40 protein-coding genes are annotated in these 44,217 nt (G+C 60.1%); 26 read left to right on the top strand and 14 right to left on the bottom strand.

Going from position 1 to position 44,217, the window contains the following annotated elements; all coding sequences use genetic code 11:
* Positions 1 to 268: 268 nt before the first annotated feature.
* From AC3ZVB_RS25760 to AC3ZVB_RS25735, 6 genes are all read right to left on the bottom strand, one after another.
* A complete protein-coding gene (locus tag AC3ZVB_RS25760) occupies positions 269 to 1,078 on the bottom strand; it encodes an ABC transporter permease (protein ID WP_162439224.1) in 810 nt (269 codons plus the stop codon).
* On the bottom strand, positions 1,068 to 2,015 hold the full coding sequence (locus AC3ZVB_RS25755; RefSeq protein ID WP_194691254.1) for an ABC transporter permease: 948 nt from the start codon (positions 2,013 to 2,015) through the stop codon (positions 1,068 to 1,070). Before AC3ZVB_RS25755 ends, AC3ZVB_RS25760 begins: the two co-directional genes overlap by 11 nt.
* A gap of 1 nt (position 2,016) precedes the next feature.
* Positions 2,017 to 3,054 (bottom strand): ABC transporter ATP-binding protein, encoded by a 1,038-nt coding sequence (locus AC3ZVB_RS25750; protein ID WP_194691253.1) that lies wholly within the window; start codon positions 3,052 to 3,054, stop codon positions 2,017 to 2,019.
* A 266-nt stretch (positions 3,055 to 3,320) separates the two neighbouring features.
* Positions 3,321 to 4,472: a putative ABC transporter substrate-binding protein YdcS gene (gene ydcS / locus AC3ZVB_RS25745; RefSeq protein WP_194691252.1), complete on the bottom strand. Its 1,152-nt coding sequence runs from the start codon at positions 4,470 to 4,472 to the stop codon at positions 3,321 to 3,323.
* A gap of 90 nt (positions 4,473 to 4,562) precedes the next feature.
* Positions 4,563 to 6,020: a gamma-aminobutyraldehyde dehydrogenase gene (locus tag AC3ZVB_RS25740; RefSeq protein WP_162439228.1), complete on the bottom strand. Its 1,458-nt coding sequence runs from the start codon at positions 6,018 to 6,020 to the stop codon at positions 4,563 to 4,565.
* A 132-nt stretch (positions 6,021 to 6,152) separates the two neighbouring features.
* Positions 6,153 to 7,067: a LysR family transcriptional regulator gene (locus AC3ZVB_RS25735; protein ID WP_162439229.1), complete on the bottom strand. Its 915-nt coding sequence runs from the start codon at positions 7,065 to 7,067 to the stop codon at positions 6,153 to 6,155.
* A 186-nt stretch (positions 7,068 to 7,253) separates the two neighbouring features.
* On the opposite strand from AC3ZVB_RS25735, the gene AC3ZVB_RS25730 reads away from it, so the two are divergent.
* The 15 genes from AC3ZVB_RS25730 (at position 7,254) to AC3ZVB_RS25660 (ending at position 23,925) form a co-directional block, all read left to right on the top strand.
* Positions 7,254 to 7,976, top strand: a complete 723-nt coding sequence (locus AC3ZVB_RS25730) for a tellurite resistance TerB family protein (RefSeq protein WP_490148084.1) — start codon at positions 7,254 to 7,256, stop codon at positions 7,974 to 7,976.
* 285 nt (positions 7,977 to 8,261) lie between these two features.
* Positions 8,262 to 9,884 (top strand): methyl-accepting chemotaxis protein, encoded by a 1,623-nt coding sequence (locus AC3ZVB_RS25725; RefSeq protein ID WP_194691478.1) that lies wholly within the window; start codon positions 8,262 to 8,264, stop codon positions 9,882 to 9,884.
* Complete coding sequence (locus AC3ZVB_RS25720) at positions 9,884 to 10,420, top strand: chemotaxis protein CheW (RefSeq protein ID WP_194691250.1); 537 nt, start codon at positions 9,884 to 9,886, stop codon at positions 10,418 to 10,420. Before AC3ZVB_RS25725 ends, AC3ZVB_RS25720 begins: the two co-directional genes overlap by 1 nt.
* A complete protein-coding gene (locus tag AC3ZVB_RS25715; RefSeq protein ID WP_490148083.1) occupies positions 10,417 to 11,688 on the top strand; it encodes a CheR family methyltransferase in 1,272 nt (423 codons plus the stop codon). The genes AC3ZVB_RS25720 and AC3ZVB_RS25715 overlap by 4 nt, the downstream gene beginning before the upstream one ends.
* Positions 11,685 to 12,368, top strand: coding sequence for a chemotaxis protein CheW (locus tag AC3ZVB_RS25710; RefSeq protein ID WP_194691248.1), 684 nt, complete (start codon positions 11,685 to 11,687; stop codon positions 12,366 to 12,368). The genes AC3ZVB_RS25715 and AC3ZVB_RS25710 overlap by 4 nt, the downstream gene beginning before the upstream one ends.
* Positions 12,365 to 14,662: a hybrid sensor histidine kinase/response regulator gene (locus tag AC3ZVB_RS25705; RefSeq protein ID WP_490148082.1), complete on the top strand. Its 2,298-nt coding sequence runs from the start codon at positions 12,365 to 12,367 to the stop codon at positions 14,660 to 14,662. The genes AC3ZVB_RS25710 and AC3ZVB_RS25705 overlap by 4 nt, the downstream gene beginning before the upstream one ends.
* Positions 14,659 to 15,669: a chemotaxis response regulator protein-glutamate methylesterase gene (locus AC3ZVB_RS25700; protein ID WP_247266953.1), complete on the top strand. Its 1,011-nt coding sequence runs from the start codon at positions 14,659 to 14,661 to the stop codon at positions 15,667 to 15,669. Before AC3ZVB_RS25705 ends, AC3ZVB_RS25700 begins: the two co-directional genes overlap by 4 nt.
* A gap of 48 nt (positions 15,670 to 15,717) precedes the next feature.
* Positions 15,718 to 16,719, top strand: a complete 1,002-nt coding sequence (locus tag AC3ZVB_RS25695; protein WP_162440795.1) for a response regulator — start codon at positions 15,718 to 15,720, stop codon at positions 16,717 to 16,719.
* Positions 16,720 to 17,006: 287 nt separating this feature from the next.
* Positions 17,007 to 18,102, top strand: a protein-coding gene (gene prfB / locus AC3ZVB_RS25690) for a peptide chain release factor 2 (protein WP_150630852.1) whose coding sequence is annotated in 2 segments (ribosomal slippage) — positions 17,007 to 17,078 and positions 17,080 to 18,102 — 1,095 coding nt in all. Because the reading frame shifts where the segments join, the coding sequence is not laid out codon by codon here.
* A 124-nt stretch (positions 18,103 to 18,226) separates the two neighbouring features.
* A complete protein-coding gene (gene lysS, locus AC3ZVB_RS25685) occupies positions 18,227 to 19,729 on the top strand; it encodes a lysine--tRNA ligase (protein ID WP_490148081.1) in 1,503 nt (500 codons plus the stop codon).
* A 99-nt stretch (positions 19,730 to 19,828) separates the two neighbouring features.
* Positions 19,829 to 20,545: a TetR/AcrR family transcriptional regulator gene (locus AC3ZVB_RS25680; protein WP_178114348.1), complete on the top strand. Its 717-nt coding sequence runs from the start codon at positions 19,829 to 19,831 to the stop codon at positions 20,543 to 20,545.
* A 125-nt stretch (positions 20,546 to 20,670) separates the two neighbouring features.
* Positions 20,671 to 21,225, top strand: a complete 555-nt coding sequence (locus AC3ZVB_RS25675; RefSeq protein ID WP_194691245.1) for a hypothetical protein — start codon at positions 20,671 to 20,673, stop codon at positions 21,223 to 21,225.
* A gap of 35 nt (positions 21,226 to 21,260) precedes the next feature.
* Complete coding sequence (locus AC3ZVB_RS25670; protein ID WP_162440798.1) at positions 21,261 to 22,538, top strand: flavohemoglobin expression-modulating QEGLA motif protein; 1,278 nt, start codon at positions 21,261 to 21,263, stop codon at positions 22,536 to 22,538.
* Positions 22,539 to 22,684: 146 nt separating this feature from the next.
* Positions 22,685 to 23,599 carry an alpha/beta hydrolase gene (locus tag AC3ZVB_RS25665; RefSeq protein ID WP_490148080.1) on the top strand — a complete coding sequence of 305 codons (915 nt, stop codon included), beginning with the start codon at positions 22,685 to 22,687 and terminating at the stop codon, positions 23,597 to 23,599.
* On the top strand, positions 23,596 to 23,925 hold the full coding sequence (locus AC3ZVB_RS25660) for a PA3694 family proteiin (RefSeq protein ID WP_162440800.1): 330 nt from the start codon (positions 23,596 to 23,598) through the stop codon (positions 23,923 to 23,925). Before AC3ZVB_RS25665 ends, AC3ZVB_RS25660 begins: the two co-directional genes overlap by 4 nt.
* 71 nt (positions 23,926 to 23,996) lie before the next feature.
* Here the strand turns inward: AC3ZVB_RS25660 and lptF are convergent, their stop codons facing one another.
* The 3 genes from lptF to AC3ZVB_RS25645 all read right to left on the bottom strand — a co-directional run bounded on the left by lptF (position 23,997) and on the right by AC3ZVB_RS25645 (position 25,974).
* A complete protein-coding gene (gene lptF, locus AC3ZVB_RS25655; RefSeq protein ID WP_162440801.1) occupies positions 23,997 to 24,785 on the bottom strand; it encodes a lipotoxin F family OmpA-related lipoprotein LptF in 789 nt (262 codons plus the stop codon).
* 55 nt (positions 24,786 to 24,840) lie between these two features.
* Complete coding sequence (locus AC3ZVB_RS25650) at positions 24,841 to 25,254, bottom strand: DUF4398 domain-containing protein (RefSeq protein WP_162440802.1); 414 nt, start codon at positions 25,252 to 25,254, stop codon at positions 24,841 to 24,843.
* A 375-nt stretch (positions 25,255 to 25,629) separates the two neighbouring features.
* Positions 25,630 to 25,974, bottom strand: a complete 345-nt coding sequence (locus AC3ZVB_RS25645) for a pilin assembly protein (protein ID WP_162440803.1) — start codon at positions 25,972 to 25,974, stop codon at positions 25,630 to 25,632.
* 201 nt (positions 25,975 to 26,175) lie between these two features.
* Here AC3ZVB_RS25645 and ppc point away from each other — a divergent pair, with 201 nt between their 5' ends.
* The 7 genes from ppc (at position 26,176) to AC3ZVB_RS25610 (ending at position 33,567) form a co-directional block, all read left to right on the top strand.
* Complete coding sequence (gene ppc / locus AC3ZVB_RS25640; RefSeq protein WP_490148079.1) at positions 26,176 to 28,806, top strand: phosphoenolpyruvate carboxylase; 2,631 nt, start codon at positions 26,176 to 26,178, stop codon at positions 28,804 to 28,806.
* 288 nt (positions 28,807 to 29,094) lie between these two features.
* Positions 29,095 to 29,745 carry an adenylate kinase gene (gene adk, locus AC3ZVB_RS25635; protein WP_490148078.1) on the top strand — a complete coding sequence of 217 codons (651 nt, stop codon included), beginning with the start codon at positions 29,095 to 29,097 and terminating at the stop codon, positions 29,743 to 29,745.
* A gap of 86 nt (positions 29,746 to 29,831) precedes the next feature.
* Positions 29,832 to 30,506: a tRNA (adenosine(37)-N6)-threonylcarbamoyltransferase complex dimerization subunit type 1 TsaB gene (tsaB, locus tag AC3ZVB_RS25630; protein ID WP_490148077.1), complete on the top strand. Its 675-nt coding sequence runs from the start codon at positions 29,832 to 29,834 to the stop codon at positions 30,504 to 30,506.
* Positions 30,507 to 30,847: 341 nt separating this feature from the next.
* Positions 30,848 to 31,153 carry a hypothetical protein gene (locus tag AC3ZVB_RS25625; protein ID WP_162440807.1) on the top strand — a complete coding sequence of 102 codons (306 nt, stop codon included), beginning with the start codon at positions 30,848 to 30,850 and terminating at the stop codon, positions 31,151 to 31,153.
* Entirely contained in the window at positions 31,153 to 32,013 is an 861-nt protein-coding gene (locus AC3ZVB_RS25620; RefSeq protein WP_490148076.1) for a DUF72 domain-containing protein, read from the top strand. The genes AC3ZVB_RS25625 and AC3ZVB_RS25620 overlap by 1 nt, the downstream gene beginning before the upstream one ends.
* 34 nt (positions 32,014 to 32,047) lie before the next feature.
* The gene (locus tag AC3ZVB_RS25615) at positions 32,048 to 32,869 is read left to right on the top strand and encodes an isocitrate lyase/PEP mutase family protein (RefSeq protein WP_162440808.1); all 822 of its coding nucleotides are present in this window, start codon (positions 32,048 to 32,050) and stop codon (positions 32,867 to 32,869) included.
* Between the two features lie 2 nt (positions 32,870 to 32,871).
* Positions 32,872 to 33,567 (top strand): extensin-like domain-containing protein, encoded by a 696-nt coding sequence (locus AC3ZVB_RS25610; protein ID WP_162440809.1) that lies wholly within the window; start codon positions 32,872 to 32,874, stop codon positions 33,565 to 33,567.
* 3 nt (positions 33,568 to 33,570) lie between these two features.
* On the opposite strand, the gene AC3ZVB_RS25605 is transcribed toward AC3ZVB_RS25610, so the two are convergent.
* Positions 33,571 to 34,194, bottom strand: coding sequence for an energy transducer TonB (locus tag AC3ZVB_RS25605; RefSeq protein ID WP_194691236.1), 624 nt, complete (start codon positions 34,192 to 34,194; stop codon positions 33,571 to 33,573).
* Positions 34,195 to 34,287: 93 nt separating this feature from the next.
* On the opposite strand from AC3ZVB_RS25605, the gene AC3ZVB_RS25600 reads away from it, so the two are divergent.
* Positions 34,288 to 35,070: a class I SAM-dependent methyltransferase gene (locus AC3ZVB_RS25600; protein ID WP_490148075.1), complete on the top strand. Its 783-nt coding sequence runs from the start codon at positions 34,288 to 34,290 to the stop codon at positions 35,068 to 35,070.
* Positions 35,071 to 35,184: 114 nt separating this feature from the next.
* Here AC3ZVB_RS25600 and AC3ZVB_RS25595 read toward each other — a convergent pair whose 3' ends face one another.
* Entirely contained in the window at positions 35,185 to 35,829 is a 645-nt protein-coding gene (locus tag AC3ZVB_RS25595) for a TetR/AcrR family transcriptional regulator (protein ID WP_490148074.1), read from the bottom strand.
* A gap of 93 nt (positions 35,830 to 35,922) precedes the next feature.
* Here AC3ZVB_RS25595 and AC3ZVB_RS25590 point away from each other — a divergent pair, with 93 nt between their 5' ends.
* Together AC3ZVB_RS25590 and AC3ZVB_RS25585 are read left to right on the top strand one after the other, a co-directional pair.
* Positions 35,923 to 37,023: an efflux RND transporter periplasmic adaptor subunit gene (locus AC3ZVB_RS25590; RefSeq protein ID WP_162440122.1), complete on the top strand. Its 1,101-nt coding sequence runs from the start codon at positions 35,923 to 35,925 to the stop codon at positions 37,021 to 37,023.
* A gap of 6 nt (positions 37,024 to 37,029) precedes the next feature.
* Positions 37,030 to 40,095, top strand: coding sequence for an efflux RND transporter permease subunit (locus AC3ZVB_RS25585; protein WP_162440123.1), 3,066 nt, complete (start codon positions 37,030 to 37,032; stop codon positions 40,093 to 40,095).
* A gap of 96 nt (positions 40,096 to 40,191) precedes the next feature.
* Here AC3ZVB_RS25585 and AC3ZVB_RS25580 read toward each other — a convergent pair whose 3' ends face one another.
* The 3 genes from AC3ZVB_RS25580 to plsB are packed head-to-tail and all read right to left on the bottom strand — an operon-like array spanning position 40,192 to position 43,861.
* Positions 40,192 to 40,881: a DUF4197 domain-containing protein gene (locus AC3ZVB_RS25580; protein WP_162440124.1), complete on the bottom strand. Its 690-nt coding sequence runs from the start codon at positions 40,879 to 40,881 to the stop codon at positions 40,192 to 40,194.
* A gap of 26 nt (positions 40,882 to 40,907) precedes the next feature.
* Positions 40,908 to 41,306 carry a YbaY family lipoprotein gene (locus tag AC3ZVB_RS25575; protein ID WP_162440125.1) on the bottom strand — a complete coding sequence of 133 codons (399 nt, stop codon included), beginning with the start codon at positions 41,304 to 41,306 and terminating at the stop codon, positions 40,908 to 40,910.
* A 53-nt stretch (positions 41,307 to 41,359) separates the two neighbouring features.
* On the bottom strand, positions 41,360 to 43,861 hold the full coding sequence (gene plsB, locus AC3ZVB_RS25570) for a glycerol-3-phosphate 1-O-acyltransferase PlsB (protein WP_490148073.1): 2,502 nt from the start codon (positions 43,859 to 43,861) through the stop codon (positions 41,360 to 41,362).
* A 166-nt stretch (positions 43,862 to 44,027) separates the two neighbouring features.
* Here plsB and AC3ZVB_RS25565 point away from each other — a divergent pair.
* The coding region (locus AC3ZVB_RS25565; RefSeq protein WP_490148072.1) for a cold-shock protein at positions 44,028 to 44,217 on the top strand (190 nt) is incomplete at its 3' end.

Below are 44,217 nucleotides of genomic sequence, written 5' to 3'. Positions count from 1 at the left end.
ACCAGAACGCGGCCGAGCGCCGGGTTGAACACGGCTTGGGCGGGGCCTTCGCCATTGATCAGCTGGCCGTTGATCAGGAGTTTGGTTTGCATCTCTATGTCCTCTTCGAACCTGTTGTTGTTCTCTGTGTAAACCGCCCCCTGTAGGAGCGAGCTTGCTCGCGATGGACGTGAACGATGACGCGTTCAGACTGGTTGCTCGCGGTGTGTGCGAGATCATCGCGAGCAAGCTCGCTCCTACAGGGGGGCGGGTTCCTCCAGTTATTCGGTTACTTCCCGCCGCTGCCCGCAACGCTTTCGCCGCCACGGGTCAGGTAATAGGCGCCGAGGATAGGCAGCATGGTCACGATCATCACCAGCATCGCGACGACGTTGGTCACGGGCACATCCCGCGGCCGACTGAGCTGGTTGAGCAGCCAGAGGGGCAGCGTGCGTTCATGGCCGGCGGTGAAGGTGGTCACGATGATTTCGTCGAACGACAGCGCGAAGGCAAGCATGCCACCGGCCAGCAACGCAGAGCCCAGGCTCGGCAGGACGATGTAGCGGAAGGTCTGCCAACCGTCGGCGCCGAGGTCCATCGAGGCCTCGATCAAACTGTGCGAGGTGCGGCGCAAACGGGCGATCACGTTGTTGTAAACGATCACCACGCAGAAGGTCGCGTGGCCGACGATGATGGTGAACATCCCCGGCTCGATCCCCAGTGTCTTGAACGTCGCCAGCAAAGCGATACCGGTAATGATCCCCGGGAGTGCAATCGGCAGGATCAGCATCAACGAGATGCCTTGTTTGCCGAAGAAATCACGTCGGTACAGGGCCGCCGACGCCAGCGTACCGAGGACCATTGCAATCAAGGTCGCAATCGCCGCGATTTGCGCCGACAGCTTGATCGCCTCCAGAACGTCGGGACGTGAGAACGCCACGCTGAACCAGTGCAGGGTAAAACCCTTGGGCGGAAAGCTGAACGCCGCGTCTTCGGTGTTGAAGGCGTACATGAAGATGATCAGGATCGGGAAGTGCAGAAATACCAACCCGCCCCAGGCCGCGATTTTCAGGCCTAAAGAAGCTTTCTCAGAGTGCATCGAAGGCCCCCAGTCGTTTGACGATAGTCAGGTAGATGGCAATCAGCACAATCGGCACCAACGTGAACGCTGCAGCCATCGGCATGTTGCCGATCGCACCTTGTTGGGCGTAGACCATGCTGCCGACGAAGTAACCCGGCGGCCCCACCAGTTGCGGCACGATGAAGTCGCCCAGGGTCAGCGAAAAAGTGAAGATCGAACCGGCGGCGATCCCCGGGATCGACAGGGGCAGGATCACCTGCATGAAGGTCTGGCGTGGCTTGGCCCCGAGGTCGGCGGAAGCTTGCAGCAGCGAAGGCGGCAAGCGTTCAAGCGAGGCCTGTATCGGCAGGATCATGAACGGCAGCCAGATGTAGACGAACACCATGAAGCGACCCAGATGCGAGGTCGACAAGGTGCTGCCGCCGACGCCGGGAATGCCCAGTACGAACTGCAGAACCGGTTCCAGCCCCAGGTGCTGAACGAACCATTGCGCCACGCCACCCTTGGCCAGCAGCAAGGTCCAGGCATACGCCTTGACGATGTAACTGGCCCACATCGGCATCATCACCGCGATGTAGAAAAACGCCTTGGTCTTGCCGGTGGTGTAACGCGCCATGTAGTAAGCAATCGGAAACGCGACGATGGCGCTGGCAATCGAAACGACGATCGCCATGCTCAAGGTGCGCAGGATGATGTCGAAGTTCGACGGTTGGAACAGGGCCGCGAAGTTCGCCAGGGTCAAGTCGGGTGTGACCGCCATGGTGAAGTCGTCGAAGGTGTAGAAACCCTGCCACAACAACGTCAGCAGCGAGCCCAGGTAAATGGCGCCGAACCAGATCAGCGGCGGCACCAGCAGCAACGACAGGTACAGGTTGGGGCGGCGATACAACAGGTTGGAGAACCTGCGCAATGCCGAGCCACCCGATGGGTTCCGGGAGATAGCCAAGGTGCTCATCTCATACCCCGCCGACTACGTTGTCGTGCAGCGGGATCATGGCTTCCCGTGCCCAGCGAGCATTGATGCGCTGCCCGGTCTGGTGCTGGGCGCTGGTGTCCAGCCACTGATTGTTCGCCTGACTGATGTTCAGGGTCTGGCCGTTTTCCAGCTTCAGTTCATAGCGTGTGGCACTGCCCTGGTACTGGATGTCATGGAGCAGGCCGCTGACTTCAATCTCATGGCTCGCCAGCGGGCCTTCGGCGAAACGCACGTGTTCCGGGCGAATCGAGAATGGCTGTGGATTGCCGCTCAGCTGCTTCGCCAGATCGCCACGAATCACGTTCGAGGTGCCAACGAACTCGGCGACGAAGGTGGTTGCCGGTTTCATGTAGAGGTTGCGCGGCGTATCGACCTGTTCGATGCGACCTTTGTTGAACACCGCCACACGGTCGGACATCGACAGCGCTTCGGTCTGGTCGTGGGTGACAAAGATGAAGGTGATGCCTAGCTGGCGTTGCAACTTCTTCAGTTCACTCTGCATCTGCTCGCGCAGCTTCAAATCGAGCGCGCCGAGGGGCTCGTCGAGTAGCAGCACGCGAGGTCGATTGACCAGGGCACGGGCGAGGGCCACACGTTGGCGTTGACCACCGGACAGTTGCACCGGTTTGCGATCGCCGTAGCCGCCCAGGGCAACCATGTCGAGAGCTTCCTCAGCGCGCTTCTGGCGTTCGGCCTTGCCGACGCCCTTGACCTTCAAACCGTAGGCGACGTTGTCGCGTACGTTCATGTGCGGGAACAGTGCGTAATCCTGGAAAACAGTGTTGACGTCACGCTGGTACGGCGGCAGCCCGGCGGCTTCTTCGCCGTGAATACGGATAGAGCCTGCGCTCGGTTGTTCGAACCCGGCGATCAGGCGCAGACAGGTGGTTTTGCCCGAGCCGGAAGGCCCCAGCATGGAGAAAAACTCGCCGTCCTGGATGTCGATGGAAACCCGATCTACGGCTTTCACTTCGCCGAATAGACGGGAAACGTTGGTGAACTGGACTGCAAGCGTCATGGTGCGGTGCTCCAAAAAGGCGAGGGTCGTCACAGCGGCCCTGCCTGGACTTCTGAAAAATCTGGATCTTGATGAATAACCCTGTAGCAGCTGCCGAGGTACGAGGCTGCGTTGCGCGTCCGCAGGAACGCCCTCACGGGGCGCCTCGCAGCCCAGCGCAGCCTCGTACCTCGGCTGCCGCTACAAAATGGTTTTGGGGCGGCTTCGCCACCCAGCGGGAGCAAGCTCCCTCGCCACAAGGTTTTTGCCGAACAGGTTCTCGAGGCTTAACGGCCGCCCATGATCGCGATGTAATCCTGGGTCCAGCGGCTGTACGGCACGAATTTGCCGCCTTCAGCCTGCGGGGTTTTCCAGAAGGCGATCTTCTCGAACTGGTCGAAACCGTTGGTTTTGCAGCCTTCGGCGCCCAGCAATTCACTGCCCTGGCACGCTGCCGGGACGGCTGGCAACGAACCGAACCAGGCGGCTACATCACCCTGGACTTTCGGTTGCAACGACCAGTCCATCCACTTGTAGGCGCAGTTCGGGTGCTTGGCTTCGGCGTGCAGCATGGTGGTGTCCGCCCAGCCGGTGGCGCCTTCTTTGGGGATGGTCGAGGCGATCGGCTGCTTCTCGTTCATCAGGCCGTTGACCTGATAAGGCCAGGCGCTGGACGCGACCACGCCTTCGTTCTTGAAGTCACTCATCTGCACGGTGGTGTCGTGCCAGTAGCGGTGGATCAACGGCTGCTGTGCGCGCAACAGTTCGAGCACCGCCTTGTATTGGGTCTCGGTCAATTCGTACGGGCTTTGAATGCCCAGTTCCGGCTTGGTGGTTTTCAGGTAAAGCGCCGCATCGGCGATGTAGATCGGGCCGTCATAGGCCTGCACGCGACCCTTGTTCGGCTTGCCATCAGGCAGGTCCTGCGCGTCGAACACCACGTTCCAGCTGGTTGGCGCGGTCTTGAAGACGTTGGTGTTGTACATCAGTACGTTCGGGCCCCACTGATACGGGGTGCCGTAGGTCTGTTTGTTGACCACGTACCACGGCGCATCCTTCAGGCGCGGGTCAATGCTTTTCCAGTTCGGGATCAGGTCGGTGTTGATCGGCTGCACACGTTTGCCAACGATCAAGCGCAGCGAGGCATCGCCCGATGCGGTGACCAGGTCGTAACCGCCCTTGGCCATCAGGCTGACCATTTCGTCGGAGGTGGCAGCGGTTTTGACGTTGACCTTGCAGCCGGTTTCCTTCTCGAACCCGGTCACCCAGTCGTAAGCCTTGTCGCTTTCACCCCGTTCGATGTAGCCGGGCCAAGCGACGATATCCAGCTGACCTTCGCCGGCGCCCAAGGCTTTCAGCGGTTCGGCGGCCTGGATACTGGCACTGGCCAGCAGCGCTGTGGTGATTGCACTGAGCAGTGCGGTCTTGTGCACGAACATGGGGTTTCCCTCTTCTTTAATTATGGTCGGGGCAGTATTGAACGGGGTGAAGCCAATGCCTTTACGGCTAATTGTTAGCGTAGTGCGCTTTCATAAATGCTGTCCGTGGCGGGCCATGATGTGCCGCACCACGCTGTAATCCTGGAGCGAATCGCTGGACAGGTCCTTGCCGTAGCCCGAACGTTTCAGGCCACCGTGGGGCATTTCGCTGACCAGCATGAAGTGGCTGTTGATCCAGGTGCAGCCGTATTGCAAGCGCGCGGCAACCTGCATCGCCTTGTCGAGGTTCTGGGTCCAGACCGACGACGCGAGGCCGTATTCCGAATCGTTGGCCCAGTCCACCGCTTGTTCAAGCTCATCGAAACGGGTCACGGTGACGACCGGCCCGAACACTTCGCGCTGGACGATTTCATCGCTCTGTTTGCAACCGGCCAGCAAGGTTGGCTGGTAATAGAAGCCTGCACCGGAGTGCACCGCCGCACCGGTTACGCGCTCAATGTGCGGTTGGCCGAGAGCGCGTTCGACAAAGCTGGCAACGCGGTCGCGCTGACGGGTGCTGATCAGCGGGCCGATCTCGTTGTCGGCGTCGCGTTTGCCGGCGAAGCGCAAACTGCTGACAGCGGCGCCGAGTTCAGCCACGAGTCGGTCATGAATGCCGGCTTGTGCATAGATTCGGCACGCCGCCGTGCAATCCTGACCGGCGTTGTAATAACCGTAGGTGCGCACGCCTTCGACCACGGCCTGAATGTCCGCGTCGTTGCAGACAATCACCGGAGCTTTGCCGCCGAGTTCGAGATGCGTGCGCTTCAGGGTTTTTGCCGCGGCCTGGAGAATTTTCTGCCCGGTGACGATATCGCCGGTCAGCGACACCATGCGCACTTTCGGGTGGCTGACCAAATGGCTGCCGACGCCTTCACCGCCGCCACACACGATGTTGATCACGCCGCGCGGCAGGATCTCGGCCAGTGCAGGTGCCAGCGCCAGGATCGACAGCGGGGTGTGTTCGGAAGGTTTGAAGACCAGGGTATTGCCGGCGGCGAGGGCCGGGGCGATTTTCCACGCGGCCATCATGATCGGGTAGTTCCACGGCGCAATCGAGGCGACCACGCCAATCGGATCGCGGCGCACCATGCTGGTGTAACCCGGCAGGTATTCGCCGCTGAGCTGGCCGGTCTGGCAACGTACGGCACCCGCGAAGAAGCGGAACACGTCGACAGTCGCGCTCAAATCATCCTGACGGGCCAGGTGCAAAGGCTTGCCACAGTTCAGGGATTCGAGGCGGGCGAGGAGGTCGGCGTTTTTTTCGATCGCGTTGGCGATGTCCAGCAAGAGCACCGAGCGTTGCTGCGGCGTGGTCCGCGACCAGCCGGGGAATGCGCGATGGGCCGCGAGAATGGCTGCTTCGACCTGCTCGGTGCTGGCTTCGGCAATGGAGGTCAGGACTTCGCCAGTGGCCGGGTTAAGGATTGGCTCGACAAAGCCTTGTCCTGCGACCAATTCGCCGTCGATCAACAACGCGGTGAACAACGGGGTCTGCGCGCCAGCCATTTTTCGGGTTCTCTTTTCTTGTGTGGCCATGGTGCTCCCAGTGACTGAGGCCCGGCCGTCTTATATAGATGTAACAAGACTAGTCCGAGGCCCCGAGGTCGACAAATACTAAATACTGAAGGTGGCGTTCGATTAAATAGATGGCTTGCGCCCGCCGTGGGGTTGTTCCCGCGCCACGGTCAGGAAGGGGTCGACCAGGGCCGGTCGCGCGGTGCCTCGGCGCCAGGCCAGGCCGACATCGAGGGTCTGGCTCAAGTCGGCAATGGGGCGCGCTTCGATGATGTCGCCCTCCAGCGACCAGGGGCGGTAGGTCATGTCCGGCTGAATGGACACGCCCAATCCAGCGGCAACGAGGCTTCGAACCGCTTCCGTCGATGCGGTTTTGAGCGTGATGCGTGGTTGCAGGCCGGCGCCGCTCCACATGCGGTGAGCGTTGCGGTCCATTTCATCGACATTCAGCTGAATCAATGGCTCGCGGGCGACGTCCGCCAGGTTGATGCTGTCGTGTTCCAGCAGTGGATGCTGGGCGGGCAGCCACAGGCGATGGGGCGAGTGGGTCAGTACTTCGGTTTGCAGTGCGTGGCGATCTTCCAGGTTGGAGAGGATCAACACCCCCACATCGATCTCGCCGCTGACCAGCAAATGCTCGATGTAAGGACGTTCATCTTCCATCACGCGCAGTTCGACATTGGGGTAAGCGCGCTGGAAACGGGTGAGCAAATCCGCCAGGTAATAGCCAGCGACCAGACTGGTTACGCCGATGATCAGTTGTCCGGCCACCTGGTCGGTGCTTTGTTGAAGGCTGCGTTTGGCATTGTCCACCGTCGCCAGGATCAGGTGCGCCTGACGCAGGAATTGGTGCCCCTGGTGGGTCAGCGTCATGCCCTTGGCGTGGCGATTGAACAGGCTGACGCCGATTTCCTGCTCCAATTGCTGAATGGCCAGGGTAAGGGTTGATTGGGAGATGAAGGCGGTTTGTGCGGCGGCGGAGATGGAGCCGGTTTCGGCTACTGCGATGAAATGACGAATCTGACGCAAGGTCATCATGGAAAATTACCCGGTGGGCGGTTTTTATATATTTACATGAGTGTATATCTTTTTTTTCGATGGTCTGCGGTGGCCTGTTCTTTCACGCGCAACATCTCGAAGCACTCTCGCTTCCGGACGCCGGGCACTTTCGATCTAGGCTGGTGGCCTTAATGGTCCGGTTAACCCCATTTTTGGAGGCGGAAAATGAATACCCGTGGATTGCTCGATCAGTTGCTCAGGTCGGGTCAGGATATGTTGCAAAAGAAGGCTGGTGGCTCCCATAACAAGGCATCCAGCGGCGGATTGGGCGGTTTGCTGGGCGGATCCGCTGGCTCGGGTGGTCTTGGCGGCCTGCTGTCAGGCGCCGGTGGCGGTGCGTTGGCCGCTGGCGCGATGGGCCTGTTGCTGGGTAGCAAGAAGGGCCGCAATGTGGGTGGCAAGGTCCTGACCTACGGTGGCCTCGCGGCGCTGGGCGTCATTGCCTATAAGGCTTACGGCAACTGGCAGGCACAGCAGGGCGGCGGGGCGAAGACTGAACCGCAAACCCTGGACCGCTTGCCGCCGGCGCAAGTCGAACTGCACAGCCAGGCAATCCTCAAGGCCCTTGTTGCGGCTGCCAAGGCCGACGGCCATGTCGATGAGCGCGAGCGGACGCTGATCGAAGGTGAGTTCACCAAGCTCGACAACGACCAGGAGTTGCAGCACTGGCTGCATGCCGAACTCAACAAACCGCTGGATCCTGCTGATGTCGCGCGCGCCGCCAGAACCCCGGAAATGGCCGCCGAGATGTACATCGCCAGCGTGATGCTGGTGGATGAGGAGAACTTCATGGAGAAGTCCTACCTTGATGAACTGGCTCGCCAGCTCAAGCTGGAGCCGGGCTTGAAGGCTGAACTGGAAAAGCAGGTGCGCCAGGCTTCGGTTTAAGCAACGCCCGTGAAAATCGTCTTCCCCGTTTAAGAGCTGCCGAGGCTGCGATCTTTTGATCGTTTGCGGTTATCGGCAGCTTCTTCACCATCAATGACCCATCCAGCACTCATCTCTACCAAATCGACACTAACACTCCTCTTCCCAAATAGCGGAAAGTCCCATTCCAGAGCCAATCCCGGTGTTTGCATGGCCAGGATGAGAAGTGGTGCGCATCCGTCTTATAAATGAAACACCGCCCTCGGCTATACTCCGCAACATTTGAAACGGCCCCGAGGAATGACTGTGAAGAACTGGACGTTGCGCCAACGCATTTTGGCGAGCTTTGCGGTAATTATCGCCATCATGTTTCTGATGGTCATCGTGTCCTATTCCCGTCTGCTGAAAATCGAAGAAAGCGAAGCCAGCGTCCGTGACGACGCGCTGCCTGGTGTGTTCTTCAGCTCGGCGATTCGGGGGGCCTGGTCCGACAGTTTCCTGCATATCCAGGAGATGCTTGGCCTCAAAGAGGGGCAGGGTGTTACCGCGGAGGATGACGCCGAGTTCAAACTCTTCGAGACGCGCCTGCAAGAGCAGATGAGCAACTATCGCAACACCGTCACCACCGATGAAGACAAGGTCGAATTCGCCCGGTTTGAAAAATTTCATGAGGATTACAACAAGATCCTGACGGCGGTTCTCGACTTGCATAAACGGCAACAGGTAGACGACGCGACAAAGATGTTCAATGAGCAATTGACCCCGGCCTGGACCGCAGGACGCGTCAAACTCAATGACATTATTCGCGAGAACAAGAAGGTCGCCGACGATGACATGGTGGCCATCGATAACGCCGTGGTCACGGCTAAAGTCATCATGGGCGTGTCCCTGCTGATTGCAGTGCTGGCTGCCGGCCTCTGCGGCCTGCTGCTGATGCGCGCAATCATGGCGCCGATGAACCGTATCGTGAAAATCCTCGAAATCATGCGTACCGGCGATCTCAGCGGCCGCCTGAACCTGGATCGCAAAGATGAATTCGGTGCTGTCGAAACCGGCTTCAACGACATGATGACCGAGCTGACCTCGCTGGTTTCCCAGGCCCAGCGCTCGTCGGTGCAGGTCACCACGTCGGTGACCGAAATCGCTGCCACGTCCAAGCAGCAGCAAGCGACTGCCACTGAAACAGCGGCGACGACCACTGAAATCGGCGCGACCTCCCGTGAAATCGCGGCCACTTCCCGTGACCTGGTGCGCACCATGACGGAAGTCTCCACCGCCGCCGATCAGGCGTCGGTGCTGGCCGGCTCTGGTCAGCAAGGCCTGGCCCGCATGGAAGACACCATGCACTCGGTGATGGGCGCCGCCGACCTGGTCAACGCCAAACTGGCGATCCTCAATGAGAAGGCCGGCAACATCAATCAGGTGGTCGTGACCATCGTCAAAGTGGCCGATCAGACCAACCTCCTGTCACTCAACGCCGCCATCGAAGCAGAGAAAGCCGGTGAATACGGCCGTGGCTTTGCCGTGGTCGCCACGGAAGTGCGCCGCCTGGCGGATCAGACCGCCGTGGCCACCTATGACATCGAGCAAATGGTGCGCGAGATCCAGTCGGCGGTGTCGGCCGGCGTCATGGGCATGGACAAGTTCTCCGAAGAAGTGCGCCGTGGCATGTCCGAAGTGCAACAGGTTGGCGAGCAGTTGTCGCAGATCATCCATCAGGTTCAGGCGTTGGCACCGAGAGTGTTGATGGTCAACGAAGGCATGCAAGCCCAGGCTACGGGCGCGGAACAGATCAACCACGCGCTGGTGCAATTGGGCGATGCCAGCAGCCAGACCGTCGAGTCCCTGCGCCAGGCCAGCTTCGCCATCGATGAGCTGAGCCAGGTGGCCGTGGGTCTGCGCAGCGGCGTTTCGCGATTCAAAGTCTGATGAGCGAACTCGCGGCCAGGCGCGGCACCGTGATGCCGGCCAAACAGTCCCTGTTTCTGGTGTTTCGCATCGGTAACGAGCGCTATGCCCTGCAGGCCATCGAGGTGGCTGAAGTGCTGCCGCGCCTGCCGTTGAAGCCGATAGCCAAGGCGCCGGACTGGGTCGCAGGGGTGTTTGCCTATCGCGGTGCGGTGGTGCCGGTGATCGACCTCAGTGCACTGACGTTCGGCGAACCGGCGCAGGTTCGCACCAGTACCCGACTGGTGCTTGTTCATTACCGCCCGAATGAAGCCGTTGCCCCACAATTGCTTGGGCTGATTCTGGAACAAGCCACTGATACCTTGCGCTGCCACCCGACCGAGTTTCAACCCTACGGTTTGGACAATCGCCAGGCGCCTTATCTGGGGCCAGTGAGGGAAGATGCCCAGGGTTTGCTGCAGTGGGTGCGGGTCGCCGATTTGCTGGATGAGCGGGTGCGCGGGTTGTTGTTTCCCTCGCCACCGCTGGATCCGGCACTGCTTGAGGAGCGACCATGAGCAGCGATCAGCGTTTTTTCGATTTCCTCAAAGAGCGCATCGGCCTCGACGTGACGTCGGTGGGGCCGGCGATCATTGAGCGAGCAGTGCGCCAACGCAGCGCCGCGAACAGTGACCTCACTGCCGATGCGTATTGGCACAGGCTGCAAGGTTCGCGGGACGAGCAGCAAGCGTTGATCGAAGCCGTGATCGTTCCCGAGACCTGGTTTTTCCGCTATCCGGAGTCCTTCGCCACGTTGGCGAAGCTCGCGATCAAGCGGCTGGGCGACATCAACAACATGCGCGCCCTGCGGATTCTCAGCTTGCCGTGTTCCACCGGTGAAGAGCCGTACTCCATTGCCATGTCGTTGCTTGATGCCGGCCTCAAGCCCCATCAGTTCAAAGTCGAAGGAATGGATGTCAGCCCCCTCTCGGTGGAAAAAGCCCGGCGCGCGCTGTACGGCAAGAACTCGTTTCGCGGTCAGGACATCGAGTTTCGCGATCGGTTTTTCACGCCCGACAATGAAGGCTTTCGCCTCAGCGAGCGTGTTCTGGAGCAAGTGCGATTGCAGGTCGGCAATCTGCTGGATCCAGTCTTGCTGGCCAACGAGCCGCCCTATGATTTTGTGTTCTGCCGAAATCTGCTGATCTATTTCGACCTGCCGACGCAACAACAGGTCTTTGAAGTCTTGAAGCGTCTGACCCACGTTGACGGCGTACTGTTTATCGGCCCGGCCGAAGGCAGTCTGTTGGGACGTTTCGGCATGCGTTCGATCGGCATCCCGCAGTCTTTTGCGTTCAGTCGCCAAAACGCGCCCGAACTGCCGCCCGTTTTTGTGCCGACGCCGACGCCGCTGCCGGTGCAGCGCCCTGTCCGCAACGTGACACCGTTACCGGTTCGCAGCCGGCCTTTTGCCGCCGTGGCGCCGCGGCCGGTTGTTGCCAAAACCGGTCATTCGGATGCCGCCGCACTGCTGGCGAACATCGCCGTCCTGGCCAACGAAGGCAAAAGCGCCGAGGCCCGGGCCGCGTGCGAACGTTATTTGCGCAGTCACGAACCGGTTGCCCAAGTGTTTTACTGGTTGGGATTGCTCAGCGATGTCGCCGGTAGCGCCCTTGAAGCCCAAGGGTTTTATCGCAAGGCGCTGTACCTTGAACCCCAACACCCCGACGCGTTGATGCACCTGGCAGCCTTGCTGCAATCCCAGGGCGACACGGCGGGCGCCAGACGATTGCAGGACCGCGCCGCCCGTAGCGAGCGCGCCGCTGACAGTGAGCGCAAACGATGAACGCCTCCGACGCCTTGAGCGTAACTCACGACGATGCCCAGGCCATCGATGACTGCTGGAACCGCATCGGTGTCCATGGCGACAGGTCCTGCCCGCTGCTGAGCGAACACATTCATTGCCGCAACTGCGCTGTCTACTCGACCGCTGCCACGCGTTTGCTCGATCGCTACGCCTTGCAGCAGGAAGACCGCGGACAGGTGTCCAGCGCGGTCGAAAGCGATGTCAAAACCCGATCGCTACTGATGTTCCGCCTCGGCGAAGAATGGCTTGGTCTGGCCACCCGTACCTTGGTGGAAGTGGCGCCGCTGCAGGCGATTCACTCGTTACCCCATCAACGCTCCCGGGCCTTGCTCGGTGTGGCCAACGTGCGCGGCGCGCTGGTGGCCTGCCTGTCGCTGGTCGAGCTGTTGGGGCTCGATGCGGTTGGCAGCGTGGCGTCCGGGGCACGGGTGATGCCGCGCATGCTGATCATCGCCGCCAACGGTGGTCCCGTGGTGGTGCCGGTGGACGAGGTCGATGGCATTCATGCCATCGACGAGCGAATCCTCGACGCGGCGTCGCGTTCCGGTACACAGGCCAGCAGCAAATACACCCATGGCGTGTTGCAGTTCAAAGGTCGCAGCCTGCGTTGGCTCGATGAAGAGCAGCTGTTGTCCGCCGTGACCCGGAGCCTTACATGACCCCTGAACAGATGCGCGACGCCTCGTTGCTGGAACTGTTCAGCCTGGAAGCCGAAGCCCAGACGCAGGTGCTGAGCGCGGGCTTGCTGGCACTTGAACGCGACCCGACTCAGGCCGATCACCTTGAGTCGTGCATGCGTGCCGCGCACTCGCTCAAGGGCGCGGCGCGGATCGTTGGCGTCGATGCCGGTGTCAGTGTTGCCCACGTCATGGAAGATTGCCTGGTCAGCGCGCAGGAGGGGCGTCTGTACCTTCGGCCAGAACACATCGACGCTTTGCTGCAAGGCACCGATCTGCTCATGCGCATTGCGACGCCTGATCACGCGCCGAGCCCAGCGGACATTGAAGCCTATGTGGCGCTGATGACACTGTTGCTGGACCCGCTGGCACTGGCTCCACCCATCAGCACACCGATCGCGCCGTTCATGGCCGAGCCTGAACCCGAAGCACCTGCTGCACCGATCGAGGTGCCGATCCCGGTCGTCGAGCCGCTGCCGGTGGCGCCCACCGAGTCGCCACCGAAAAACAGGCGCACCACGGAAAATGGCGAGCGAGTCCTGCGGGTCACGGCCGAACGCTTGAACAGCCTGCTCGATCTGTCGAGCAAGTCCCTGGTGGAAACCCTGCGGCTCAAACCGCATCTGGCGACCATGCAGCGCCTCAAACGCACGCAAAGCAACGGCTTGCGCGCGCTGGAAAATCTCAATGTGCACCTCAAGGACCACGCCCTGAGCCTCGAAGCCCGGGAAGCCCTTGAGGATGCTCGTCGGTTGCTGGCGGAATCCCAGCAGTTGCTGGTGGAGAAAAACGCCGAGCTGGACGAATTCGCCTGGCAAGCCAGTCAACGCGCCCAAGTGTTGTACGACACGGCGCTGGCGTGCCGCATGCGACCCTTCGCCGACGTGCTGACCGGGCAAGTACGCATGGTCCGCGACCTGGGTCGCAGCCTGGGCAAACAGGTGCGGCTGGAGATCGAGGGCGAGAAAACCCAGGTCGATCGCGACGTATTGGAAAAACTCGAAGCGCCGCTGACTCATCTGCTGCGCAACGCTGTCGACCATGGCATCGAATCTGCGGAGCAACGTCTGTTGGCCGGCAAGCCTGCTGAGGGCTTGATCCGACTGCGCGCCTCGCACCAGGCCGGTCTGCTGGTGCTGGAACTTAGCGATGATGGCAACGGCGTCGACCTGGAAAAGGTCCGCCGCAGCATCATCGAGCGTCAATTGTCCCCGGCGGAAACCGCCGCGCAGTTGAGTGAAGAAGAACTGCTGACGTTCCTGTTCCTGCCGGGTTTCAGCTTGCGCGACAAGGTCACCGAGGTTTCCGGGCGGGGGGTCGGTCTGGATGCGGTCCAGCATATGGTCCGTCAATTGCGGGGCGCAGTGGTGCTTGAGCAGACGGCGGGCGAGGGCAGTCATTTCCATCTCGAAGTACCGCTGACACTGTCAGTGGTGCGCAGCCTGGTGGTGGAGGTCGGTGACGAGGCGTATGCGTTTCCGCTGGCTCACATTGAACGCATGTGCGATCTCGAACCTGCGGACATCGTTCAGGTCGAGGGCCGTCAGCATTTCTGGCACGAAGGCCGACATGTCGGGTTGGTCGCGGCCAGTCAATTGCTGCAGCGGCCGGCCAGCCAGAGTGCGCAGGAGACGCTCAAGGTCGTGGTCATCCGCGAGCGCGAGGCGATTTACGGCGTGGCTGTCGAGCGGTTCATCGGCGAACGCACCCTGGTGGTGCTGCCGCTGGACGAGCGGCTGGGCAAGGTGCAGGACATCTCCGCCGGGGCTTTGCTCGACGACGGTTCGGTGGTGTTGATCGTCGACGTTGAAGACATGCTGCGTTCGGTGGACAAGCTGCTCAATACCGGTCGCCTGGAGCGCATTGCGCGTCAGGGCAATCAGGTCGTCGAAGCGGCTCGCAAACGGATTCTGGTGGTCGACGACTCGCTGACGGTGCGCGAACTGCAGCGCAAACTGTTGCTCAATCGCGGCTACGATGTGGCCGTGGCGGTCGACGGAATGGATGGCTGGAATGCCCTGCGCTCGGAGGATTTCGATCTGCTGATTACCGACATCGACATGCCGCGCATGGATGGCATCGAACTGGTGTCGTTGTTGCGGCGGGACAACCGCCTGCAATCGCTGCCGGTGATGGTGGTGTCCTATAAAGATCGCGAAGAAGACCGCCGTCGTGGACTGGACGCGGGAGCCGACTATTATCTAGCCAAAGCCAGTTTTCATGACGACGCCCTGCTTGATGCAGTGGTTGAGCTCATCGGAGGAGCGCGGACATGAAAATCGCAATCGTCAACGACATGCCCATGGCGGTAGAGGCTCTGCGCCGCGCCCTGGCATTCGAACCGGCGCATCAGGTGATCTGGGTTGCCAGCAATGGCGCCGAGGCGGTACAGCGTTGCGCTGAAAACACGCCGGACCTGATCCTGATGGACCTGATCATGCCGGTGATGGATGGCGTCGAAGCCACACGACGGATCATGGCCGAGACCCCGTGCGCCATCGTGGTCGTCACCGTCGATCGCCAACAGAATGTGCATCGGGTGTTCGAGGCCATGGGGCATGGCGCGCTGGACGTCGTCGATACCCCGGCGCTCGGTGCCGGTAACGCCCAGGAAGCGGCGGCGCCGTTATTGCGCAAGATCATGAACATTGGCTGGCTGATCGGCGACAAAGGCAACCGGGAACGTCCGGCGCCGAGTCCGCTGCGCAGTTCGGGTTCGCGGCAGCGGCTGATCGCCATTGGCTCGTCCGCGGGCGGGCCGGCTGCGCTGGAAGTGCTGCTGAAAGGGCTGCCACGGGATTTCCCGGCAGCCATTGTGCTGGTGCAGCACGTGGACCAGGTGTTTGCGGCCGGCATGGCCGAGTGGCTCAGCAGTGCCAGCGGCCTCAACGTGCGCCTGGCCCAGGAAGGCGAGCCACCGCAAAGCGGAACAGTGCTGCTGGCCGGCACCAATCATCATATTCGCTTGTTGAAAAACGGTACGCTGGCGTACACCGCCGAACCGGTCAACGAGATTTATCGGCCCTCGATCGATGTGTTTTTCGAAAGCGTGGCCAATTACTGGAACGGTGATGCCGTCGGCGTGTTGCTCACGGGCATGGGACGCGATGGCGCGCAGGGCCTCAAGCTCATGCGCCAGCAGGGCTACCTGACGATTGCTCAGGACCAACAAAGCAGTGCGGTTTACGGAATGCCCAAGGCAGCAGCGGCTATCGACGCGGCCTCGGAAATTCGCCCACTGGACAAGATAGCGCCACGATTGCTGGAGATTTTCGCTAAATGACTATTCTTGGCAGCAATCCTGGCTTCGGCAGTACTCAGGTGATCGCACATGAATGATTTACAGCTCGACGATTTCAAGACCGATGAAAACGCCGCCATGGTGTTGTTGGTGGACGATCAGGCGATGATCGGCGAGGCCGTGCGACGTGGGTTGTCGAATGAAGAAAATATCGACTTCCACTTTTGTGCGGACCCACATCAGGCGATCGCCCAGGCGATTCGCATCAAGCCGACGGTGATCCTGCAGGATTTGGTGATGCCCGGTCTCGATGGCCTGAGCCTGGTGCGCGAGTACCGCAATCACCCGGCGACCAAGGACATTCCGATCATTGTCCTGTCGACCAAGGAAGACCCGCTGATCAAAAGCGCGGCCTTCGCGGCGGGGGCCAACGATTATCTGGTGAAGTTGCCCGACAACATCGAGCTGGTGGCGCGCATCCGCTATCACTCGCGCTCCTACATGACCCTGTTGCAGCGTGACGCGGCTTACCGCGCATTACGCGTGAGCCAGCAGCAGTTGCTTGATACCAACCTGGTCCTGCAGCGGCTGATGAACTCCGACGGCCTGACCGGACTGTCGAACCGTCGTCACTTCGATGAGTACCTGGAGCTGGAATGGCGACGCTCGTTGCGTGACCAGACTCAGCTGTCGTTGTTGATGATTGATGTGGATTACTTCAAATCCTACAACGACAGCTTCGGTCATCTGGAAGGCGATGAGGCGCTGCGCAAGGTCGCCACGTCGATTCGCGACGCCAGCTCCCGTCCTTCTGACCTGCCGGCCCGTTACGGCGGTGAAGAGTTCGCGCTGGTGCTGCCCAACACTTCACCGGGTGGCGCGCGACTGGTGGCGGAAAAACTCCGGCAGACCGTCGCGGCCCTGAAAATCCCCCACAACGCACCGGCAGAAGGCTCGAGCCTGACCATCAGCATCGGCCTGTCGACCATCACCCCGCAGCAGGGCAGCGATTGCCGGCAACTGATCCTGGCGGCGGACAAGGGGCTGTATGCGGCGAAGAACAATGGGCGTAATCAGGTGGGGATTGCGTAGAGATAGATGGGGAGTTTGAACTCGCTGCCCCAGACCGGGAAAATCCCCTGTGGCGAGGGGATTTATCCCCGTTGGGCTGCGAAGCGGCCCCAGCATCCGGCCAAATAGATTGAGTTGACCGGACTTGCGACTGCTGCGCAGCCGAACGGGGATGAATCCCCTCACCACAGAACACCCTGCATTCGATTGAATCATTCCCCCCTAAAGCCGCCAGGCGGGCTGCCTTGACAGCCTGATTACGGTATACTCGCCGGCTTTCAAAAGTTCGCCAACGAGTGCTGCCCGCCATGGAAATCAACCCGATCCTTAACAGTATCAAGGACCTGTCCGAGCGCTCCGAAACTATTCGGGGGTATCTTTGACTACGATCAAAAGCATGAGCGTCTGACCGAAGTCAATCGCGAGCTTGAAGATCCGTCTGTCTGGAACAACCCGTCGTACGCTCAGGAACTGGGTCGCGAGCGCTCCCTGCTGGCCCAGATCGTCGAAACCCTCGACGAAATGCACAGCGGTCTGGCTGACGCCAAAGACCTGCTGCTGATGTCCGCCGAAGAAGAAGACCAGGCTGCCGTCGATGACGTCGCCGCCGAAGTCGAGCGCCTTCGCGAATCCCTGGAAAAACTCGAATTCCGTCGCATGTTCAGCGGTGAGATGGACGCCAACAACGCCTACCTGGACATCCAGGCCGGCTCTGGCGGTACCGAAGCCCAGGACTGGGCCAACATCCTGTTGCGCATGTACCTGCGCTGGGCTGACAAGCGCGGCTTCGACGCGACCATCATGGAACTGTCCGCCGGTGAAGTCGCCGGGATCAAGGGCGCTACCGTGCACATCAAGGGCGAGTACGCCTTTGGCTGGTTGCGTACCGAAATCGGCGTGCACCGCCTGGTTCGCAAGAGCCCGTTCGACTCTGGCAACCGTCGCCACACCTCGTTCTCGGCTGTGTTCGTGTCGCCGGAAATCGATGACAACATCGAAATCGACATCAATCCGTCGGACCTGCGCATCGACACCTACCGCTCCTCCGGTGCCGGTGGTCAGCACGTAAACACCACCGACTCGGCCGTACGTATCACTCACGTACCGTCCAACACCGTGGTGAGCTGCCAGAACGAACGCTCCCAGCACGCTAACAAAGATACCGCGATGAAAATGTTGCGGGCGCGCTTGTACGAGCAGGAAGTGCAGAAGCGCAACGCTGCCTCGCAAGCGTTGGAAGACACCAAGTCGGACATCGGCTGGGGTCACCAGATTCGCTCGTACGTGCTCGATGCCTCGCGGATCAAGGATTTGCGCACTAACATCGAACGCAGCGACTGCGACAAGGTGCTCGACGGCGACATCGACGAATACCTGGTGGCGAGCCTGAAGCAAGGCTTGTAAAGCATGCAGTACCGGATCGCGCTGACACAGGCGATCCCTGTGGTAACGGCGGTGCAGCATCCGACTTGCCCGCGATCCCCAGCCGAAGGCTGGGGACAACGAACCTGATGGAATATTTAAAGACATGAGCGACCAACAACTCGACCCGCAAGCCCTGCAACAGGAAGAAAACTCCCTGATCGCACTGCGCAAGGAAAAGCTGGCTGCCGAGCGCGCCAAGGGCAACGCCTTCCCGAACGACTTCCGCCGCGACAACTACTGCGATGCGCTGCAGAAGCAGTACGCGGACAAGACCAAGGAAGAGCTGGCCGAGGCTGCGATTCCGGTCAAGGTTGCCGGTCGTATCATGCTCAACCGTGGCTCGTTCATGGTGATCCAGGACATGACCGGTCGAATCCAGGTCTACGTCAACCGCAAGACCCTGTCCGAAGAAACCCTGGCCGCGGTGAAAACCTGGGACATGGGCGACATCATTGCCGCTGAAGGCACCCTGGCCCGTTCCGGCAAGGGCGACCTGTACGTCGAAATGACCAACGTGCGCCTGCTGACCAAGTCCCTGCGTCCACTGCCGGACAAGCACCACGGGCTGACCGACACCGAGCAGCGCTACCGCCAGCGTTACGTTGACCTGATCGTCAACGAAGACGTGCGCCAGACGTTCCGCGTGCGCTCGCAAGTCATTGCTCACATCCGCACCTTCCTGATGCAGCGTGACTTCCTGGAGGTGGAAACGCCGATGCTGCAAACCATTCCGGGCGGCGCGGCAGCCAAGCCGTTCGAAACCCACCACAACGCATTGGACATGGGCATGTTCCTGCGCATCGCGCCGGAGCTGTACCTCAAGCGCCTTGTGGTAGGTGGTTTTGAAAAAGTGTTCGAGATCAACCGCAACTTCCGTAACGAAGGCGTTTCGACTCGTCACAACCCTGAATTCACCATGTTGGAGTTCTACCAGGCGTACGCCGACTACGAAGACAACATGGACCTGACCGAAGAACTGTTCCGTGAGCTGGCGCAGCTGGTTCTGGGCAGCACCGACGTGCCTTACGGCGACAAGGTGTTCCACTTCGGCGAACCGTTCGTGCGTCTGTCGGTGTTCGACTCGATCCTCAAGTACAACCCTGAGCTGACCACTGACGACCTGAACGACATCGACAAGGCTCGCGCCATCGCCAAGAAAGCCGGCGCCAAGGTGCTGGGCTTCGAAGGCCTGGGCAAGCTGCAGGTGATGATTTTCGAAGAGCTGGTCGAGCACAAGCTGGAGCAGCCGCACTTCATTACCCAGTACCCGTTCGAAGTGTCGCCGCTGGCTCGTCGCAACGACGACAACCCGAACGTCACCGACCGTTTCGAGCTGTTCATCGGTGGTCGTGAAATCGCCAACGCCTATTCCGAGTTGAACGACGCGGAAGACCAGGCCGAGCGCTTCATGGCGCAGGTAGCCGACAAGGACGCCGGCGACGACGAAGCCATGCACTACGACGCCGACTTCGTTCGCGCGCTGGAGTACGGCATGCCGCCAACGGCCGGCGAAGGTATCGGCATCGACCGTCTGGTGATGCTGCTGACCAACTCCCCGTCGATCCGCGACGTGATCCTGTTCCCGCACATGCGGCCGCAAGCGTAAGTGTTTTAGTTAAAAAGCCGCCTTTCAAGGCGGCTTTTTATTGCCTGTCTGGTACAAACGTATCAACTTGTTACTTTCATGTGAGAGGAAATACCTGTCGTGATTCGTGCAATGGCTCAAGAAGGTGCAGCGGGTATCGCCACTGCGGTCGCTGAAAGTGTTCAGTACCAGGGTCGCAAGGCCAGCCGACAGGGCAGCGAGCAGCGTCGACAGGACATTCTCGATGCGGCCATGCGCATTGTCGTGCGCGAAGGCGTGCGGGCTGTACGTCATCGAGCAGTGGCTGCTGAAGCGGGCGTGCCGTTATCGGCGACGACCTACTACTTCAAAGACATCGACGACTTGCTCACCGATACCTTCGCTCAGTATGTGGAGCGTAGTGCGGCGTTCATGGCCAAGCTGTGGGTGAACAACGAAGGCCTGCTGCGCGAGATGGTGGTCAGCGGCGACGGCAGCCCCGAGTCTCGCTCGCAGTTGGCGGATGATATTGCGCGGTTGATGGCGGACTATGTTCACCACCAATTGGTGAGCCGCCGCGAACATCTGATGGCCGAGCAGGCGTTTCGTCAGGAGGCGTTGTTGAACCCGCGCCTGGCGCAGTTGGTGCGCTCGCATCAGCAAATTCTCCTGCAGGGTACGTGTCAGCTTTTCGAGGTGCTGGGTTCACGAGAGCCACAACAGGACGCCAAGGTGTTGACGGCGATTATCGGACGGATGGAATATCAGGGCCTGCTCAACGACGCCGAGCCTGCTGCCGAAGCGGAAATGCTCGGTATTCTCAATCGCTACATGCATTTGGTATTGGCGTCGGTATAACTCTGTGGGAGCCGGGCATGCCCGCGAGGGTGATCTGACATTCACCATGGATGTCGTCTGACACACCGTCATCGCGGGCAAGCCCGGCTCCCACTGATCGGTGTTTTGTTCATAGGGAGTGTTGAATGAAAACCTGGCGTGTCGTTGTGATCGCCTTGTCGTTCCTGCTGCTCAGTGGCTGCCTGGTGACCTTCAAGGAGCCGCTGCCCGAAAGCGATCCCGCGCCTAAAGGTTTGCTTGGCAAATGGACCAGCACCAACGCCTGGGGCGAGCCGATGAACCTGGAGCTCAGCCGCCTGGGCGACAGCCGTTATCAGGCCGTCAGCTATTTCAAGGCCAAACCCAAAACCCGCGAAGCCTATGCTTTCACCGTGTCGCGCCATGGTGATCGCTGGTACCTGTCAGCTAAAGTCCCGGCGCAATTTGGCGGGCATTTCATCATTGCCGGCTTCGAACTCAACGATCAGCATGAATTGGTGGTCTACAACCTCGATCTCGATCAGATCAAACAAGCTCTGGGCCAGAAAGTCTTCAGCGGCGAAGGCTTCCAGACCGACGACGGCGAGGGAGTACTGATCGACTCCCGCATGGATCAGGTTTTCGCCTGGCTCGATGATCCGGCCAATTCCGATGTCTTCGTCGAAGCGGTGCGTTATCAGCGCCTGGCCAGAGCCAAATAAATTCAGTGTTTACGGTTTGACTACAGGAGTTTCGGGTGGACGATTACCAGCAGACGATACGCATATTGTCCGATCGCATTGTGCTGGCACAGACACCGATTCGCGTCCTCGATGCGGTCAAATGGGATGACAGCATCCGCAAGGGTTTCCTCAAGGCCAAAGGCAAGGAAATGCCGGCGGTGGACCGCGATTACTACCTTAATCGGCCGCTTTCCTTCGACTCCAGCAAAGTGAAGCTGGAGTTCCAGAACATCGAGCGCGACATCACCCGCCAGCTTGGCCAGTTCAACCCGGTCGGGCAAATCATGCGACGCATGTGCAAGGAATACCGCATGGTGGTGCGCATGCTCGAAGCACGCGGTACCGAGGATTTCGGGCTTATTTCCCAAGAGCTGTACGGCGCGGCGTCCGACGCGTTCCACGCCGGCGACCCGACTTTGTCCGATCTGGGCTTGATGCTCTCCGATTACCTGAACAATATCGACGGCCGCGGCGACCTGAAGGACGAGCCGAAAACGCTCACCGCCAAGGACGCCGTGAATTTATTGCAAACCCGGTTGAGCAAAGTGTTTGGCGAGGCCGAGGAAACCATTCGCGTATTCGAGTCCGATGGCATTGTCGCGGACGCGGCGGCGGGCGCGGATTACATCAAGATCCGCACTGACGCGATGTTCAACGAGCGTGATGTGCGTGCTCTGGAAGTTCATGAAGGTCTGGTGCATGTCGGCACCACGCTGAACGGCCTGAACCAGCCGATTTGTACCTTTCTCTCCAAGGGCCCGCCTTCTTCGACGGTGACCCAGGAAGGCCTGGCGATCCTGATGGAAATCATCACCTTCGCCTCGTACCCGAGTCGCTTGCGCAAACTGACCAACCGCACCCGCGCCATTCACATGGTGGAGGAGGGGGCCGACTTCCTGCAGGTGTACGAATTCTTCCGTGAGCAAGGCTTCGAAATGCCGGAAAGCTACGGCAACGCCAGTCGCGTGTTCCGTGGCTCGGTGCCCAACGGTTTGCCATTTACCAAAGACTTGTCCTACCTCAAGGGCTTTATCATGGTTTACAACTACATTCAGTTGGCCGTGCGCAAGGGCAAGCTTGAGCAGATTCCGCTACTGTTTTGTGGCAAGACTACGCTGGAAGACATGCGTACCCTGCGCCAGTTGGTGGATGAAGGCCTGGTGGTGCCGCCCAAGTATTTGCCTGAACAGTTCCGCGACATGAACGCGCTGTCGGCGTGGATGTGCTTCTCCAACTTCCTGAACCACCTGAGCCTGGACCGGATCGAAGCGGATTATTCCAATATCCTCTAATGATCACGAAATTCCCTGTAGGAGTGAGCCTGCTCGCGATTACGGTTCAATATTCGACATTGATGTTGGCTGACAGACCGCTATCGCGAGCAGGCTCACTCCTACAGGGTTTAGTATTTCAATCCTTTAATACGAGGTTTCAACGGATGAGAATCCTCGGCATCCTCTGCCTTCTCCTGACCCTGGGCGGTTGCAGTTCGCTGCTGTTCTATCCCGAGCCAGGCCAGCTGTTCACGCCGGAAAAAGCCAAACTCGATTACCGTGAAGTCACCCTGACCACCGCCGACGGCCTCACGCTGAACGCCTGGTGGCTGCCCGCCAAACAAGGTGTCGAGGTCAAAGGCACGGTGCTGCACCTGCACGGCAACGGCGGCAACTTGCCGATGCACCTCGGCGGGAGCTGGTGGTTGCCTGAAGAGGGGTATCAGGTGTTGCTGGTGGACTATCGCGGTTATGGCTTGTCCGAGGGTGAGCCGAGCTTGCCGGCGATCTATCAGGACATCGATGCCGCGTTCAAATGGCTCGACCAAGCGCCCGAGGTCAAAGGTAAACCGCTGATCCTTCTCGGCCAGAGTCTCGGTGGTTCGATGGCCGTGCATTACCTGGTCCAGCACCCGGAACGCCAGAAACAACTCAAGGCGTTCGTGCTCGACGGAGTGCCCGCCAGTTACCGCAGCGTCGGCCAGTTCGCCTTGAGCACCTCCTGGCTGACCTGGGCGTTTCAGGTGCCATTGTCCTGGCTGGTGCCGGACGGTGACAGTGCGATCAACTCCATGGCTCAGCTCAATGGCGTGCCGAAACTGATCTACCACAGCATCGACGATCCGATCGTGCCCCTTTCCAACGGCATCCGACTGTATCAAGCTGCGCCGCCGCCGCGAGTGCTGCAACTGACCCGTGGCGGTCATGTGCAGACGTTCGCCGACCCGGTCTGGCGCAAAGTCATGCTGCGCTACCTTGACGATCCGCAGCATTTCAACGGCCTGCGCCGCCTGGGTGAAATCCCCAATTACCCGGCAACCCCGAATTCTGAAGATGAACCACCAGAGAGTCCGCAATGAGTGAAGAACGTAACGCCATCCCGCTGATCATCACCGGTATTTGCAGCATCCTCGGCACCGTCGCCGCCCTGTGGTGGTACGGCTACCTGCACTTCGCCAAACCCGAAGATGCGCTGCTGCTCAGCGACTTCACCATGCTCAAGACCGTGCCGGGCGAAGACTACAAGGTCTCCCTGGACCCGGCTCCGCAAGTCGCGCAGTGCATCGATGGAGTGCTGGTGCTGTTCGACACCGAGCAAAAAGGTTTGACAGGTGTGTTGATCAACGGCCAGAAAAAAGCGGTGCGGTGCATGGGGCAGGAAACGCCGCAGAAGCTGGAGCAGTAACTTCGTTTTGATCTTCAACAAAAAGCCCCGCCTGATCAGATCAGGCGGGGCTTTTAGTTACAGCGTGAGGCTTAGTTCGAGCTGACAGCCGAACGCGGGATCACTGGCTGGTTGTCGTTGGAAATAGTCACTTCCACACGACGGTTCATCGCACGACCCGAGACGCTGCCGTTTTCAGCAACCGGGTATTCCTTGCCATAACCCTGGGCAACGATGCGCGCTGGATCAACGCCCATTTTCACCAGAGCCATACGCACGGAGTTGGCGCGACGCTCGGACAGCGACTGGTTGTAGCTCGCTGCACCGGTGCTGTCGGTATAGCCTTCAACAATCACCTTACGGTCCGGGTTTTCCTGGAGGAACTGCGCCAGTTTGTTGATGTTCACCAGACCGCTGGATTTCAGGTCAGCCTTGTTGGTGGCGAACAACACGTCACCGAAGGTCACCAACGTACCGCGGTCGGTTTGCTTGGCGTTCAGGCTGTCCTGCAGCTGTTTGATCTGCTGGTCGCGAGCATCCAGGCGGGCCTGGGCACGTTGGGCCGATGCGTTTTTCAGATTCGCTTCAGCCGTGCGCAGAGCGATGGTCTGCTTCGCCACTTCAACACGCTGGTTGGTCAGGTAAGCCAACTGATCAACTGTCGATGCGTCTTCTTTATCCAGGTAAGCCTTGTTGGCCTTGTCCAGGTAGTCACTGGCGTCCTTGGTTTCCAACGCTGCGACTTTGCTCGCTTGCGGGTTGGTCTGCAGGCCGCTGTAATTGGTGCGAGCATTTTCCAGGTTCTGGTTCGGCGGCGTGGAGCAGGCAGCCAGTGCAACGCTTGCGGCCAGGAGAGCAGGGATCATCAATTGTTTACGCATAATAATTCGTCCTTTCTATCGATTAGAGCTTCAGGTCCGGGGTCGTGATGCGCGCTTACTGCACGGTGCGCTGACTTTCCTGACGCAGTTCCTGAACACCTTTCTGAGAGTCCTTCACAGCTTGTTCGGCTTTCATCGCCTGAGCTTTGCGTTCAGCGACGCGAGCGTCCCACTCAGCCTGTTGGGCCAGAGTTTTGGCTTCTTCGTATTTTTTGTCGTGCATGGCCAGCTCGGCTTGCTTGAGCTTGTCCTGCGCAGATTTCATTTCGACAGCGGCGAATTCGGTACCGCCAGCGCTCACGGCGCTGTTGACTGCAGATTCAGTCACGGCGAATTGTTCGGTCGGCGGGTTGCCGGCACAACCGGCCAGAACGAAGCTGGTGCCGATCGCAAGGGCAGCCATTTTCAGACCGCGCAGGTGAGTGAACGAAGATTTGGCAGTGCTGGTCGTCATGGTCTTCAACTCCATTGGAATTACTCCTGAAAAACTTAAAAATCCATCCTGGGCAAGGAGCCGTACCATTCATTTGCGAGGGCTTTTGAAACGGCCGTCCCAGGTGTGGTTACAGGGTACGACCCGAGTGATTTTTCAAAAGTTCAGAAAAGATGGCCTATCGCCCGAAAATACATTGAGAGAGCCGAAAAGGCTCTAGATCGGGAACTTTGGCGGTGCGCAATGGTATCCCCAGCCTTCTTGGCGCCTGAGATAACGCAATTTTGGAGGATGTGAAAGCCAATGGGGGAGTGAGCCTGCTCGCGATAGCGGTTGTTCAGCCAACCCGTGTTTTGATTGAACTGACGCCATCGCGAGCAGGTGAACGCCCACAGGTGATGCGGGGAAAGATCAGTGTTTTTGCTCGTCGCTGCCCGATGCAAGATCGTGCAAATGCCGACGGGACAACGCGAGAAAACGCGGGGTCGGACCGACGTCTTCGTACAGTGGGTCACCTTCTTCATCGGTGGCCACGACAGTCGAACCCTTCACATACGGAAAGCTTTTTTCGAGCTCTTCCAGCGCGGCGCCGATCAACTCGCCGAGCAGTTCTTCGGGTTGGCGTTTCGGGTACATCTCGGTGATCGCCGCCAATCGGGCTGCGGCCTCCATGTCCAGATGAATCTTGTAGCCCGTATCAGTCAGACGACCTTTGGCGTTTTCTTCCCAATGCTGGGCAAGCTCGCGAATTTTCATAACGACCTCATTACGCGCCTGCTCGTGGCAGGCCGGGGAGTGTCCGCCTGTAGTCGGCGGTAAGCCGTTGTACGGCTTACTCTTCAGACTAGCTTTTACCCGGTAGGTTTAAAGTCCCTTCGTCGTTTGCTTGTAAGAACGGGTCTGGAGCGGCACTCTTGATGTTCGTGGCCGACCGGATTTTTCCCTGGAGAACTGCTGATGACCGATATTGATGCACGCTTGCGTGAGGACGTTCACCTGCTGGGTGAGCTGTTGGGCAACACCATTCGTGAGCAGTATGGGGACGGCTTCCTCGACAAGATCGAGCAGATCCGCAAGGGCGCCAAGGCGGACCGACGTGGATCGATGGACGCTGAGCTGAGCGCCAGCCTCAATCAATTGAGCGAAGACGAGCTGTTGCCGGTCGCGCGGGCTTTCAACCAGTTTCTCAATCTGGCCAACATCGCTGAGCAGTACCAACTGATTCACCGTCGCGAGGAATCACAACCCGCGCCGTTCGAGTCCCGGGTGTTGCCGGAGTTGCTGGCTCGCTTGCGCGCCGAAGGCCACGGCGCAGAATCCCTGGCGCGGCAGTTGGGGCGACTGGAAATCGAACTGGTCCTCACGGCCCACCCAACCGAAGTCGCGCGTCGCACGCTCATTCAGAAATACGACGCCATCGCCGCACAACTGGCGGCTCAGGATCATCGCGACCTGACGACCGCCGAGCGCGAGCAGATCCAGTCGAAGCTGCAACGCCTGATCGCCGAAGCCTGGCACACCGAAGAAATCCGCCGCACGCGTCCGACGCCGGTGGACGAGGCGAAGTGGGGTTTCGCGGTGATCGAGCATTCCCTTTGGCAAGCCATCCCGAACTATTTGCGCAAGGCCGACAAAGCCCTGCATGACGCCACCGGCCTGCACCTTCCCCTCGAAGCGGCGCCTATCCGATTTGCGTCGTGGATGGGCGGCGACCGCGACGGCAACCCCAATGTGACCGCTGCCGTTACCCGCGAAGTGCTGCTGCTGGCGCGCTGGATGGCGGCGGATTTGTACGTGCGCGACATCGATCATCTGGCGGCCGAGTTGTCGATGCAGCAAGCCAGCGATGCACTCAAGGCCAAGGCCGGGGACAGCGCAGAACCTTATCGGACGGTGCTCAAGCAGTTGCGTGATCGGCTTCGCGCTACGCGTAACTGGGCACACGCTTCCTTGACGGCGACCACACCGGCAACCGCCGATGTGCTGCAAAACAATCGTGACCTGCTGGACCCGCTGGAGCTGTGCTACCAATCGCTGCATGAGTGCGGCATGGGCGTAATCGCCGACGGGCCGTTACTCGATTGCTTGCGCCGCGCGGTGACGTTCGGGTTGTTCCTGGTGCGTCTCGATGTGCGGCAGGATTCGTCACGGCACTCGGCGGCCATGACCGAAATCACCGACTACCTGGGCCTCGGTCGTTATGAAGACTGGAGCGAAGAAGAGCGCATCGCGTTCCTGATGCGTGAACTCAACAATCGGCGTCCGCTGCTGCCAGCGTATTTCAAACCGTCCGCTGACACCGCCGAAGTGCTGGCGACCTGCCGGGAAGTGGCCGCAGCGCCGGGTGCGTCGCTGGGCTCTTACGTGATCTCCATGGCGGGTGCCGCCTCCGATGTCTTGGCGGTGCAACTGTTGCTCAAGGAATCGGGCGTGTTGCGGCCGATGCGCGTGGTGCCGCTGTTCGAAACACTCGCCGACCTGGATAACGCGGGTCCCGTGATCGAAAAACTCTTGCTGCTGCCCGGCTACCGCGCACGCCTGCAAGGGCCCCAGGAAGTCATGATCGGCTACTCCGACTCGGCCAAGGATGCCGGCACCACGGCAGCGGCCTGGGCGCAGTATCGAGCGCAGGAACGGCTGGTCGATATCTGCCGCGAGCAGCAAGTGGAACTGCTGTTGTTCCACGGTCGTGGCGGCACCGTCGGACGTGGCGGGGGCCCGGCTCACTCGGCAATTCTGTCGCAGCCACCGGGTTCGGTGGCGGGGCGGTTCCGTACCACCGAGCAGGGGGAAATGATCCGTTTCAAATTCGGGCTGCCGGACATCGCCGAACAAAACCTCAATCTCTACCTGGCGGCGGTGCTGGAGGCGACCTTGTTGCCACCGCCACCACCGGAGCCTGCCTGGCGTCATTTGATGGACGAACTGGCCGCTGACGGGGTAAGCGCCTATCGCGCCGTGGTGCGGGAGAACCCGCAATTCGTCGAGTACTTCCGCCAGTCCACTCCGGAACAGGAGCTTGGACGTCTGCCTTTGGGCAGTCGACCTGCCAAGCGCCGTGCCGGTGGTATCGAAAGCCTGCGGGCGATTCCATGGATCTTCGGCTGGACCCAGACCCGCCTGATGCTGCCGGCGTGGCTCGGCTGGGAAGCGGCGCTGAGCAAGGCGCTGGAGCGAGGCGAGGGCGAGCTGCTGGGGCAGATGCGTGAACAGTGGCCGTTCTTCCGGACCCGGATCGATATGCTGGAAATGGTCCTGGCCAAGGCGGACGCCGATATTGCCCGGTCCTACGATGAGCGCCTGGTCGAACCGGATCTGCTACCGCTGGGCGCGCATTTACGCGACCTATTGTCGCAGGCATGCGCGGTGGTCCTGGGTCTGACCGGCCAGTCGCAGCTGCTGGCACATAGCCCCGCAACCCTCGAGTTCATTCGTTTACGCAACACGTACCTTGACCCGCTACATCTATTGCAGGCGGAACTGTTGGCCCGTTCGCGGCAGCAGGAGGTGGCGCAAGGCAGCCCGGTAGAACAGGCATTACTGGTGTCTGTGGCGGGGATTGCGGCTGGTTTGCGTAACACGGGCTAACATTTTTGCCGTGGTGTCCGACACCCGTATCGGGTGTCGGACGGCGGCATGACAGGCGTTAAAAAGTGCGGGCAGGCGACAGTTAATGATGGGGTTGCGACTTGGAGTACCGCGTCGCAAGCTCAGGTCCGGCGCGGGTTTCTCCGACTTTCGGCGGCTTGTGTGGGCAGGAACTGCTGTGTATCTTGATCAGCCTTTGGCCGTTTGGGCGGTCACGACCCTATTTTTGAGATTGGCCCCACGAGGCGAATCTGACGTTATCTATATAAAAAATTGAGGAGCACATCGATGCGCGTCATTCTGCTGGGAGCTCCCGGGGCCGGTAAAGGTACTCAGGCTAAGTTCATCACCGAGAAATTCGGCATTCCGCAAATCTCCACCGGCGACATGCTGCGTGCAGCGGTCAAGGCCGGCACCGAGCTGGGCTTGATCGCCAAAAGCGTCATGGACAGCGGTGGTCTGGTTTCAGACGACCTGATCATCAACCTGGTCAAGGAACGCATCAGCCAGGCTGATTGTGCCAACGGTTTCCTGTTCGACGGTTTCCCGCCCACCATCCCTCAGGCTGAAGCGCTGGTCAAAGCCGGCGTGGAGCTGGATCACGTGGTCGAAATCGCTGTCGACGATGAAGAAATCGTTCAGCGTATTGCCGGTCGTCGTGTTCACGAAGCCAGCGGTCGCGTGTACCACACCGTCTACAACCCGCCAAAAGTCGCGGGCAAGGACGACATCACCGGTGAAGAACTGGTACAGCGCAAGGACGACACTGAAGAAACGGTTCGTCATCGTCTGTCGGTCTACCATTCCCAGACCAAGCCACTGGTTGAGTTCTACCAGGCGCTGTCTGCCGCTACCGACGGCAAGCCGAAATACAGCCACATCGCTGGCGTCGGCTCGGTTGAAGCGATCACTGGCAAGGTGCTTGAAGCGCTGAGCTGATAACCGCTTGATCTTCTACGGCCCGCTTGCGGGCCGTAGTTGTTTATACTGGCGCACTTTTTCTGACCTCTCTTACGGAAACATCGATGAGCACCTTGCTGGCCCTGGACACCGCGACTGAAGCTTGCTCCGTTGCATTGCTGCATGACGGCAAGGTTACGAGCCATTACGAGGTGATCCCGCGCCTGCATGCGCAGAAGTTGCTACCGATGATTCAGCAATTGCTGGCTGACGCCGGAATCACGCTGCAAGCGGTTGACGCCATCGCATTCGGCCGAGGCCCTGGTGCGTTCACGGGCGTGCGCATTGCCATTGGTGTGGTGCAGGGGTTGGCGTTTGCCCTGGAGCGCCCGGTGCTCCCGGTATCGAACTTGGCCGTATTGGCGCAGCGGGCCTTCCGTGAACACGGCGTGAGCCAGGTCGCGTCGGCAATCGATGCGCGGATGGATGAAGTGTATTGGGGCTGCTACCGCGAGACGGCAGGGGAGATGCGCCTGGTCGGCAACGAAGCGGTGTTGCCGCCGGAAGTTGCGGCATTGCCTGCCGATGCCAGTGGCGAATGGTTCGGCGCCGGGACCGGTTGGGGATATGCCGAGCGCATCGGCGTCAGCCTGAACGGCCAGGACGAGGGCATGTTGCCACACGCCGAAGACCTGTTGACCCTGGCGCGTTTCGCGTGGGCGCGTGGTGAGGCGATTGTGGCGGATGAGGCGCAACCGGTTTATCTGCGCGATAAGGTGGCCACTCCCAAGGCGCGTTGATTTACCCTTTATTCTGTGGCGAGGGAGCTTGTCGAATCGTCGCACCGTCCCGCTGGGCTGCGAAGCGGCCCCCAGTGACCGGCAACTGCACCGCGCAGCCTGGACTTGCGACTGCTTCGCAGCCCAGCGGGACGGTGCGACGATTCGACAAGCTCCCTCGCCACAGCAAGCTCCCAGCAAGCTCCCTCGCCACAAAAACGGGTCTCGCATAGAACCAATCGTCAGTTTCCAGCCCCCGCTTTTAAACCTTTTGCCTTTTATGTGTTCTAGTTATCACTCGGCGGTTTGCGAAGGGCGTTGCGCGCCACTAAACTGCCATCATCGATACCGAGCATGACTTTATGCGTATAGACGGCTTCTCCTCTCAGTCCTACCCCATCAAGCGCCAACCGCGCAAAGGCACTGTGGTGGAAGACGAGACCGTTGATATCGACGGTGAGCTGGAGTTTCCCTCCGAAGAGCAATTGGCCGCCCGCGCCGCCAAAGCCTCCGCACAACGCCTGAGCAATCTCCCTGCCCGTCAGCAAGACATGCTTTACCACCGAGCCATGAGTAAAAGCGTCTCGATGGCCCTGGCCAGCTATCTCAGCACTGCCGGTTTTGTCGATTGGGATGCGGATGTGCTGGGCCTCGATCTGTACATCTGATGTTGTTGCCGTACTACCTCGGTTGCCCATCGTGGAGTGAAAGCGCCTGGCGCGACTACCTCTATCCGCAAGACGCTAAACCCGCCGAATTTCTCAATCTCTACACTCAAGTGTTCAACGCCGTGGAAGGCAATACGACTTTCTACGCGAGCCCGGCTGCCGACACCGTGCAGCGCTGGGCCGACACCATGCCTGAGCACTTTCGCTTCACCGCCAAGTTTCCCGGCGACATCAGCCACAACGGGGACCTGCGCGATCAACTGACCGCCGCTGAAACCTTCGTGCAATTGCTCAGCCCCCTCGGTGAGCGGGTGTCGCCACTGTGGCTGCAATTGGCAAAAAGCTTCACGCCTCAACGATTGCCCGAACTGGCCGGTTTCATCGATGCGCTGGATCGACCACTGGCTGTCGAGGTGCGGCACCGGGATTTTTTCGCCAAGGGTGACGGCGAGCGCCTGCTCAATCGGCTGTTGCTGGATCGCGGTGTCGAGCGCATCTGCCTTGATCCCCGTGCACTGTTCAGTTGCACTTCGACCGATCCTTCGGTGCTGCATGCCCAATCCAAAAAGCCCAACGTCCCGACCCGTCCGGCAGCGTTCACGCAATGTCCGCAGGTGCGCTTCATTGGCCACCCGCAGCTTGAGGCGAATGATTCATTCCTGGTGCCTTGGGTCGAAAAAATAGCGCAGTGGATCGAGGAAGGGCGCACGCCTTATATCTTCCTGCACACCGCCGACAATCTGCAGGCCGCGAGACTCGCACAGCGGTTTCACGCGCAACTGATGCTGCGTTTGCCTGGCTTGCCGGCGCTGCCTGAGCTATATAGAGAGCCCGCTGCGGAGCAACTTGGTTTGCTCTGAGGCGGGTTTTTCGTCCTTCTCAGGAGCCTGCCAAATGGATGCGCAAACCCTTCGAGCCCAAGCGTTCAAAGCGCTGCATGAACGTGATGGGGCTTTTGTCATTCCCAATCCGTGGGACGCCGGCTCGGCGAAAATGCTCGCCAGCCTGGGTTTCGAGGCGCTGGCGACCACCAGTGCCGGTTACGCCTTCTCCAACGCCCGCCCCGATGGCGGATTAACGCTGGACGACACCCTGGCAAATGTCCGAGCGATCGTTGCGGCGACGGACCTTCCGGTGGCGGTCGATCTGGAAAACGGCTTCGCTGACGACCCTGCTGAATGCGCGCAGAGTGTTTTGCGTGCTGCAGAGGCCGGTGCTGTCGGCGGTTCGATTGAGGACGCCACCGGGCGCGAAGACGCGCCGATCTATTGCTTTGAACACGCCGTCGCACGCGTCAAAGCTGCCGTCACCGCCGCGCGCAGTTTGCCTTTTCCTTTCATGCTGACGGCCCGGGCCGAGAACTTCCTGCATGGCAATCCCGATCTGGCAGACACGATCCGCCGCTTGCAGGCATTTGCTGAGGCGGGCGCCGACGTGTTGTATGCGCCGGGTCTGCGCAGCGCTGAAGATGTGCTGGCGGTGGTCCGTGCCGTCGCGCCAAAACCGGTCAATGTATTGATGTCCGGTGGGCTCAAATTGACGGTCGAGGAGTTGAGCGAAATGGGCGTCAAACGCATCAGTGTCGGTTCGGCACTGGCCTTGGCGGCGTATGGCGAATTTTTCCGCGCAGCCGAAGAAATCAAGACGTCTGGCACATTCGGGTTCACCTCGAGGTCCATGCCCTACGCCAAGGCCAATCAGTTGTTCAAAGGCTGACGGTGCGGTTTCGGTGGTGGCTGTTGTTGCTGCTGTTGATCATCGGTGCGGGGGCCGTGGGTGTCTGGCGTGGCTGGATCTCGCTTGCGCCGCAGTGGAACCCTTGGGCGCCGCTGGATGTGAAAGCGGCGCCCAATGTGTTGACCCGCTACAAACTCATGCGCCTGCGTGATGATCCCCAGCTGTGTGATCAAGCCCTCGCCAGCTCGGGCCTGCGGGTGAGTCGACAAGCCGACAGCCCCGGCGCGACCTGTCCGCTGCTCAATACCCTGCGTGTGCAGGGCGGTCAGGCGGCCCTGAGCAGCAGCTTCCTCGCGAGTTGCCGACTGGCCGTCTCGTACGCGCTGTTCGAGCACCACGCCCTGCAGCCTGCGGCTCAAGCCGTCTATGGGCAGGCAGTGACGCGTGTCGACCACCTCGGCAGTTTTGCCTGCCGCAATGTCTACGGGCGCGAGAACGCTCGACGCAGTCAGCACGCATCGGCCGATGCCCTGGACATTGCCGGTTTTCGGCTGGCGGACGGTCGCTCGATCAGCGTGCTGAAGGATTGGCCGAAGGACAATCAGGATGCGCGGTTTTTACGCCAGGTCCGGGATAGCGCCTGCGAGATGTTCAGTGTGGTGTTGAGCCCGGACTACAACGCTGCCCATCGCAATCACTTTCATGTCGATGTTGGCCCGTGGTGGGTGTGTCGCTGAGGGCTATGCGGCGATGCGCAGGTTTTGCAGGACGATCGGGCGAGCCCAGCCGATATCGAAGTCAAAGTTCTTTTGCTGTTCAACCAGCTCCTGCGGCGCAAACGGCGGGAACGGTTTGTCCAGCAGATCGAGTTCGAATTCGGCGATTGGCAGGTGCAGCGCGCGCGGCTGTGGCGCCGGGCCTGGCGCTGGCAAGGGCTGGCCGGCGGTGAGCACGAGCGGTCGAACCCAGCCGCTCTCGAAGTCCTGCTGTTTCTGCTGAGCCACAACTTCGTCGTCTGGAAACGGTGGGAAGGGCTTGTCTGCCAGGTCCATCTCGAACTCGGCAATCGGCAGGAAGAGCGGCTCTGGCGGGCGTACTTCGGTGTCTTTCACGTCACATTCACGCTGGGACATGATGTGCGCCAGCAGGTCGCTGCCGACGGTAGGTTCGACCGGGCTGTCGAGGTCCACCGGTGGGAAATCCAGCGAAGCGGGCAGCACCGCCTCCTTCGACTGATCGGCCAGGGCCCGGGCAAAAAAATCCTGCCAGAGGTGACTGACGCCGCTCAGTGCTTGGGAGTTTCGCAGGCTGTAATCGCCGTAGGGCGAGATAAAACCTGTGATGGTGGGTTGAATGTCTGACATTTCTCTCGGTCGACGCTCAGCTCTGGCAAAATGCTCGATAGTTTTGTTATCGGCCGTTTTTGCCGATCATTAATTTTTTGAGCGTTTTTTCCCATGATTGAGCAACCCGCGGCCTGCCGCATTCATGTCCAAGCCCTGAGCGCGACCTATCAGCCACAGGCCGAACAATGGGCCGAGCGCCTGGACTTGCCAATGCAGGTGGATGACGCTGAGTTCGCGCTGCAGGTCGGGGAGCAGGGCTTGCAGCTTCAACAGCTGGGCCCGGACGCCCCGGGGCCGGTGCGTGTGGATTTCGTGGAAGGCGGGGCGGCCCATCGCCGGCTGTTCGGCGGCGGCACCGGGCAGATGATTGCCAAGGCAGTCGGCATCGCTCAAGGCGTGCGGCCTCGCGTGCTGGACGCCACGGCGGGCCTGGGCAAGGACGCATTCGTGCTGGCGAGCCTGGGGTGTGAGATGAGCCTGATCGAACGGCAGCCATTGATCGGTGCCTTGCTGGAGGACGGTCTGCTGCGCGGTGCTGAAGATTTCGACGTGGCGCCGATTGTGGCGCGCATGCGTTTGCTCAAGGGCAATTCGATCGAGGTGATGCGCAACTGGGAAGGCGAGCCGCCGCAGGTGATCTACCTCGACCCGATGTTCCCGCACCGTGAGAAAACGGCGTTGGTGAAGAAGGAAATGCGCCTGTTCCGGCCGTTGGTAGGGGACGATCCGGATGCACCGGCCTTGCTTGAAGCGGCGTTAGCGTTAGCCAGCCATCGGGTGGTGGTCAAGCGTCCGCGCAAGGCACCGTGTATCGAGGGACCCAAGCCAAGCCATGCGCTGGACGGGAAATCGAGCCGATATGATCTTTATCCGAAGAAGGCGCTGAAGTCTTAAATCGAGTCGGCGCCATCGCGGGCAAGCCCGCTCCCACAAGGTCTGCGTCACACCACAGATCATCGTGGGAGCGGGCTTGCCCGCGATGGCGCCTGATCAGTCACCCAATAACTATCAGGCTGTCGCCGGTCGATACGCCCGCATAAACAACCCCACCACTTCCTGCACATGGCTCTCCGCCGCATCCCCGGTCAGCGGCTCACCACAGCCATACAGCAAACGAAAATTCCCCGCGCCCTTGAGCAGGCAAAAGAAGTGCTCGGCCGCGTTGCGCGGTTTTTCGATGTGCAGCGCGCCACTCTGATCCACCTTGGCCAGCAAGCGCTCCATGCCATGCAGCATGCGCTCGGGTCCCGCTTCGAAGAAAATCAGTGAGAGTTTCGGGTCCTGGCTGCCCAGGGTCATGATCAATCGATGCAGGTTCACCGATTCATCGCTGTTGATCAGCTGATGAAAGCCGCGCGCGATGTTCAGCAGCACCTTTTCCACCGCGATGCCGTCCGGCAACTCGAAAAAATCCGGCGGTAATTGCTCCTCGCATTTGGCGACGACAGCGGCAGAGAACAGCGTTTCCTTGTCATTGAAATGGCTGTAGACCGTCAACTTCGACACGCCAGCCTCGGCTGCCACTGCGTCCATGCTGGTGTTCGCATAGCCATTGCTCAGGAACAGGATTTTCGCCGCATCGAGGATCGCCTGGCGCTTGGCCAGATCCTTGGGACGGCCCGGACCATTGGGTGCTGAAAGATTGTTCGACATTTTTCGCTTTAATACTGGACTGGTGAGTTTGCTATTAATAACATACTGGCCAGTATAATTATTCCAAGCACCATTAGCGAAAGGTCCTTCACCATGTTCCGCTATGCCTTGCCCCTCGCGTTGCCAGTCACTCTGGCTTTTTTATTGTCCGCGTGTGGGCACGAAGAGGCGCCCCAGGTCACCATCCGACCGGCCATGGTGGTGCAGCCAGAGCCATCGGCGCAGGCCATGGAGAGTTATCCCGGTGAAGTGCGGGCTCGCTACGAGCCGGAGCTGGCGTTTCGCATTGGCGGTAAAGTCAGCCGACGACTGGTCGAAGAAGGGGACCGGGTCAAGGCCGATCAGCCCTTGGCGGAACTCGATCCGCAGGACGTGCGCCTGCAACTGGAAGCTACCCGCGCCCAGGTCGCGGCGGCCGAAGCCAACCTCAACCTGGTCCGAGCCGAGCGTGATCGCTACAAGACGCTGATGGAGCGTCAGATGATCAGCCGTTCGGCGTACGACAATGCCGAAAACCTTTACCGATCCGGTGAGGCGCGTCTCAAGCAAATAAAAGCCGAATTCAACGTATCGACCAACCAGGCGAGCTACGCCGTGCTGCGTGCGCCACAGGACGGTGTGGTGGCCAAGCGCGCGGTGGAAGTCGGGCAAGTCGTGGCGGCCGGGCAAACCCTGTTCACCCTCGCCACTGATGGCGAGCGTGAAGTGCTGATCAGCCTGCCTGAGCAAAACTTTGGCCGCTTCAAGGTGGGCCAGCCGGTGTCCGTGGAACTCTGGACGCAACCGGATCAACGGTTCGCCGGACGGATCCGCGAGCTGTCGCCTGCTGCTGACCCAAGGTCGCGCACCTTTGCCGCGCGTATCGCCTTTACTGCTGGCAAGGTACCTGCCGAACTGGGTCAGAGTGCCCGGGTATTCATCCAGGCGGCGGACGTGGTGTCGCTGTCGGTGCCGCTCTCGGCGGTCACCGCGCAGGACGGTGCTACTTACGTTTGGGTACTGGGTGCCAATAACACCCTGAAAAAAACGCCGGTTCGGATCGGTGCATTCGGCGAGAAAACCGTACCGGTGCTCGAAGGCCTGAGTGTCAATGATTGGGTGGTCGCGGCCGGTGTTCATGTGCTTCACGACGGGCAGCAAGTGCGCCCGGTGGATCGCTCCAACCGTGTGGTCAATCTGGCGGACAAGGAGTAGGTCCCGATGGGTTTCAATCTTTCCGCCTGGGCGCTGCGCAATCGCCAGATCGTCCTGTTCCTGATGCTTTTGCTGGCAGTGGTCGGTGCGCTTTCCTACACCAAGCTCGGACAAAGCGAAGATCCGCCGTTCACGTTCAAGGCGATGGTGATTCGTACGAACTGGCCCGGCGCTACGGCTCAGGAAGTGTCCCGCCAGGTCACCGAGCGCATTGAAAAGAAGCTGATGGAAACCGGCGAGTACGAGCGCATCGTGTCGTTCTCCCGTCCGGGCGAATCCCAGGTGACGTTCATCGCGCGCGATTCCATGCACTCGGTGGACATTCCCGAGCTTTGGTATCAAGTCCGCAAAAAAGTCAGCGATATTCGCCATACCCTGCCGCCCGGTATTCAGGGCCCTTTCTTCAATGATGAATTCGGCACCACCTTCGGCAACATCTATGCCCTGACCGGTGACGGTTTCGATTACGCCGTGCTCAAGGATTATGCGGACCGCATCCAGATCCAGCTGCAACGGGTCAAGGATGTGGGCAAGGTCGACCTGCTGGGATTGCAGGACGAGAAAATCTGGATCGAGCTGTCCAACGTCAAGCTCGCCACCCTCGGGTTGCCACTGGGGGCTGTGCAGCAAGCCCTTGAAGAGCAGAACGCCGTGTCCACTGCCGGGTTCTTCGAAACCACCAGCGAGCGATTACAGCTACGGGTGTCGGGGAATTTTCAGACCGTCGACGAGATAAAAAACTTCCCGATCCGCGTCGGTGATCGCACGTTCCGCATCTCCGATGTGGCGGACGTGCGTCGTGGCTTCAATGATCCCCCCGCGCCGCGCATGCGCTTCATGGCGCAGGACGCCATCGGTCTGGCCGTTGCGATGAAGTCTGGCGGCGACATTCTGGTGCTGGGCAAGGCCCTGGAAGTCGAGTTCGACCGCATCCAGCAAAACCTTCCGGCGGGCATGCAATTGCGCAAGGTCTCGGACCAGCCCGCCGCCGTGAAAACCGGCGTCGGCGAGTTCATCCAGGTGCTGGTGGAGGCCTTGGCGATTGTTTTGCTGGTGAGTTTCTTCTCCCTGGGCGTGCGCACGGGCATGGTCGTGGCGCTGGCGATTCCACTGGTGCTGGCGATGACGTTTGCCTGCATGTATTACCTGGGCATCGGTCTGCACAAGATTTCCCTGGGCGCGCTGGTGCTGGCGCTGGGGTTGCTGGTGGACGATGCGATCATCGCCGTGGAAATGATGGCGATCAAAATGGAGCAGGGTTTCGACCGGATCAAGGCAGCCAGTTATGCCTGGACCAGTACCGCATTCCCGATGCTCACCGGCACCTTGATCACGGCGGCCGGTTTCCTGCCGATCGCCACCGCGCAATCGGGGACGGGCGAATACACCCGTTCGATCTTCCAGGTCGTGACCATTGCGTTGATCGCGTCATGGATCGCCGCCGTGGTGTTCGTGCCGTATCTGGGGGAAAAGCTGCTGCCGGACCTGGCGAAGATTCATGCTGCCAAACACGGTGCCGGCCAACCGGACCCTTACGGCACACCTTTCTATCAGCGCGTCAGACGCCTGGTGGAGTGGTGTGTGCGCTGGCGCAAGACCGTGATCGTGCTGACCATTGTGTTGTTTATCGGCTCCATCGCGCTCTTTCGCTTCGTGCCGCAGCAATTCTTTCCGGCATCGGGTCGTCTGGAGTTGATGGTCGATCTGAAGTTGGCCGAAGGCGCGTCGCTGAGCAACACCGCCGAGGAGGCCAAACGTCTTGAAACCCTGCTCAAGGATAAGGCCGGCATCGACAACTATGTCGCCTACGTGGGCACCGGTTCACCGCGTTTTTACCTGCCGCTGGATCAACAACTGCCGGCAGCGAGCTTCGCGCAATTTGTCGTCCTGGCCAAAACCATCGAGGAGCGCGAAAGCCTGCGCACCTGGCTGATCGAAACCCTTAACGAACAATTCCCGGCGTTGCGCTCGCGGGTCACACGCCTGGAAAACGGTCCGCCCGTGGGCTATCCGGTGCAGTTCCGTGTGACCGGCGAACACATTGAGGAAGTCCGCGAACTGGCACGCAAAGTCGCGGCGAAGGTTCGCGAGAACCCGCATGTGGTCAACGTTCATCTGGACTGGGAAGAGCCGAGCAAAGTGGTGTACCTGAACGTCGATCAGGACCGTGCCCGGGCGCTTGGCGTCAGTACCGCGAACCTGTCGAAGTTTTTGCAAAGCTCCCTGACCGGTTCCAGTGTCAGCCAGTACCGCGAAGACAATGAATTGATCGAGATTCTGCTGCGCGGCACCTTGCACGAGCGCACCGAGTTGTCATTGCTGCCAAGCCTCGCAGTGCCCACCGACAATGGCCGCAGTGTGGCCCTGTCGCAGATCGCCACCCTGGAGTATGGCTTCGAAGAGGGCATCATCTGGCACCGCAATCGCCTGCCGAACGTGACAGTCCGCGCTGACATCTACGGCAAGGAACAACCGGCGACATTGGTTGCGCAGATCATGCCGACGCTCGATCCGATTCGCGCAGAATTGCCGGACGGCTACCTGCTGGATGTCGGCGGCACTGTGGAAGATTCTGCACGGGGGCAGAACTCGGTGAAGGCTGGCGTGCCGTTGTTCATCGTGGTCGTGCTGACGTTGCTGATGCTGCAACTGCGCAGTTTCTCTCGCACGGTGATGGTGTTCCTCACCGCGCCACTGGGACTGATCGGTGTGACCCTGTTCTTGCTGGTGTTCCGACAGCCGTTCGGGTTTGTGGCGATGCTCGGCACCATCGCGCTGTCCGGGATGATCATGCGTAACTCGGTGATTCTGGTGGACCAGATCGAGCAGGACATCGCCGCTGGTCTGAAGCCCTGGCAAGCGATCATCGAAGCCACTGTGCGACGCTTCCGGCCGATCGTGCTGACCGCGCTTGCGGCGGTGCTGGCGATGATTCCACTGTCTCGCAGCGTGTTCTTCGGGCCGATGGCAGTGGCGATCATGGGCGGCCTGATCGTGGCGACAGCATTGACGCTATTGTTCCTGCCGGCGCTGTACGCCGCATGGTTCCGAATCAAGAAAGAAACCACCTGACCCCCGTAGGAGCTGCCGCAGGCTGCGATCTTTGATCTTGCTTTTAATAAACAAGATCAAAAGATCGCAGCCTGCGGCAGCTCCTACAGATTCGTTTTACAGCGTGCCGAAAACTTTCTTCGCCAGGCTGGTCGCGGCGGCGGCCGGGTTGTTGCGGATGGTTTCTTCCTGCTTGCCGATCATCTCGAACAAGCCGTTCAGCGCCTGCTCGGTCACGTAGCTCTCGATGTTGGCATTCTTGGCGTCCAGCACACCCAAGGTGGCCGCTTGCCCAGCGAACGAGTTGTACTGCTTGGCCAGGCCAACCTGATCGGTGGCTTGTTTGACGATGGGCAGGAACTTCGCGCGAATCTGCTCGCGGCTGGTTTTGTTGAGGTACTGAGTGGCGGAGTCGTTGCCGCCGCTGAGAATGCCTTTGGCATCTTCAACACTCATTTTTTTCACGGCATCCACCAGAATCGGCTGGGCCTGGGTCACAGCCGTTTCAGCCGCTTTGTTCATGCTGGTTTCCAGCTGATCGACCTGACTGCCCATACCGAACTGTTTCATTTTGCTGGCGACTTTGCCCAGCTTGCCCGGCAGTTCGATTTTGACCTCGGGGTTGTTGCTGAACCCACCGGGCGTGCCAAGTTGTTTGACTGCCACTTGAGCACCTTGCGTCAGGGCATCCTTGAGACCGCCGGTGGCGTCTTTTTGTGACAGGTCACTGAGCGACAGCGCCAGGGCGTTGGTGCAGATCAGCAAACCTGCACACAGACCGGCGAAGCGAAGGGTGGGGCGGAGCATGGCGGCTTCCTTGTACTTGAATAGCGTTAGCGAACGGCGTCGACACGGATTTTCAACGGCTGCGGATCGCTGCCATTCAGTTGCACGGCGTGGTGTTCGGTGGTGATGAAGATCAGCTTGCCATCCACTTCGATGCGCGCACTGACCGAGTAGCGGTGGCCAGGATTGACCTGGACCGGATCGTAGCTGAGATGAAATGGCAGCGGCACCTGACCCTTGACCGGGCCTTTCTGTTCATCGAGGACAAGCGCGGGCGCGTCGGCCAGCGACACGTCCTGCAAGCTCACCGTCAGGGTCGCGTTCGGTGGCAGGGCGATGCGTTGAAGGTAGAAGACTTCGCCATCAAGGCTGGTTTTGGTGGCAGGTGCCATCGACTGACAGGCGCTCAGCAGGGTGGCGGCGGCCAATAGAGTGAGTTTTTTCATCGGGTATCTCCAATCATTGTGGGAGCGAGCAGGCTCACTCCCACACGTTTTCATCAAATCTCGGGTTGTACGGCGATCTGGTCCGCCGCATCTTCACTGCGATGCAGCGCCACCTGACGGATCGACAAGCGAATTTCCGCCGGCAGTACACGCTTCGCCGCACCCTCAGCCAATTCGCCCAGCAGCTCGTGATAGCTCAGCTTGCCGGCTTCATCGCGGCGCAAGACGTCCAGGTCCAGCATCGTCTGGATGAAGTGGCGGAACAGGCTCTTGTCGAAGAACTCGGGGGCGTTCAGCCCATGAAGGATCGACAGGCGCTGGGCCATGACCGTGCACAGGTCCTCGAGCTCTTCGGCACTGATGCTGTTCTGGCCGCTGTTGAGCAGCAGGGACACGGTCATGTAAAAGCGCTGCAGGGTCTGGGCGATGCTCTTCGACAGCAAGGTGAGCAGCACGAAATGCCGCGAACTTGGCGCAGGACGCAGGTACACGTTGTTCTCGAAGCGCAGCAACCCTTGTTCAACGAAGGCCTCGAGCCATTGATCGACCACGGCGTCCAGCTCGTCCAGGGACCAGCGAATGAACAGTTCCGATTGCAGGTACGGATACAGCGCCCGGGTATAGCGCAGGATCTGTTCGCGGCTCATGCGTGACGCGCTCTGGAAGAAACTCGCGAGCAGCGCCGGCAGGGCAAAAATGTGCAGCACGTTGTTGCGGTAATAGGTCATCAGGACTGCATTCTGCTCGTCCAGATACAGAATTTTGCCGAGCGCATCGCTCTGCTCGGACAGCAGGTCCATGTCCTTCACATGTTTGATCAGCGCTCGTCCATCACCTTCCGGCAGGGTGGTGTGCGGCGAATATGGCACTTTGCGCAGCAGCGCCAGATAGAGGTCGAGTACGCGCGCCATGGCGCGATCGTCCAGGGCCAGGCGGGTGGTGGACAGCAAGGCGAGGGCGACCAGATTGACCGGATTGATGGCGGCCGCTTCGTTCAGGTGCTGCGCGACTTTTTCCCCGAGACGGTTGGTGGTTTCGTTGAGCCACGCCGGTTTGAATTGCGGCCCTAATTCCTGTTGGCGCCAGTCTGGCTGTTCGCTGTCGAGGAATTCCGCGAGTTTGATCGGCTCACCGAAGTTCACCGCCACCTGACCAAAGCGCTGCTTGAGGGCGCCGATGACTTTGAAGATGTCGAAGATCGATTCTTTCTTCTTGGTGGCGCCACGCAGTTCGCCCAGGTAAGTCCGGCCTTCCAGTACACGCTCGTAACCGATGTACACCGGAATAAAAACGATCGGCATGCGCGAGGAGCGCAGGAAGCTGCGCAGGGTGATCGCAAGCATCCCGGTTTTCGGTTGCAGCATGCGCCCGGTGCGCGAGCGGCCGCCTTCAACGAAGTACTCAACCGGGAAACCTTTGGTGAACAGCGTGTGCAGGTATTCGTTGAACACCGAGGTGTAGAGCGGGTTGCCCTTGAACGTACGGCGCATGAAAAACGCCCCGCCACGGCGCAAGAGACTGCCAATCACCGGCATGTTCAGGTTGATCCCGGCGGCGATGTGCGGCGGCGTCAGGCCATTGCGGAACAGCAGGTACGACAGCAGCAGGTAGTCGATATGGCTGCGGTGGCAGGGGACATAGATGACCTCGTGGCCCTGGGCGACCTTCTGCACACCTTCGATGTGGTTGACCTTGATTCCGTCGTAGATCTTGTTCCAGAACCAGCTCAGCACCACTTCGAGGAAGCGGATCGCGGTGTAGGTGTAGTCCGAGGCAATCTCGTTGCCGTAACGCAGGGCCTGCGCCTTGGCTTTTTCGGGCGAGATGTTTTCGCGCTCGGCTTCGTCGAGGATCGCCTGTTTCACCAGCGGCTGGTTGAGCAAGCCTTTGACCAGGTTGCGACGGTGGGAAATGTCGGGACCGATCACGGCGGCTTTCAGGTTGCGAAAGTGCACCCGCAGGATGCGCTGGGCCATGCGCACGGTGCGTTCGTGGCCTTTGTTGTGATCGATCAGTTCGCGCAGGTGGATCGGCGCGGAGAACTGCACGCGCGTCTTGCGCCCCAACACGATGATGCTCAGCAGGCGACGCAATCGCCCGGTGACCGCCCAGCTGTCCGCGAACAGCAGTTTCCACGGGCTCGACTCACTGTCCGGCGACTGGCCCCAGAACACGCTGACCGGAATGATCTGCGCATCTTCGGCGGCATTCTGGCTCAGTGCGCTGACCAGGCGGGTGAGGGTGGGCGGTGCGCCGCGTTTGTCCTGACGGCCAAGCCAGTCCGGTTCCGGCGTCAGGTAGAAGAACGCCGCAGGTTCCAGCAGGTTGCCCACCGATACGGGCAGCACCGGGCGCGGCAGGCCGGCTTTGGTGCATTCGGTATCGACCACGGCAAGGTCGGTCAGCGAAGGGTTTTGCAGGACGTAGAACACCGGACGACTGCGGTCGAGGTTGAGGGTAAAGGACGACTGGTTGATCGTCTCCGAGCGAACCCAGAGGTACAGCAGTCGGCGCAAGGTGCCAAACACAAGACGACGGAACGGGGAGCGGGTCATACGGCTTCTGCATGAGTGAATAAAACCGAGCAGGTGCTCGGGCGGTGGATAGTGTGCCGGATTCATCGAAAATCGGCAAAAAAGCGGCTAAGTAAACTTGAGTTGAGAGTTTTTGCGTCTGTCATATACTCGCCCGCTCAACAATAAAAAGAAGGGGTACTGAGTTATGGCTGCGCGCGAGACCGGCAATGTGAAGTGGTTCAATGACGCCAAGGGCTACGGCTTTATTCAGCGCGAAGACGGGGTGGACGTGTTCGTGCACTACCGCGCGATCCGCGGCGAAGGTCACCGTTCGCTGGCTGAAGGTCAGCAGGTTGAATATGCGGTGGTGACGGGGGAGAAGGGGTTGCAGGCTG

It is taken from the genome of Pseudomonas sp. MDV22-iso1 (assembly GCF_058145095.1).
The sequence above is the reverse complement of the archived record's forward strand: the minus strand, read 5'-3'. Positions and strand labels throughout refer to the sequence as shown.

Coding starts and splice junctions, on each gene's coding strand:
- AC3ZVB_RS25760 (WP_162439224.1), bottom strand. CDS start 1,078: ATGCACTCTGAGAAAGCTTCTTTAGGCCTGAAAATCGCGGCCTGGGGC.
- AC3ZVB_RS25755 (WP_194691254.1), bottom strand. CDS start 2,015: ATGAGCACCTTGGCTATCTCCCGGAACCCATCGGGTGGCTCGGCATTG.
- AC3ZVB_RS25750 (WP_194691253.1), bottom strand. CDS start 3,054: ATGACGCTTGCAGTCCAGTTCACCAACGTTTCCCGTCTATTCGGCGAA.
- ydcS (WP_194691252.1), bottom strand. CDS start 4,472: ATGTTCGTGCACAAGACCGCACTGCTCAGTGCAATCACCACAGCGCTG.
- AC3ZVB_RS25740 (WP_162439228.1), bottom strand. CDS start 6,020: ATGGCTGGCGCGCAGACCCCGTTGTTCACCGCGTTGTTGATCGACGGC.
- AC3ZVB_RS25735 (WP_162439229.1), bottom strand. CDS start 7,067: ATGATGACCTTGCGTCAGATTCGTCATTTCATCGCAGTAGCCGAAACC.
- AC3ZVB_RS25730 (WP_490148084.1), top strand. CDS start 7,254: ATGAATACCCGTGGATTGCTCGATCAGTTGCTCAGGTCGGGTCAGGAT.
- AC3ZVB_RS25720 (WP_194691250.1), top strand. CDS start 9,884: ATGAGCGAACTCGCGGCCAGGCGCGGCACCGTGATGCCGGCCAAACAG.
- AC3ZVB_RS25715 (WP_490148083.1), top strand. CDS start 10,417: ATGAGCAGCGATCAGCGTTTTTTCGATTTCCTCAAAGAGCGCATCGGC.
- AC3ZVB_RS25710 (WP_194691248.1), top strand. CDS start 11,685: ATGAACGCCTCCGACGCCTTGAGCGTAACTCACGACGATGCCCAGGCC.
- AC3ZVB_RS25705 (WP_490148082.1), top strand. CDS start 12,365: ATGACCCCTGAACAGATGCGCGACGCCTCGTTGCTGGAACTGTTCAGC.
- AC3ZVB_RS25700 (WP_247266953.1), top strand. CDS start 14,659: ATGAAAATCGCAATCGTCAACGACATGCCCATGGCGGTAGAGGCTCTG.
- AC3ZVB_RS25695 (WP_162440795.1), top strand. CDS start 15,718: ATGAATGATTTACAGCTCGACGATTTCAAGACCGATGAAAACGCCGCC.
- lysS (WP_490148081.1), top strand. CDS start 18,227: ATGAGCGACCAACAACTCGACCCGCAAGCCCTGCAACAGGAAGAAAAC.
- AC3ZVB_RS25675 (WP_194691245.1), top strand. CDS start 20,671: ATGAAAACCTGGCGTGTCGTTGTGATCGCCTTGTCGTTCCTGCTGCTC.
- AC3ZVB_RS25665 (WP_490148080.1), top strand. CDS start 22,685: ATGAGAATCCTCGGCATCCTCTGCCTTCTCCTGACCCTGGGCGGTTGC.
- AC3ZVB_RS25660 (WP_162440800.1), top strand. CDS start 23,596: ATGAGTGAAGAACGTAACGCCATCCCGCTGATCATCACCGGTATTTGC.
- lptF (WP_162440801.1), bottom strand. CDS start 24,785: ATGCGTAAACAATTGATGATCCCTGCTCTCCTGGCCGCAAGCGTTGCA.
- AC3ZVB_RS25650 (WP_162440802.1), bottom strand. CDS start 25,254: ATGGAGTTGAAGACCATGACGACCAGCACTGCCAAATCTTCGTTCACT.
- AC3ZVB_RS25645 (WP_162440803.1), bottom strand. CDS start 25,974: ATGAAAATTCGCGAGCTTGCCCAGCATTGGGAAGAAAACGCCAAAGGT.
- ppc (WP_490148079.1), top strand. CDS start 26,176: ATGACCGATATTGATGCACGCTTGCGTGAGGACGTTCACCTGCTGGGT.
- adk (WP_490148078.1), top strand. CDS start 29,095: ATGCGCGTCATTCTGCTGGGAGCTCCCGGGGCCGGTAAAGGTACTCAG.
- tsaB (WP_490148077.1), top strand. CDS start 29,832: ATGAGCACCTTGCTGGCCCTGGACACCGCGACTGAAGCTTGCTCCGTT.
- AC3ZVB_RS25625 (WP_162440807.1), top strand. CDS start 30,848: ATGCGTATAGACGGCTTCTCCTCTCAGTCCTACCCCATCAAGCGCCAA.
- AC3ZVB_RS25620 (WP_490148076.1), top strand. CDS start 31,153: ATGTTGTTGCCGTACTACCTCGGTTGCCCATCGTGGAGTGAAAGCGCC.
- AC3ZVB_RS25615 (WP_162440808.1), top strand. CDS start 32,048: ATGGATGCGCAAACCCTTCGAGCCCAAGCGTTCAAAGCGCTGCATGAA.
- AC3ZVB_RS25605 (WP_194691236.1), bottom strand. CDS start 34,194: ATGTCAGACATTCAACCCACCATCACAGGTTTTATCTCGCCCTACGGC.
- AC3ZVB_RS25600 (WP_490148075.1), top strand. CDS start 34,288: ATGATTGAGCAACCCGCGGCCTGCCGCATTCATGTCCAAGCCCTGAGC.
- AC3ZVB_RS25595 (WP_490148074.1), bottom strand. CDS start 35,829: ATGTCGAACAATCTTTCAGCACCCAATGGTCCGGGCCGTCCCAAGGAT.
- AC3ZVB_RS25590 (WP_162440122.1), top strand. CDS start 35,923: ATGTTCCGCTATGCCTTGCCCCTCGCGTTGCCAGTCACTCTGGCTTTT.
- AC3ZVB_RS25585 (WP_162440123.1), top strand. CDS start 37,030: ATGGGTTTCAATCTTTCCGCCTGGGCGCTGCGCAATCGCCAGATCGTC.
- AC3ZVB_RS25580 (WP_162440124.1), bottom strand. CDS start 40,881: ATGCTCCGCCCCACCCTTCGCTTCGCCGGTCTGTGTGCAGGTTTGCTG.
- AC3ZVB_RS25575 (WP_162440125.1), bottom strand. CDS start 41,306: ATGAAAAAACTCACTCTATTGGCCGCCGCCACCCTGCTGAGCGCCTGT.
- plsB (WP_490148073.1), bottom strand. CDS start 43,861: ATGACCCGCTCCCCGTTCCGTCGTCTTGTGTTTGGCACCTTGCGCCGA.